Consider the following 57,671-nt stretch of genomic DNA (forward strand, 5'->3'; position numbering starts at 1 on the left):
GTAGCTAAGGCTGACTGCGCCGATGGTACTGCGAGGGGGACCTCGTGGGAGAGTAGGACACCGCCGGACTTCTTTTAGAGAAAGAGGTTGTTTGAGTATCATGACAGAGATGACCACTGATGGTCTGAACTGCATACTCAAACAGCCTCTTTCTGCATTTCAGGACAATTTTCATAGGGTTGAGGAACTTCATGACCGAAGCAAACGATAATCGCGACCGCGAGGGCGACCGTAACCGGAAGCCGCGCGACGGAGGCCACGCAGGCCGCCGAGACAGTGGGGCAAACCCACGTCGTGACGCTTCTCGTGGCTCGTCAGAGCGACGTTCGCAGCCTCGCCGTGACGGTGACTTCAAGCCTCGCCGTGACGGTGAAGGTAGACGTCCTCGTCGTGACGGTGAGGGTCGTCCACCGCGTCGTGACGGTGACTTTAAGCCCCGTCGTGATGGTGATTTCAAGCCTCGTCGTGATGGTGACTTCAAACCTCGTCGCGACGGTGACTTCAAACCCCGTAGAGATGGTGACTTTAAGCCGCGTCGTGACGGTGAGAGTCGCCCACCTCGTCGCGATGGTGACTTCAAACCCCGTAGAGATGGTGACTTTAAGCCGCGTCGTGACGGTGAGGGTCGCCCCCCTCGTCGTGATGGCGATTTTAAGCCCCGTCGTGATGGTGACTTCAAGCCCCGTCGTGACGGAGACAACCGCGGGCCCAAGCGTGAGCACAACAATGAGCGTGAGCGCTCGTTTGCCCCACGCGACCGAAAGTACCGTGGCGGAACCGGCCGTGAGCGTGGCTTCGCCGAGACCGATGGCAACGATTTCAGGCCGGTGCGCACCGCGCACCAGGACCCTGAGGTGCCTCGCGAGATTACACCTCAAGACCTTCACCCACAAGCACGCAACGAGCTGAAAACGCTCGACAAAGAGCTGGCGGAGTACGTGGCAAAGCACCTAGCCTCAGTCGCATACTTTATTGACGACGATCCAGAGCGGGCGCATCAGCACGCTATCTCGGCAATGCGCCGTGCCTCACGTATCCCCGTGACGCGCGAGACCTACGCAATCACGAGCTATGTCACCGGTGATTACGCGACTGCGATCCGCGAATTGCGCACCTACCGCCGCCTGACGGGCAGCGACATGCAACTGGCGCTCATGATCGACGCCGAGCGTGCTCTCGGGCGGCCCGAGAAAGCGATCGAGGTTGGCCACGAGGTTGACGTCCAGAAACTCCCGAACGATGTTCAGGTGCAGGTTGCGATCGCGATGAGTGGGGCGAGGCTCGATCTGGGACAGACGCAACAGGCGCTGTTCGAGCTCGAGATACCGCAGCTGAACCCCAACAAAGCGTTTTCGTGGAGCCCAGAGCTCTTCGCTGCCTACGCCGTCGTGCTTGAGGATCTCGGCCGGGCCGACGAAGCCCTCGAGTGGAAGAAGCGCGCTTTCGCAGCGGAGCACGCGCTTGAAGATCACCGTGGTAGTGGCGCGATCGAGATCATCGAGATCGAAGAGGAAGCCGACGAGAATGAGCCTGTTGCGGTAGAAGAGCACGACCCAGTATCGGAGTAGACCTTGTCACTGTTTGCGCGTAAGAAAACGTTTGTTGCCGCTCCCGTTGAAGGGCGTGAACTGATTCTCACCGACCTCGACGGCGTGGTGTACCGCGGCGCTGCCGTGGTGCCCAGGGCGGTCGAGAGTCTGAACCGCGCGGCAGAGACGACCAGGGTCGGGTACTTGACGAACAACGCGGCGCGAACCGTTGCCACCGTTGCTGAGCAGCTGCGAGGCTTTGGGCTACGCGCCACTCCCGATGATGTCGTAACCTCGCCTCAGGCCGCGGTGCTGCTTCTGCAGCAGACCGTGCCAGCTCCCGCGACGATTCTGATCGTCGGTGGCGACGGCATTGAAGAGGAGCTGACCCGGGCGGGGTACCGCATTACTCGTTCGGCAGATGATGCCCCCGATGCAGTGGTGCAGGGGTTTGCGCCGCACCTCGGCTGGGCTGATCTCGCAGAAGCCTCGTTTGCTTTGCAAGAGGGCCCGAACGGCGAGCAAATTCCGTGGATCGCGACCAATACCGACTGGACTTTGCCGCTCGAGCGCGGCTTGGCACCGGGCAACGGCACCCTCGTCTCTGCGGTTCACACGGCGGTGCAACGCCTGCCAGAGTTTGCGGGCAAGCCAGAGAGGCCGATTTTCGAGACCTCGTTCGAGCGCTTCGGCACGCGTAACGCCCTCATGATCGGCGACCGGCTCGACACTGACATTCAGGGCGCCGAGGCAGCCGGCATCGAGTCGGTGCACGTGCTCACGGGCGTTGACCGCCCAAAGCAGTTGCTCGCGACTCCTCAGGGTGCTCGCCCGACCTACATTCTTGCAACGCTTGACGGGCTCTTCGAGCCGTATCCCGAAACGACGGTCGAAAAGAACGGGACGGTTCGCGTGGGATCGGCTCGGGTGACCATGGACGGGCACATCGTGCGCGTGGTGTCTGAAGGTCACGACGCGCTGAACCTTTTGAGGGCCGGGTGTGGGGCGATTTGGCGTTCAGGCCTCGCAATTTATGGCCTCAAGGTACCCGAAGTGTTACTCGAGGATCACTGGAAATTAAGCCTCGACCGGTAGACTTTTCGCATGCCATCTCGAGACTCTGAACTGCTGAGTGAGGTCGAACTCATCGAAGCGCAGCCGCTCGAAGACCGTGCGCGAGCGTTTGAGCATCTCTACGAGCAACTGCTTACGGCGGTGCAGCTGAGCGACTCTGAGACCGAATGAGCGAGCAGCAGCAAACGTGGCAGGGGCAGCCGCAGCGCATTGATCGTGCGTTGCAGGAGCTCGGCCTTGCGCGTTCACGAACAGCGGCGCAGAAAGCGGTGGCAGCTGGGCAGGTAAGCGTGAACGGTGTGGCCGTCACGAAAACCGGCACGCAGGTTCGCCCTGGGCAGCGGGTGGCAATCACCGGCACTGATCATTACGTGAGCCGAGGGGCGCATAAGCTCATTGGTGCCCTCGACACCTTTGGCATTCCCGTTGAGGGGCGCGTTGCGCTCGACGTTGGCGCCTCAACCGGTGGCTTCACGCAGGTGCTTCTCGAACGAGGAGTCGACACGGTGCTCGCGATCGACGTGGGGCACGGGCAGCTCGATCCTTCGTTGCTCAGCCACGAGCGCGTGCGACTGTTCGAGGGGTGCAACGCGCGGTATCTCACGCCAGAAATGCTCGCCGAGGGAACCGGCGATGAGAGAGCGCCTGACCTGATCGTTGGCGACCTCTCGTTCATCTCTCTCACGCAGGTCTTGCCCGCGCTTACGAAGGTGCAAGCACGGTCGGCCGACATCATGATGCTCATCAAGCCCCAGTTTGAGGTGGGGCGGGAAGGCATCGGCGATGGCGTTGTGACCGACCCGAAACTTCAGCACGCAGCGGTGCAGCGTGTCCTGGAGAGCGCGCTCGGGTTGGGCCTTTCAGTCGTTGGCCTCACCGAGTCGCCCATTGTCGGATCACACGGCAACAGGGAGTTTCTCGTTCACCTCAGAGCGCAACCCGCTGCGCAAATGTCGGTGATCAATGAGATGATGGCTCAAGTAGTTCTAGGTGAAGGGAGCGCTCGTGAGTAACACTCCGAACGGGGCACGACACATGCTGCTCGTTTCACACATCGCCAAACAAGAAGCGATTGATGCGACGCTGCAGGTCGACGCGATGTTGCGTGAAGCGGGCGTCGTCACGGTTATGGCCCGTGAGAGCCTCACCGAGTTTGAGCCCTACGTGCAGGGCTTGAACGTTGCTGTGCTCGATGAAGACGTGCGCCCCGAAGACATCGAGATCGCGATTGTCCTGGGCGGCGACGGTACGATTTTGCGGGCCGCCGAGATCTTGCGCGGCATGTGCTGCCCGATTGTCGGGGTCAACCTTGGCCACGTGGGCTTTCTCGCTGAGATGGAAAGGCACGATCTCGACTTCACCGTCGAGAAGGTACTGAGCCGTAGCTACACGGTCGAAGAACGCGTGACGCTCGAGGTGACCGCGACGCTCGGCCGCCAGACCATCGCCAAAACCTGGGCGGTGAACGAGGCTACGGTTGAAAAGCAGAGCCGCATGATTGAGGTCGTGATTGGCGTCGATGGCCGCCCCCTTTCATCGTTTGGGTGCGACGGGGTCGTGCTCGCGACGCCGACCGGTTCAACCGCCTACGCCTTTTCGGCGGGCGGCCCGGTCGTGTGGCCGAGCGTGCAGGCCATGTTGCTTGTGCCCATCGCGGCTCACGCGCTGTTCAGCAGACCGCTCGTCGTCGGCACCGATTCGGTGCTCACGGTCGAGATTAGCGATGCGAGCGTGAGCGGCGCTGACCTGTGGTGCGACGGTCGTCGCACGTATTCGCTGCCGCAGGGCAGCATCGTCGAGGTGCGCAGGGCCCAGGAGCCCGTGAGGCTCGCGCGCATCGACCAGGGCGTGTTTACCGAGCGTCTCGTGCGCAAATTCGATCTTCCCGTCGAGGGCTGGCGGGGCCAGCGGAGGCATCGCGAGTGATTGAAGAACTAGAAATTCGTGACCTGGGCGTCATCGCCCACAGCGTGCTGCCACTGCAGACAGGCTTTACCGCGATCACCGGCGAGACTGGCGCGGGTAAGACGATGGTGGTGGCCGCGTTGACGCAGCTCATGGGCGCGCGCAGTGACGCCGCCATGGTGCGTCGCGGCGCAGAGCGCTCTCGCATTACGGGCATCGTGCGTACCGAGAACGCGGCAGTGCACGAGCTCGTCGACGAGGTCGGCGGTGAAGTGACCGATGGCGAGCTGATCTTGGGTCGCACGGTGAGCGCCGAGGGGCGCAGCCGCGCAACCGTTGGCGGATCAGCCGCGCCCGCGGCCGCGCTTGCCCGCATTGCCCCTCACCTCTTTGCCCTGCACGGCCAGTCTGACCAGTTGCGGCTGCAGTCGGCTGCAGCTCAGCGCGACATGCTTGATCGCTTTGGCGGTGCGGCGCTGCTTCGCGTGCGGGAGGAGCACTCGAAGGTGTTCCAGCGCCGTGCCGAATGCGAGCAGCGCCGTGAAGCCCTGCTCGGCGACCAGCGCGAGCGGCTGCGCGAGGCTGAGCGCTTGCGCGGTGAGCTCGAAGAGATTCGTGCTGCCGAGCCGCGCGAGGGCGAAGACGAAGAGCTGCTTGCCCGCATCGAGAGACTCGGCAATGTCGAAGCCTTGCGCACGGCTGCCGACACGGCCCGCTTCGCGCTCTCTGCGTCGGGCGATGACCCCTTTGCGCAGGATCTCGCGACACTGCTTGGCCAGGCGTTGCAGGCGCTCGAGGTCGAGAAGAGTGACCCCGAGATTGCCCGCATTCACGCCATGCTCGCGTCGGTGCAGGTGCAGATCGATGAGGCCGCGAGCGAGCTCGGAGCGCTGAGCAACAGTCTTGACGAAGAAGGGCCTGAGGAGCTCGCGAGGGCCTCGGCGAGGCTCGAAGTGCTGCACGGCCTTGCGCGCAAGTATGGCGCATCAATGAGCGAGATTATCGCCTACGCAGACGAGGCAGAGGAGCGCCTCGCCGAGCTTGGCAGCGATGACCTCACGATCGAGCAACTCGGTGAAGAGCTCGAGCGGTTGAGCGGCGAAGAAGACCAGCTTGCGGCCGAGCTCACCTCGCTGAGGCAAACCGCCGCGAGTGACCTCGGTGAACGGGTGTCTCGAGAGCTTCGACAGCTCGCCCTGCCCGACGCTGAGGTGAAGGTGAGTCTTGAAACGGCAACGCCCTCGCCGCTCGGCCGGGACGAAGCACTGCTCATGCTCGCGCCACACCAGGGCAGCGACTTTAGGCCCATTCACAAGGGGGCATCGGGTGGCGAGCTCTCGCGCATCATGCTTGCGCTTGAAGTGACGATCGCCGAGGTTGACCCCGTGCCCACTTTTGTGTTCGACGAGGTTGATGCAGGGGTTGGTGGCCAAGCCGCGATCGAGATCGGGCGCCGACTTCGCAGGCTCGCAGAAACCTCGCAGGTGATCGTTGTGACGCACCTCGCGCAGGTCGCAGCGTTCGCGCACCACCACCTCGGCGTTACGAAAGACTCGGCCGGTGGCTTCACCGAGAGCAGCTGCAGGCCGCTTGAGGGAGAAGCGCGGTTGCACGAGATGGCACGGCTGCTTTCTGGCATGAGCGACTCATCGAGTGCGCTCGATCACGCAGCCGAACTGCTTGCGCTCGGTAACGAGTAATTGGGGTGATACGCTCTCGGCATGGAGGAAAAAAGCCCAACCCGAGAACACCTTGACCTCGAGCAGCTCGACGCTGACACGAGGGAGATGTACCGTGACGCTCTGAAGGCTGAGCCCTCGCTACAAGACCGCGTCGAAGAGCAGCAGAGCAAACGATACCTCGGTATTCGAAATCCCTTTAAAGTGGGTTTTGTGGTCACGCTCGGGGCCCTGACCGCGATCGTTTTCGGTCAGGCAATCGGCCAAATCTCGAGTGTGATCGTGTACGTCGTGGCGGCGCTGTTTATCGCGCTCGGCCTCGACCCGATTGTGCGCATGTTTGAGCGCCGAAACGTGAAACGTCCCGTCGGTATCGCGATCGTTTTCTTGAGCTTCCTGCTGATCGTCTCGGGTATTCTCGCGATCGTCGTGCCGATGATTTCAAACCAGATCGCGCTCGTGGTGAAGAATGGCCCGCAGTACATCTTGAACATCAACAAGCAAGACTGGTTTATCGACATTAACGCCAAGTTCGGTCACTACATCGACCTTGGTGGGCTCCTCTCAAGCGCTCAAGATTTCGCCATGAAGCCAGACACCTGGACCCAGTTTGCCGGCGGGCTCGTGCAGGCCGGCGTAGGCCTTGCGAACGGCATCACCGCGGCCCTCATCGTGCTCATTCTGAGCCTTTACTTCCTTGCCTCACTGCGCACGATGAAGAAGGGGCTCTACTCGATGACCCCGCGCTCGTCGCGAGCGAAGGTCATCGACATTACTGAGCAGGTGACCCAATCGATTGGTGGCTATGTGAACGGCATGGTGATCCTCGCTCTCATCAATGCCTCACTCGGGTTTATCGCGATGACCATTTTTCAGGTTCCTTTCGCGGGGCTCCTCGCCGTCGCGATCTTTTTCGTTGCCCTGATTCCGCTTATTGGCTCGGTGCTCGCGACCATCCTGGTGGTTATCGTGTCGCTGTTTAACTCGCCCATCACGGCACTCTCGATCGGTATTTACTACGTCATTTACATGCAGATCGAGTCGTACTTCTTGACCCCGCGCATCATGAACCGAGTCGTCTCGGTGCCCGGGTCGCTCGTGGTCATTGGCGCGATTGCCGGCGGCACCCTGCTTGGCCTTTTGGGGGCGCTCATCGCAATTCCCGTGACCGCGATGGTGCTCATGATCATCAAACAGGTATGGGTTCCGCGTCAGCAATTTCGCTAACCTCCAAACGTTCCTAGTATCCCCGCCCGAACACTGATAGAATCGAAGCCCGTGGAAGAAGCGCAAAAAGTAACCAAGCACATATTCGTCACGGGGGGCGTCGTCTCCTCTCTCGGTAAAGGGCTCACCGCGGCTAGTCTCGGTAATCTCCTCACCGCTCGTGGTCTGCACGTGGTTATGCAGAAGCTCGACCCTTACTTGAACGTTGACCCTGGAACGATGAACCCGTTCGAGCACGGCGAGGTGTTCGTTACGAACGATGGCGCCGAGACTGACCTCGACATCGGTCACTATGAGCGCTTCCTCGATATCAACCTGAGCCGTGCGGCCAACGTGACCACCGGCCAGATTTACCAGACCGTCATCGCGAAAGAGCGTGCTGGCGAGTACCTCGGCCAGACCGTCCAGGTGATTCCGCACATCACCAATGAGATCAAGCGCCGCATGCGGCTGCAGGCCGAAGAGACGCCACAGCCCGACGTGATCATTACCGAGATCGGCGGCACGGTTGGTGACATTGAGTCGCAGCCGTTCCTCGAGTCAGCACGCCAGGTTCGTCACGAGCTCGGCCGCAAGAACGTCTTCTTTGTGCACGTTTCACTCGTACCCTTCATGGGCGCTTCTGGCGAGCAGAAGACGAAGCCGACCCAGCACTCGGTCGCTGCTCTGCGCTCAATTGGTATTCAGCCCGACGCACTCGTGCTTCGTTCAGATCGACCGGTCACCGACGATAACCTGCGCAAGATCGCGCTCATGTGCGACGTTGAAGAGAACGCCGTGGTCAACGCGATCGATGTGCCCAGCATTTTCGACCTGCCATCGTTGCTCAACGAGCAGGGCCTCGACGAAACGATCGTGAGCGCTCTGCAACTGAACGAACAGGCAGACGAGGTCAACTGGACTCGTTGGCAGCCAGTGCTTGACGCCGTGCACAACCCCGTGGGCGAGGTGACCGTGGCGATTGTTGGCAAGTACATCGACCTGCCAGACGCTTATCTCTCGCTCACCTCGGCGCTCTCGGCCGGTGGCTTCCCTCACTCAACTAAGGTGAACTTCACCTGGGTACCGGCAGACGACTGCGAGACTGCAGAGGGTGCGCGCGAGAATCTCGGTTCGGTTCACGCTGTGTGCGTGCCCGGCGGCTTCGGTATTCGGGGCATTGACGGCAAGCTCGGCGCTCTCAAGTTTGCCCGTGAAAATGGGATTCCAACCCTGGGTATCTGCCTCGGTCTGCAGACGATGGTCATCGAGTACGCGCGCAACGTCGCGGGTCTCGAGGGCGCTTCGTCGACCGAGTTTGATGAGGCAACGAGTGTTCCCGTCATTCACACGATGGATGATCAGATTGAGATCATCGCCGAGGGCGACCTTGGCGGCACGATGCGCCTCGGGCTCTACGAAGCAGAGCTCACAGAGGGCTCGAAGGTCGCTGAGCTCTACGGAGAGCAGCTCGTACAAGAGCGTCACCGTCACCGCTACGAAGTCAACAACGACTACGTTGCTCAGCTCACCGAAGCGGGCCTCGTCGTCTCGGGCGTGAACCCCGAGAAGAACCTCGTTGAGTTCGTCGAGCTGCCGAGTGACGTGCACCCGTACTATGTGGCAACTCAGGCTCACCCTGAGCTCAAGTCACGCCCCAGCCGCCCGCACCCGCTCTTCTCAGGGCTCATCGGTGCTGCGATTGACCGGCGTGAGGCAAGCCGCCTGATCTAAGCCGACGCAAGGGATGGCCGTAGAGTTCGCGCGGGGCAGCGAGCGCTTCTTGCGCTACGCCGCTCTTGAGCGCGGGCTCTCGGCAAATACCCTGAAGGCTTACGAGCAAGACCTCCTCAGCTACGGGGCCTGGCTCGTCGAGATCGGCGTGACCGACCTCGACGAGGTGACCCCCGAGATGCTCAGTCGCTATGTCTCGTGGCTGCAAACGCCGGGTGCTTCGAGCGGGGGAGCGGCGGAAGGATCCGCAGCAAAACCTCCGACACCCGCGACCGTCACGCGCCGACTCTCGACCGTGCGCTCGCTACACCGGTTCCTCTTCGACGAGGGGCTCGTCGCGCGCTACGCGGGTGGCAGCGTGCGCACACCGAAGGTGCGCGACAGCCTGCCGAGCGCGCTCACGATCGACGAGGTCGAGCGGCTGCTCGCGGCGACCGAGGGTGAGCAGCCCGCGCAACTGCGTGATCGGGCGCTTTGCGAGCTCATGTACGCGAGTGGCGCGAGGGTGAGTGAGATCGTGGCCCTCGACGTCGACGACCTCCTGGGTGCACCCGGTGCCTCAGACGCCTGGCACGACCCCGACCGCGGTCTCGCACAGGGCGGCTTCCTGCGGGTGACCGGTAAAGGCAACAAGCAGCGGCTCGTGCCGTACGGCTCGTACGCGGGCAAAGCACTCGCCGCCTACCTCGTGCGGGCAAGGCCCACGTTCGTTGCACGTGGAACGGGCACTCCGGCGCTCTTCGTGGGGGCCCGCGGCGCGCGCTTCTCACGGCAAAGCATTTGGCTGTCGATTCAGGCCGCGGCGAAGCGGGCCGAGCTCGACGCCGACATCTCACCACACACCCTGCGGCACTCGTTTGCGACGCACCTGCTGCAGGGCGGAGCCGACGTGCGAACGGTGCAAGAGCTGCTCGGGCACTCGTCGGTCACGACCACCCAGATTTACACGAGGGTCACCCCCGAGACCCTCAAAGAGCACTATGCGCTCGCTCACCCGCGAGCCAAGGGAAAGCCAGGGTTTGGCCCGGTAGGATAGAGTCATCACACCCACGAAAGGAATGGCACCCATGGCGCAGGCAAAGCTCGGACCAACAGGCCGTCCGGAGCAGCTGTTTGCACCCCCGCCAAAGCTTTCGTCGCACGGCCCGGCGCGCATCATCGCGATGTGCAACCAGAAGGGCGGGGTGGGCAAAACCACGACGACCATCAACGTCGGGGCGGCCCTCGCTCGCTACGGGAGGCGCGTGCTCGCGGTCGACTTCGATCCGCAGGGTGCGCTCTCGGCAGGCCTCGGGGTGCCCGCGCACGACGTGCCGACCATCTACGAACTCATGCTCGGCAAGATCGATGACCCGCACGAGGTCATCCAGGCGACCGAGACGCCAAACCTCGACGTGATTCCCGCGAACATCGACCTCTCGGCGGCCGAGGTGCACCTCGTCACAGAGGTCGCGCGCGAACAGATTCTCGCGAGCGTTCTGCGCAAGGTCTCTGACGAGTACGACGTCATTCTCATTGACTGCCAGCCCTCGCTCGGGCTGCTCACCGTAAACGCGCTCACCGCGAGTCACGGCGTGCTCATTCCGCTGGCCTCAGAGTTCTTCGCCCTGCGCGGCGTCGCGCTGCTCATCGAGACGATCGACAAGGTCAAGAGCCGCCTCAACCCGCAGCTCACCCTCGATGGCATCGTGACCACGATGTACGACTCGCGCACCCTGCACTCGCGCGAGGTACTCGAACGAGTGGTTGACACCTTCGGCGATTCGGTGTTTGACACCGTCATTCGTCGCACCGTGAAGGTGCCCGACGCATCGGTTGCCGCCCAGCCCGTGCTCGACTACGCACCCGAGAACCCGGCAGCAGAAGCCCACCTTACGCTCGCACGCGAGATGGTGCATCGCGGCCTCGTCGCGTAGGGAGAAGCCATGACCGAGGCTGCGCCAACGGCCCCGTTCACGGTGTCGCTCGACGTTTTCGACGGCCCCTTCGACCTGCTGCTCAGCCTCATCACGAAGCACGAGCTCGACATCACCGAGGTGTCGCTGTCGCTCGTGACCGACGAATTCATCGCCTACCTCGCCGAGAGTGAGCGCAGGGGCGACTACGACCTCGACCAGGCCTCGGAATTTCTCGTCGTCGCGGCGACACTGCTCGACCTGAAGATCGCGTCGCTCTTGCCGCAGGGCGAGGTAATCGACGAAGAGGGCGTCGCGCTGCTTGAAGCGAGAGACCTGCTCTTTGCGCGGCTGCTGCAGTACCGCGCCTTCAAACTCGCGAGCTCGTGGTTCGGGAAGCGGATCGAGGCCGAGGCATCGCGCCACGCGCGGCAGGTGCCCGTCGACCAGAAATACCGCTCACGCGCCCCAGAGATCGAGTGGACGGTCACCCTCGAAGACTTCGCGGCCATTGGGCTGCTCGCCCTCACCCCGAGGGAACTGCCCGTGCTCGGGCTTGACCACCTGCACGCGCCGCTCGTGTCGATTCGCGAGCAGGCAGCGATCGTCGTGTCGATGCTGCGCTCGCAGGGCAGCGTGACCTTTCGCGAAATGATCACCGGGGTGACCGAGCGGGGCGTCATCGTTGCACGCTTTCTCGCGATCCTTGAGCTATACCGTACCGCCGCTGTCGGCTTCGACCAGGCCGAGCCGCTCGGCGAATTGCACGTACGATGGACGAGCGAGCAGTGGTCAGACGACGCGCTCGCGATGCTAGGAACCGACTATGACTGATGAAGAGACCCGCCTCACGATGCAGCGCCTTGAAGCGCTGCTCATCGTGACCGAAGAACCCGTGAGCCTCATGGGGCTCGCCACGACGCTCGGCCTACCAGTCGCAAAGGTTCGCGCGGCGGTCGAGACCCTCACCGCCGACTATAACGGCGAGTTCGAGGGGCCAGAGCGTGGCTTTGAGCTGCGAGAGACAGCCGGCGGCTACCGCCTGTACGTGCGCGAAACCTTCGACGACCTCGTGACCGACTTCGTGCACCGGGAGTCGCCGGCGAAACTCTCGCAGGCGGCGCTCGAAACCCTCGCCGTGATCGCGTATCGGCAGCCGATCTCGCGGGGTGCGATTGCTTCGATCCGCGCGGTCAATGTCGACTCGGTCGTGCGCACGCTCGCAAACCGCGGGCTCATCACCGAGGCCGGCAGCGACCCCGAAACCGGAGCCGTGCTGTGGGGCACCACCGACATGCTGCTCGAGCACCTTGGGGTGCAGAGCCTCAGCGAGCTGCCGCCCATTGCGCCGCTGCTTGACGACGGAAACAACGACTTTGACGAGGCGGTACTGTGAACAAGAAACACGAACGTGACATCGTTGATGTCGAGATCACCTGGAATCCCGGCAGCGGGTGGGGCGAGAGCGACGGCGAAAAGCCCACGGGGGAGCGCTTGCAGAAGGCGCTCGCCGCCGCTGGCGTTGCCTCTCGGCGGGCCTGCGAGGTGCTCATTGGTCGCGGGCGCGTTGAGGTGAACGGTGAGACGGTCTTTGAACTCGGCACCCGTATCGACCCCGAGACCGATGAGGTGCGCGTCGACGGCGTCGTGGTGCAGCTCGATCAGACGAAGCGGTACTTCGTGCTCAATAAACCCCGCGGAGTCGTCTCGACCATGGCCGATGAGCACGGGCGGCGCGACCTGACCGAGTTCACCGACCAGATTACCGAGCGCATCTACAACGTGGGCCGGCTCGACACCGACACCTCGGGCCTACTCATTCTCACGAACGATGGGGAGCTTGCCAACGAGCTCGCCCACCCGAAGTACGAGGTGCAAAAAACGTACGTCGCAAAGGTCAAGGGCTCAGTGACGCCCGCGACGCTGCAACGCCTCAAAGACGGGATCGTGCTCGACGACGGGCCCATCAGCGTTGACTCGGCCAAGATCCTCACAGCGGGTCGCAGCGCCTCGCACTCGCTTGTCGAGGTCACCCTGCACTCGGGCAAAAACCGCATTGTGCGTCGCATGTTCGACCACGTGGGACATCCCGTGGTTGAGCTCGTGCGCCGCCAATTCGGCCCGCTGCACCTCGGGTCGCTCGGAATCGGAGAGATGCGTGAGCTCTCGGCCGCCGAGCGCGGGGCACTGCTCACCGCTGGCGGCGGAGAACCGCAGAGCGGCAAAGCTCGCGTGACCGCAGGACGGCCGGGAGACGGGCGCGGTGCAAAGGGCATGCGCGGAATCGCAGCGCCGCACCAGCGTACGGTACCCTCAAAACAGCAGAAACCGAACGCCCGCAAGGCGAATCGCAACCAACCGAACAAGAAGGGGAAGAAAGCGTGAGCGAACCCCAGGTCGCAAACCGCGTTCAAGGCCCCGTGCACATCATCGGCACCGGGTTGCTTGGCGCGAGCATAGGGCTTGCCCTCTCAGAACGCTCGATCGAGGTCACCCTCGAAGACGCCTCGCCGACGGCCGTGGCACTCGCCGCCGATTACGGGGCAGGTAGGCCGCGCGCCGAGGGCGACGCCGAGCCGGCACTCGTGATCGTTGCGACCCCGCCAGACGTGACCGCCGACGTGGTGCAGTACGCGCTCGAACGCTTTACCGGAGCGGTCGTCACCGACGTCGCGAGCGTGAAATACGCCCCCTATGCCGAGCTGCGTCGTCGTGGGGTCGACCTCACGCACTACATCGGCTCGCACCCCATGGCAGGGCGGGAACGCGGTGGGGCGGTCATGGCGCGCACCGACCTCTTTGTCGCGCGCCCCTGGGTTATTTGCCGCGACCATGAAACGCCTGCCGCCGCGCTCTCGCTCGTCGAGTCACTCGCGCTCGAGGTTGGGGCAACCCCCATCGAAATGACCCCTGAAGAGCACGACGCATCGGTTGGGCTCGTCTCGCACCTGCCGCAGGTCGTTGCTTCGATGCTCGCCGCACGCCTCGTCGAGGCGCCCGAGCACGCCGTCGGGCTTGCAGGACAGGGACTCAGAGACTCGACGCGCATCGCATCGAGCGATCCCGAGCTCTGGGTGCAGATTCTCGGTGCCAATAGCGCGTCGATCGTGGGGCTGCTCGAGGCGTTCCAGGACGACCTCGCGACCTTCGTGCAGGCGCTTCGTGACGCTGACGAGCCCGGTGCAAAACGCACGATCGCGAACCTCATGGCCTCCGGCAATCGAGGCGTGCAGCGCATACCCGGCAAACACGGCTCATCGGCGCGTTTCACGACCCTCACGGCGCTCATTGACGATAGCCCTGGCCAACTTGCGATGTTGCTCACTGATCTTGGTGATTTGGGCATTAACATGGAAGACCTACAGCTTGAGCACTCGCCCGGAGCCCAGATTGGCTTCGCCCAGATCGGCGTGATGCCAGAGGTCGCACCGCAGGCGGTCATCGACCTGACCGAACGAGGATGGAGAATTCTGTGACGCAGACACCAGCAACGCACGAGACTGCGCCACTTCTCGTCGCGATCGACGGGCCGGCGGGCAGCGGCAAATCAAGCGTATCGAGGGCCGTCGCCGAGGCACTCTCGTACGGTATTCTCGACACCGGCGCCGCCTACCGCGCACTCGCGTGGGCAGCGCTCGAAGAAGACGTGAACCTCGACGACCCGATCGCGGTCGAAGAGGTGCTCGACGACTGGGGTTTCTCAATTTCGCTCAAGGGAGCCCAGGTTGTCATCGTGTGTGGGGCCGACGCCACGCACGAAATTCGCGATCCCGGAGTGAGCAAACAGGTGAGCCGCGTGTCACAGCACGCGGGGGTGCGCGAGCGCCTCAACCGCATGTTTCTCAGCATCGTGGCCGAGTCAGGCCTTCCCGGGGTCGTTATTGAGGGGCGCGACATCACGACCGTGGTGGCCCCTGACGCACCCGTGCGCATTCTCATGACCGCTTCGCCTGAGGTACGTGCCAAACGCCGCACGGGCGAACTGAGCGGATCATCAGAAGCCGAGGTGCTCGCTGCGATTCTCGAAAGAGACGCAAAAGACCAACTCGTGGTTGATTTCATGAACCCCGCTCCCGGGGTCACGCTGATTGACACCACCGAGCTCGACTTCGCGCAGTCAGTACAGGCCGTCATCGACGTCGTACGCGCTGCCGAGGCTCGCGCATAACCGGGCAGCATGCCCTGAGAGAAACATCATGAGCCAAGAGTTTTCACACGACGACCTCGAACCAACCGAGGTCTTTGACCCGAACTCGCTCGAGCTGAGCGACGAAGAGGTCACGCGCGTCATGCGCTCGGGCCTCAAAGGCTTCGAGCTTGAAGACGATGACGAAGCGATTATCGAGGGATCGTTCGACGATATCGAACACTTCGCCCTCGAAGAGGCCGTGCCCGTCGTCGCGATCGTCGGGCGCCCGAACGTGGGCAAGTCGGCCCTCGTGAACCGTATTCTCGGTCGCCGTGAGGCGGTTGTCGAAGACGTTCCCGGCGTGACTCGCGACCGCGTGAGCTACCCCGCAGAGTGGGGCGGCAAGCGTTTCACCCTCGTTGACACCGGCGGCTGGGAGCCCGACGCGAAGGGGCTCGACGCCTCGGTCGCGATGCAGGCAGAGGTTGCCATCGAGCTGTGCGACGTCGTACTCTTCGTCGTCGACTCGCGCGTTGGCGCGACAGCGACCGATGAACACGTGGTGCAGCTGCTGCGCCGCACGAAGAAGCCCGTCATGCTCGTTGCCAACAAGGTCGACGACGCGGTGCAGGAGCCCCAGATCGCAGGCCTGTGGTCGCTCGGTCTCGGCGAGCCGCACCCCGTTTCAGCCCTTCACGGTCGCGGCGTTGCCGACCTGCTCGACCTCACCGTTAAGGCGATGCCCAAGGAGTCTGCCGTCGCGCAGAACCGCCTCGCTGGCCCGCGCCGCGTCGCGATCATTGGCCGCCCGAACGTGGGCAAGTCGAGCCTGCTCAACAAGGCTGCGGGTGAGGAGCGCGCCGTCGTGAGCGACGTCGCTGGCACCACCCGCGACCCCGTCGACGAGCAGGTTGAAATCGCCGGCCGCGTATGGACCTTCGTTGACACCGCCGGTATTCGCCGCCGTGTGCACATGCAGCAGGGCGCCGACTTCTACGCCTCGCTGCGCACCGCGACCGCCCTCGAGAAGGCCGAGGTCGCCATCGTCGTGCTCGACGTGACGCAGGAACTCAGCGACCAGGACCTCAAGATCATCGACCTCGCACTCGAATCGGGTCGCGCTCTCGTGATCGCCTTCAACAAGTGGGATCTGCTCGACGACGAACGCCGCAAGTACCTCGAGCGCGAGATCGAGCAGCGCCTCGACCACGTCGACTGGGCGCCTCGCGTGAACATGTCGGCCCGCACCGGCCGCCACCTCGAGAAGCTCGTGCCGGCGCTCGACAAGGCGCTCGAGTCGTGGGACAGCCGCATTCCGACGGCGAAGTTCAACGCGTTTCTCGCCGAGCTCACGCAGGCGAACCCGCACCCGCTGCGCGGCGGCAAGCAGCCCCGCATTCTCTACGGGTCGCAGGTGCAGAGCCAGCCGCCAACGTTCGTGCTCTTCACGACTGGCTTCCTCGACCCCGGCTACCGTCGCTACATTCAGCGCCGCCTGCGTGAGACCTACGGTTTCGAGGGCTCGCCGATCATCATGAACATGCGTATTCGCGAGAAGCGCCAGCGCTAGCGTGATCGTGACGCGGTGCTGACTCAGCTCTAACGTACGAATGGCGCCCCGGTGATTCGGGGGCGCCATTCGTGTTTCGGGAGGTTTTGGCGGGGTTCGGGAGGTTCTTGCCGGTTGCCGGTTGCAGGCACCGCGCGTGGCGCGTGTGCTCGTGCCTCGCCCTGTGCTCGTGCCTCGCCCTGTGCTCGTGCCTCGCCCCCTGGCCAGTTTTCGTCGCCGAGAGGTCAAAAAGTGTCGAAATCTGCTCGAAAATCGACACTTTTTGACCTCTCGGTGCCTTGGCCAGGGGCTCGCGAGGTCGGGAACCAGCCCGGGAGGCCGGGAACCCGCGAGGCCAGGGACCCGAGGTGCCCGGACCCCGAGGGCCTAGAAATACCAGGAGTAGCTAGCGAAGTAGCTGATGGTGCCCAGCAAGAAGAAGAGGCCGACGATCAGGGCCCAGAATCCGAGCATCACCGCGTTCAAGACGATGCCCCACATGTTGAGCGCGGAATGGTTGGTGCCGCGGCGGCGGCCGAGAATGCCGAAGATGAGGCCGGCGAGTGGCGCGAAGAAGGTGAAGCCCGCGAATACAGAGACGATACCGATTACAAAGCTCGTGATCGAGAAAGCGTCACCGGGGGCAGCTGGCGCGTTCGGAGCGGTGTACCCCTGCGCGTATTGGGTGCCGCCCGCAGCCCCGTACTGAGCACCAGCCCCGTACTGAGCGCCAGCCCCGTAGGCTCCAGTGTCATACGAGCCCTGCTGGGCGTACGGGTTTTGGGCGTACTGCCCCTGCTGGCCGGTTTGCGGAGCCCCGTGCTGCTGTGGCGCGGCATACTGTGTTGCCTGCGAAGCGACAGCGGCATACTGCGACGAGCCGGCGGAATACTGTGCCCCACCGACGCTCGACTGCTCAGCACCCGGTGCGAAGCTCGGTGCTGCATAGGGCTCGGACGAGGGCACCTGGCTCGCAGCCTGCACCTGCGGAATCTGCCCCGAGGCTGACGACGCAAACTCGGCTGCCCCGTAGTTCACGGTTGGCTGCGCGTCTTGCGCGGCGAACTCCGGGACCTGAACGGTGTCGCCAAGCACGGCAGTCTCGCCAAGCACGGCGGTGTCGTTTGGCAGCTGAGTCGTTGGCTGTGAGGCCTGCTCGGTGCCGGTGGCCTCTTCGGGCTGGGTGTTCTGTGACTCGTTCATGAGTGCTCCAATCGCTTAATGGTTCTATTCAACCGCGATCGGAACCCCTTGACATCGCTCTCAGGCACGATCTTTCGCGGCGGTGCATGGTACTCCGGTACGAAGCGGCGTTCGAACCGGAGGCACCTGGGGGCTACTGGTAGCGCGCGACGTTGAGCCCGGCAGCGGTGAGCCGCTCAAGCTCGGCATCGCCTGAGCCCGACTGCTCGGCGGTGATGAGCGAGAGCAACGCTGGCCATGACCCTGCAAACCCGGGATGTAGCTTGAGATCGGCGACCTTGTCGAGCGCGATCCACTCGAGTGCCACGCTCTCGGGGTCTGAGATCGTCGGTTCGAAGGCGGTGGTGACGGCGGCGATGACGGTCGTGTAGGTCCAGCCGCCGCGATCCACGATGTGTGTAAAACGAACGTCAACCGAGTCGTCGGGAACTCCGGCTTCTTCTTGAGCCTCGCGGATCGCGCCCGCAATCGCCGACTCGCCCTTGTTGATCGCGCCACCGGGAACAGCCCAGGTGCCGCCGTGATCGCTCCACGCGACGCGGTGTTGCATGAGGATGCCCCGTTCAGGGTCGACCGCGAGCAGGCCGGCGGCACCAAAGGTGCCCCAATACCGGTTGCCGTCGGCGGCGACCACCCAGGCATCGCCCGGGTCGCGCACGCCGCGCAAGAGCGCCTGGATCTCGAGGTCTTCTTCAGACGTCACTGGGTTTCACCCCACGCGGTGTTGAGAGCCTGCGCGAACATCTCTTTCGGCTGCGCACCAGAGAGCGCGTACTTGCCGGCAAACACGAAGAAGGGAACACCGGTGATGCCCATCTGCTGAGCGGCAACGATATCTGTATCGACCGCATCGGCGAACTCTGCACGCTCGAGCGAGGCACGTGCCTCGGCCTCGTCGAGACCGACTTCACCCGCGAGACGGGCGAGAGTGTCGACGTCGGCAACGTTGAGGCCCTCGGTGAAGTGGGCCTTGAAGAGACGTAGCATCGTCTCGTGACCCTTGCCCTTGCTCGTCGCGAAGTGGCTGAGCTCGTGTGCCTTGCGGGTGTTGACCGCGAGCGAGGTTTCAAAGTTGTACTCGAGACCGTGCTCCTTGCCGCGGGCCGCCAGGTGCTCGTGCTGGGCCGCGAGCTGCTCTGGGCCGTAGCGCCCCGCAAGCAGCTGCTGCATGTCGACCGGCTCGACCGAGAGCTCGGGCATGAGTTGGTAGCTGTGATAGGTCACCGTCACCTGGTCGCGGTGCTCGAACTCTTCGAGAGCTTCGGCGAGAACCGAATCACCCAGGTAGCAGAAGGGGCACATGACATCGCTCCAGATGTCGATGGTCAGGGTGGTCATACGGTGCACACTCCGTCGGTTGAGCAGACTCCGGCGCCCTGATCGCCGAGGGCTACAAAGCCGGCGAAGGGGGCCGCGGGTTTCTGCGGTGAAAGATCCAGCGCTTCTGACGCCGGCTGGTCGTTGATGAGCGTCGCTTGCCAGTCGCCCTGGGCGTCGCGCTCGAAAATCGTGAGGCTCGCGTTGAGAATGCCGGGAACATCGCCGTAATCGAGGTCGTGCACGGTCGCGATGAGCCTGCGAATATACGCGCCGTGCGTGACAGCGAGCACGGGTGAATCGCCGTGACGCTCTTCGAGGAGGTGCAGCGCATCGAGCGCGCGCTTGGCAACCTCTGCGGGTGACTCACCCCGCTCAAACTCGCGGGTGGGCCAGCGCTCTTCGAGCTCGGTGACGCTGCACCCCTCGGCCTCGCCGTAGTTCTGCTCGATGAGCAGGTCGAGCGCATCTCCGAGCGAAACGCCCATGGCCTGAGCGACGATCTCGGCGGTTTCGCGGGCGCGATCGAGCGGTGAGCTCGTGATGTGGCCCCACTCAGTCTGCGCGACGAGCGGCGCACCAGCGGCCTGCCTCGCCTGTTCGCGACCAGTCTCATTCAGCGGAATGTTGGTGTGACCCTGCACCCTCCCGGCCAAATTCCAGTCGGTTTGCCCGTGTCTCATAAAAGCAATGGTCATAGCGGGAGCCTAGCCGACGAGCCCCATGATTTCGTGGGAGTTTTCTGCCCGGTTCTCGTTCTGGTTCGGCGTTCAGGAAAAATGTGGGTAAGATATAAGGGTTGCCATCACGCAGGTCGTGATCAACATCGGGCTGTGGCGCAGTTTGGTAGCGCACTACACTGGGGGTGTAGGGGTCGCAGGTTCAAATCCTGTCAGCCCGACCGAGAGAAAACCGCGAGAGATCGCGGTTTTTCTGTTTTCTGGGGCTCTTTGCCGTGTGGCTTGGTCGTTGCCTACCCCGGCAGGTGGATCCTGCGCATCTGTGCTCACGTTCGTGCGCCGTGGCCCCATCGGCCCGTTGTATGGTCACTCTCGCCCGTCGAGTGGGCACTTTCGCCCGTCGTGTGGGCACTTTCGCCCGTCGAGAGGTCAAAAAGTGTCGAAAATTGCGAGGAATTCGACACTTTTTGACCTCTCGACGCCGCGGCGAAGCGAGAGAGCCTCGGTATACGGGTCGCGCCCACGGCGCGGGTAGATGACCGTGCGCGTAGACGTAGAAGAGGTGACGTACTACGTAGATCTCGGTACGTAGCCCCGCAAAAGAGCCCTGTACCTCTGGGGAGGGCTCGGCGAAGCTGTTGACTCTTACTTGAGAACAACAGCGGCTCGGCAGAGACACAAACCACTCGATCCGCTCTCACCCACACACTCCTGATGAGAAAGGTCGTACCCGATATGGCTACCCAGACTTCAACTAAGAAAAAGCTTGCGATTGCTGGCGGCGCTATGCTGCTCGTTGCCGGTGTGAGCGTCGGTGGCGCACTCGTTACCGCTCAGAGCACCATCTTTGACAACGTGTTCGACACCAAGGTCTCAGAGACCTCGGCCGATGGCGAGCTCATCGTGACCGGTGCTCCGATGACCAACACCTTCACCGGCGAGATGAACGGTGAGTCGGTTACCGGATACTACGTCGCAAAGAACACCTCGACGAACGCAACGCTGACCGTGAACCTCGGTTCGCAGGTTCAGCCTGGTGGCACCAAGAGCGCCGAGCTGGCACAGGCGCTCGACACCCGCATCACCGTTGAAGGCAAAACAATTGAGCCAACCGGCAAGCTCGCAAACATGAAGAGCGAGACGTTTGAACTCGCTCCAGGTGCAGAGAAGACCGTTCGTGTTGACGTTTTCGTTGAAGATGCAGACGCGTTCCTCGAAGCAAACCTCGACGGCTCGAAGGTAACTGCCGACTACCTCTTCAACAGCATCGCTCAGTAAGCGCAGCTAAGCCCTCGACGCCGAGCGGATCCACGCTTTTGCGGGACCGCTCGGCGTTCGCACATCTCACGCACCACGTCAAGTGCCGCATCACGGCGCCGCAAAAACTGTACGGAGGCAGAACATGCGCAGCACTATCGTGATCTTACGAACGCTCTCGAGCCTCGCGCTCGTACTGCTCGCTCTCCCGTTCCTTTGGGCTACGGCGAGTGGCGACTACTACATGACCGTGACCGGAAAATCGATGAAACCAACCTACGAGGTCGGTGACGTGCTGGTGGTTCAGCAGGCGGCTGGTAACGAGCTTGAAACCGTCGGACAGCCCGTCGTCGTTTCGTTCGCCGCGGGTGACAAATCAGATCAGTACGTGCACCGCGTGCACGAGATTACTGAAGACGGAGCAATTCTGAAGGGTGACGGGAACGACACCGTTGATCCGCTGCCCGTCACTCAAGAGCAGGTGCTTGGCACCCCGCGATTCGTACTCGCAGGCGAACTCGGGACGCTCTTTCGACTCTCTGAGTTGTGGGCAGTTCGACTGATCGTCGGGGCGGTGTTTCTGATCGCGCTCTTCGTGCCGTCAGGCGGCAAGAAAAAGCGTGCAGAGCAGCAAATTGAAGAGGCCACGACCGAGACTGAACCCGAGCTCATCGAAAGCGGGCGAGTGTCGTGAGGCGCCGCTTCGCGTCGACCTGGGTGATCGCACTTGGCTGCGCCCTCGCGATTGCCGCGGTGGTAGTCGCCCCAGCGCAGGCTGTTGACGTGAAGAACGCTGCACTCACTGTGACCCCATCGCATGGGCTGTTCGATGTGACGCTCTACCCGGGCGATAGCGTTCGGGCCGTCGCGACACTGAACAATAACACCTCGGTTGAGCTCGAGGTTGGCGTCACGCCGATTCTCGCTGACTGGGCGAACAACGATCGAGGCTTGAGCGCCCTACAGCTTTCGTCACATCGTGGATCTGACTGCGATGCGAGCGCCATGGCTGGAGCCCCGACCGTGAATATGGGGGCTGCAACCCGCCTCGACCAGGGCACAATTCTGCCAGGGCAGGCCCAAGAGTTTTGCCTCGAGGTTGCCTACCCGAGTGAAGCCGAGCTTGAGCAGCCGGCCATCTCGGTTGTCGACCTCTCGTTCTCAGCGATCGAACGCGGCAACGGGGGTGCTGAGCTGCCCCCGACCGGCTCTGACGAGGGCGGCGTGCTGAGCCTGGCACTCGCTGGCGGAGCGCTGGTTTTGCTCGGGGCGGCAGCCCTATCTCGAAGGGCGGCTACGCCTGAAGCGGCAGCGGTGAGTGCCGGCGTCGCATAACGCGCACGCACAAACACGCAGTATGTGTGCTGTGTTGACTACGCACACAGTGATACGTACGCGCGTAGAACGCCCAGTGCGGTTACGTAGGTTGCGGGACACCGCCTGAGCAGCCACCCAAAGACCGATTGACTATAAGAGACCGAAAGGGGAAGGCATCATGGGGCACAACAGCAAGCGAATCGATACGGCAACGCAGCCACGTTCGAAGCTGCGCATGCGCGTGAGCCTGGCCCTCGCGACGGTTGCCGTCGTGATTGTCGGGGCCTTCGGCGTCTCGAGCTCGTTCGTCGGCGCGATCACGACCGAAAAGTCGACCGTGTACGGGAACGCTTTTGAGCAGGCCGTTCGCATCAACGCAGGGCCCTACAATCTTCGTGCCACACCCGATGAGGGCGACTTCTTTGGCCCGGGTACTTCGAGCGGCACCGTTTCGTTCGACATGCAGCCCGAGGGTGCCCAGGCGCTCGACCTCGAGAAAGTGCAGCACATTTCGATTTCGGTCGAACTGCCCGAGGGTGTTGAGCCAGGCGAGCTGCCCTCGGAGGTTGCCGAGCATGGCACCGTGCACACGTGGTCTGCCGAGCACAAAGACGCGCGGTGGATCGTGCACAGCCGAGTCTCAATCGAGCAAGATGGCCAGGTCGCGTTGCCGGCCGCATCGTTTGCGATCGAGACAAACCTGACCGTGCCCGTCGCAGAAGAAGCGTTGAAAATTCATGCCACGACTGAGGTTTCGAAGAACCTCGTGAGTACGCACCCAGAGGAGAGCGCGGTTCTTAGCGCGGCGTGGGGCGTCAACACTGGCGTCTACGGGCTGAGCCTCATCAATCCCGCCCGTTCAGACGCCCGGGTCGTGTTTCAGAGCCACCCCACAGCAGAAGGCGAAGACCTGTTCGTGCGTGAGGGCGACGTGTTCACCACGACGGTTCTGCTCCCAGCCGGTGTTACGTTTTCTGAAGACTCAGTGTTCTCGTCGAGCGATAAGACGAGCGGCGGAGTGATGACAGAGCTGACGAGCGAGCAGCGCGGCGATGAGCTAGCGGTCATTGAGACGCGCACGGTCACGCAGGACGCTGTGCTCTACGCGACGAATGAGGCTGCACTTGCCGTTTCTGCGACCCAACAGCTCTGGCGCGAAGGCTTCGAGATTCGTGCCGAAACGACCATGCCGGAACGTTTCGTGAGTGCGCAGCCAGAGTTGCAGCACGAACTTTCGGGCCGCATTCCCGCTCCCACGCTCAATCGTGTGAGCGCCGGCGGCGGGCAGAGTCTCGCGCTTTCGCAGCACGACGCGCAGGCCTATGGCTGGGGCGTCAACGATGGCGGTTCGTCGGGTGTCGGCACAACCTCGGTGACCGTGACCCCTAAGCCGATTAAGACTCACACTGAGAGCCCATTTATGCAGCTTTCTGCAGGCTTCGATCACTCACTCGGCGTTGACCAGAATGGGAAGGTCTATGGCTGGGGAATTGACTACGAAAGCCAGGTAGCGCCGAGCGAGGGCGAGCGCCCGATTTCGTCGCCGAAGCCGGTGAAAATGCATGAGCAGGCGACGTTCACGCAAGTTTCTGCTGGGCAGGGTCACTCGCTTGCGCTCGACACCGACGGTCGCATTTTTGGGTGGGGTAACGGAGTCTCAGGGCAGCTCGCTGAGGTGCCCGACGAGTACGGTTTGGTCTTTGAAGGGACACCGCTTCCTGCGCCTGAAGGGGTGCAGTTTGTTCAGGCCGTTGCAGGATCTGAGGTGACCATCGCTCTCGCAAATGACGGCAGTGTGTGGGGAACGGGCAGTAACCGGAGCGGCCAGCTCGGTTTGGGGCAGGACGTGACAGACGTGAAGACGTTTACCGAGATTCGCATGCCAGATAATGCGCGCATCGTGCAGCTTGCTGCGAGCAACGTTGACCCGACCAACACGCATGTTCTTGCGCTCACAGAGCATGGAGAAATTATTGCATGGGGTTCGAATAGCCGCGGCCAGGCAGGAACGGCTTCGACTACGGGCGCAGTACCTGCGACCATGTGGAACCCCACCTTTATTCGCACACCCGAAGGGTTATCTTTCACGAGGGTTGAAGCGAGCGCGAAGTTTTCACTGGCCATTGGCGACGATGGGCGAGTGTACTCCTGGGGCGGTCAGACACTTGGATACAAGTCGCAGAGCAACGTCACAATTCCACGCGAGATTGGTGAGCTGCCCGATGTCGCAAACGGGTACATTGATATTGCCGGTGGTGACGGGTATGCGTTTGCGTTAGGCGCCGACAATGCCTTGTACGCTTGGGGCACTGGCGTTGACGGCCAACTTGGCACCGGTAGCAGCAAGAATTCTGACACTCCGATTCCGGTCAAGCAGGATCTCACCCGTGACGTCGACGACCTCGAAGACGGCACTTCTGCTGACACCGAGCCTGACGAAGCGGCTGATGAAGCGGCTGGCGAGCAGCGAGAAGGCGGATCGCAGCAACCTGGAACCGAGGCAGCGAACGAGGGTCAGCTTGATAACGAAGAGAGCGAAGACGCCACCGAAGAACCCGTCGAAGAAGCGGGAGAAATGCTGCCTGCTTTGCCTGATTCGGGTGTGCAACCCCGCGTAGACGCTGAAACGAGAGTGGGGCAGCAAGACGGGGTCGCCCGCAAAGACTCACCGGTGCCGGCAGGTTCTGTGTTCACTGTGCAGTGACAGGAAAGCGTCGCCCGGTTACGATACAAATATTCACTCACCGAACATAGGAAATGCTATGACGCATGCGGTACCCAAGGCTCGACTGAAAACCTTCGCTGCTGTGACGGTGGTGATGGGACTTTTGGCTGGCGGTAGTGCTGCAGCGAATGCGGCCGTTACCCCTGACCATGGGCCCGACGCTGGCAGCACCGTTGTGACGGTACCAGCCCCCGACATGAGCCTCGATGTTGCTGGAGCGAACGGTTCGGCCTCGTTCGCGGCAGACGCTTCGGGGGCGACTTACGCTTGGGGCTCAGGCTTTCGTGGCCAGCACGGTGATGGCCAAGGTGCCGCATTGAGCAAGACCCCCGTGCTCGTGAGCGTGCCCGGCAGCGCCAGGCTGGTAGAAATCACAGGAGGCGACACACACGTTCTCGGTCTCGATACCGACGGCCGCGTGTTCGGCTGGGGTGGCAACACGAGAAGCCAACTTGGGCTCGGTGACACGCAAGACCGTTTAGAGCCAACCCCGATTGCGTTGCTTGACGGAGTGACCGCGAATCAGGTTGAGGCTGGCTTCTACCATTCACTTGCCCTCGGTTCAAACGGCAGAGTGTACGGGTGGGGCGACAACGGTAACGGTCAGCTTGGCAACCCGGCTGCTGGAAAAAATGCCAGCCTCCCCGTCGAGGCGCAGCTGCCCGCTGACGTGCGCGTGACCGCTCTCGCCGCGGGGTCATACTTCTCGCTTGCGCTCTCCGAATCGGGCGACCTGTACGCATGGGGCTACAACGATAAAGGCCAACTCGGCGATGGCTCGACGGTGACCCGTTCGACACCGGTCAAGGTTGAGAACCCAGACGGGGCTCACTTCGTCTCAGTTGCTGCGGGAAATGGCCAGTCGTATGCTGTCACGACGAGCGGCGAGGTCTATGCCTGGGGTACGAACGACTCGGGCCAGCTCGGCACGGGCGACACCACCGGCAGTGTCCTACCGAAACGTGTGAACTTTGCGACGGGGGTGAGCATCGTGAGCATCGCTGCCGGGCACTCACATACGCTCGCGTTGGACAGTGATGGAACCGCATACGCCTGGGGTTTGAACACGCGGGGGCAGCTTGGCCTCGGCGATACCGCCGTGCGGTTGTCACCCGAAGCGGTTACGCTGCCTGGAAAGGTTCTGGTGGGTCAGGTCGCCGCGGGTGAAGGGCACTCGATCGCGATTGGCGCTGACGGTAACGCCTACGGGTGGGGTGCGAACGGCCCCTTCGGGCAAGTCGGCGACGACACGACGACCAATCGTGACACACCTGTTCGGGTCAAGTTTCCTATTGCGGTGACCGAGGTGACCTTCGACGGTCTCGCCGGCACGAATCTCGGCGGTAATGATGACTGGACCTATTCGGTGACGACCCCCGCGCACGAGGCGGGCGCAGTCGACGTCGGTGTCCACTGGACTCTGTACGGGGTGCAACAGGAGACCCAGCTGTACCCTGGCGGTTTTACGTATGAGGCTCCCGCGACACCGCCAACCATCACCGACCCGAGCGACCAGCGGGTGCGCGAGGGTGACCTTGCAACGTTCGACGTGGTCGTGACGGGAACTCCCACGCCAACGGTCACCTGGCAGGTTTCGCGCGATGGTGGCAAGACCTGGGAAGAATCGTTCGAAGTGGCGGGTGCCACGGTCAGTGAGTCAGGGCTGGCGATTGAGGTCTCGGGCAATCTCAGCTTCGACGGCTACGAGTTTCGCGCAATCGCAACCAATAGCGAAGCCTCGGTTGAGAGTGCCGCTGCAACGCTGCGGGTCGATGCCACTGATGACGGAAGCAGTGATGACGGAAGTACTGATGACGGAAGTACTGATGACGGAAACGTTGATGACGGAAGTACTGATGACGGAAGCAGTGATGACGGAAACGTTGATGACGGAAGTACTGATGATGGAAGTACTGATGACGGAAGCAGTGATGACGGAAACGTTGATGACGGAAGCACTGATGGCGGAAGCACTGATGGCGGGAACGTTGACGACGGGACCGTTGATGACGGAAGTACTGATGGCGGGAACGTTGACGACGGGAACGTTGATGACGGAGATACCGACGGTGCCGATTCCGATGGCAGTGATTCCGGTGGCAGCGCTACCGATGGCGGAAACCATGGGGGCAAAGGCGACGGCACCTCGGGAAGTGGATCGGGAGTCGGCGGGCACGATCCGCTCGTGACAACCGGTGGATCTTCGCTTACCGCGTTCTGGGTGATCGGCGGTGTGCTGCTGCTCGCTGGGGCCGCGATGGTTGTCGTGTCACGTCTCAAGAAGAAGTAGCCGGTCGCGGGTGCGTGGCATCTTGGTGCAGCACACGATCTTTTCACTAAGGTCAGGCTAAGCTACATCGCATGAACGCCATGCACCTGCTCTCTGGCGGGCTCGGAACCCCGGGCCAGCAGACGCAATACTCGAGCTACTATCGGGCCATCGCAGAAACGGCGCACGCCGAGCAGCAGTCGGGTGCGTTTACGAGGCACCGGCTTCGCGACCATGTGGGTGAAGGCACAATCGAGACCGCAGAGCTCAGCTCTGGGCTGCGCATCACCCGCTACGACGTGGCCTACGCGAGCGATCACACGGTTGCCTACGACTTCGACGGCGACCGCTTTGAGCTCGAGATGTGCCTCGAGGGCGGTATGCGCATTACCGAAGAGCGAGCTGGGCACGGTGACCTTGGCGCCTACGCCACCTCAATCACTCCGTTCTGCCCGACGAAGGGCATGCTCGTGCAAGAGGCGGGGCAGCGGTATCGCGCCGTCTCTGTCACCTCGAACCGGGCGGGCCTCGAAGCGCATCTTGGGGGCCTTGGGGTTGACGGTTTTGTGGCGCTGCTCGCCGAGCTTGAGTCGGGGGTCGGGACTGATCTGTATCTTGGGCGCGGAACCGAGCTGCGTGGACTCGCTAGGGTGATGGGCGAAATCTTTGACATCAACCCTGACAGTCAGGCTCGAACACTCCTCATGGAAGCGAAGGTCATGACGGCGCTCGCTATCGTCGCCGACGCGGCTTCGCAGCGAATCCCGGAGCACGGCCTCGACGCCTACGAGGTAGCGGCGCTGCGGCGGGTGCCAGCGATACTGTGGCGTGAGCGGTTTGACCTGCCGCAGATGAGCGACGTTGCAAGACATCTCTCGATGAGCGCGAAGCGGCTCTCAGCAGGGTTCAAGAAGCTGTATGGGGTGACCCCGATCGAGTACCACCGTAACTTTTGTATTGAGCGAGCGGCTGACCTGCTCGTGCGCAGTGACTGGACCGTCGAACGCATTGGCTTCGAAGTAGGGTATTCGTCGGCCAGCAACTTCGTGTATGCCTTTCGGCAGCGCACTGGCCGCACCCCGGCCGAGTACCGACGCTCACTCGGGTAAAGCACGGCCGTTCGGGCATGGGCGCTCGCGTGAGTATGACTCGTAGGCCCCTCACTCAACATGGGTAGGGTGCTCGCTCCACATCAGATGGGGCGGCGCCGGGCGACGATAGAACCTGGCCATTTTCTGTGGCCATACCGTGTTCTTCCGCGTTTCAAGAAAGGCCCAGCGCTTACCCATGGCTGCCCGTTTTCCTTCTCGTTTGACCCTCGCGAGCGCGACGCTCGTCGCCCTCGCCTCGCTCGCCCTGAGCGGCTGCTCGGGCCCCGCCCCTGAGCCCACCACCGAAACCGGGGTCGAAGAGGTCGCCTCGGGCTGGCCGCGAGACCTCGCGATGTTCGATAACGCGGGCGAGCCCGTGACCCAGACGCTGAAGGCCGAGCCGCAGCGCGTCGTGGTCGTGGGGCAGAACCTCGCCGAACTCATGGTCGCCTTCGACGTTGAAGACAAGATCGTGGGCGTTGGCTACCTCGATGGCGCCGACTCTTACTACGAAGAGCAGCTCGAAACGCTGCCGAAGCTCTCAGACCAGGTGCCTTCGGTCGAGTCGGTCATGGCGCTCAACCCCGACGTGATTCTCTCGATGTCGTTTGCAATGACCGAAGAAAACCTCGGAACGATCGAGACCTGGAACGAGCGTGGGGTGCAGGTCATTACCGCCGATAACTACACGATCGGCCGTGACCTCGACACGTACTACGACGACATTCGCAACATCGGTCTCGCCTTCAACGTGACTGAGCAAACCGACGCGTACATCGCCGACGAGCAGAAGACGCTCGACGCGATCACGAAGGTCTCTGAGGGGGCTGAAACGACTCCGCAGGTGCTGCTTGTTGCGAGCGGCGGGGCGAACAAGCTCACCTACAACTACTACTCACCATCTCTCGGACTTGTCGATGAGATGGTCGAGGCGGCTGGCGGCGAGTATGTAGAGGTGTCAAAAGAGACCTACGCAGAGATGTCGGCTGAGACGATCATCAAGGCCAACCCCGACGTGATCGTCATGACGCAGTTTCAAAAGGGCAGCTCAGAAGAAGAGCGCGAGGCTCTCGTGACCGATGAACGCCTCGCCGGTGTGACCGCGATCGCCGAAGATCGCGTATACCTGCTCGACTACGCGACCTCGGTGCGCGGCACCCCACACCTCGGCGAGCTCACGCTCAGCCTGGCCGAGCAGCTGCACCCCGAGCTGAACTACCGATGAGCGGGGGCTCACTGACCCGTCAGAAACCGGCCGCCTCATCGGGCGCCGGTTCTGGCGCGGGCGCACGCCGCTCCAAAGTTCGCGGCGTGCGCGGCCCAGTCGCCGGCGTCGTGGTGGTCGTGGCCCTCGCGGTGTCGATCGTGGCGGCGGTGTCGATCGGGCAAATGAGCATTCCCTTCTCAGAGGTGCTCCAGGTCATCGGTCGCAGGGTCTTCGGGCTCTCGACCGCCGGCAGCGCCGATGCACTGCAGTTCGACAACGTGGTGTGGGATATTCGTCTGCCGCGTGTGCTGCTCAGCGTGCTCGTGGGCGCGGGCCTCGCGATGTGCGGCGTCGTGATGCAGGCCGCCCTGCAAAACCCGCTCGCTGACCCCTACCTGCTCGGCGTCTCGGCCGGCGGATCGCTCGGCGCGACCGTCGCGATTCTCACCGGCTTTGGCGCGAGCGGCCTCTTCATGGGCGCCACGCTACCCGTGTGGGCATTCGCGGGAAGCGTGATCGCGACGGCTATCGTCTTGATTGTCGGCTCACTGGGCTCCCGCGGATCGGCCGTGAAACTCGTGCTCGCCGGCGCCGCGGTCAACGCGTTGTGCTCTGCTATCGCAAGCTCGTTCGTGTACTTTGCTGCGTCGGCGGAGGGGATCCGCTCGGTAACCTTTTGGATGCTCGGAAGCCTCGCCTCGGCGACCTGGGCGAGCATTCCGCTGCCCGCGATTGTCGTCGCGTTTGCGGCGCTCGTCATGCTCACGCAGGTGCGCAACCTCGACGTTATGCTCACGGGCGACGAATCGGCGGTGACGCTCGGTGTCGACTCGGTTTCGCGGCGCCGCTGGTACCTGTTGCTGTGCGCTCTTGTGACCGGCGTGCTCGTGTCGCAGGTTGGCGTGATCGGTTTCGTTGGCTTGCTCGTGCCGCACGTGGTGCGTGGCATCGTCGGCTCATCGCACAGGGTGCTGTTACCGGTCGCCGTGTGCGCGGGCGGGCTCTTCCTGCTCTGGGCCGACGTGCTCGCTCGTGTGGTCGTGTCGAACTCAGAACTGCCCATCGGCATTGTCACGGCGGTGCTCGGTGCACCGGTGTTCTTGCACATGCTCACGAAAAAGGAGTATCGCTTTGGTTGAGAACGAAACTCAGGGCAACGGCTGCACCCTTGACGCAAGGGGAGTCTCGGTCGCGATTGATGGAACCCAGATTGTGCAAGACATGAGCGTGCGCGCCGAGGCGGGCGAGTTCGTTGGCGTCGTCGGGCCAAACGGTAGCGGCAAGAGCACACTCCTGAAGGCGCTCTACAAGACGGTGAAACCGCAGGCCGGCGAGATCATGCTTGGCAGCCTCGACGTGAAAAACGCCAAGCCCGCGGTCGTCGCAAGGCAGCTCTCGGTCATCTCGCAATTTCAGGAGTCAGGCTTTAGCCTTTCGGTGCGCGAGATGGTCGCCCTCGGGAGGGCCCCGCACCTGAAGCTCCTCGCACCCGAGAGTGCGCGAGACAAGCAGCTCGTGACCGAGGCGCTCGCCGTCGTGGGGCTCTCAGACGATGCCGAGCGCAGCATTCAGACGCTCTCGGGCGGTGAGCGGCAGCGCGTCGCTCTTGCCCGCTCGCTCGCGCAGGAGCCGAAGTTTCTCATTCTTGACGAGCCCACGAACCACCTCGATGTGCGGCATCAGCTTGAGGTGCTCGACACCGTGCGGGCGCTTGAGGTCGGGGTCTTGGCGGCGCTGCACGATCTGCATCTCGCCGCACGGTACTGCGACCGAATTTATGTGGTCGCTGCCGGGCGCATCGTGGCCGCGGGGGCGCCGGACGAGGTGCTCACGCCAGAGCTCATCGCCGAGGTGTACGGGGTCGCGTGCGAAACGTACCGCGACCCGCGCGGCAACCTCGCCTTCACCTATATCTCGTCGGGCGCGCGCGTCGCGGTGTGAGCTGGCGGTGTGATGCGGCGGTGTGCGCTGGCGGTGTGATGCGGCGATGTGCGCTGGCGGTGTGATGCGGCGGTGTGATGCGGCGATGGTGCGAGCTGACGGTGTGACGCGGCGGGATCTAGCGGCGGGGTGCTTCCTGGCGTGACGCGCCGACTGATCTGGGGGTGGCGCCCTGCCGCAAGGAGGGTACGCTGAGAGGGTGAGAGAAAAAAGCGAGCAGGCGAAGGGGCCGGAGCGACGCGTCGGGCTGACCCCGACGAAAATCGTCGCCGAGGCGAGAGAACTCACGCGCGGGCGGGGTTTCCACTCGTGGACAGTGCGCGATCTTGCCGCCGCACTTGACGTCGCCCCATCGGTCATTTACCACCACATTGGCGGTAAACAAGAGATCATTCGTTGCGTGATCGAGGGTGCAGTCGCTGAGCTTACCCCGCCTCGCACTGACGTGTGCTGGCAGGAGTTCTTTCGCGGCTTCCTGCTCGAGATCTACCCAATTCTACGCGAGTACCCCGGCGCCGCGAAGTGGCTCATGATGCACGGGCCGTCGTTCCCCTCGGTGCGCAGTTTCTTTGACGTGGGCCACACCTCGCTCACTCGTGCAGGCTTCGAGCGGCCCGCGGTCGTGTACGCCCTGCTCGTGAACTCCGCCGTGCTGACCGTGATGCTCAGCGACGAGCGCCTCGAAGGCGGCGAAGATGGGCCACGCGATCACGGGGCCATGAAGCGTAGCTTCGAGTCGATCCGCGAGGGCAGTATTGGCGTTGCGACGATGATTGACGAGATGCTCGTGCCCTTCACCGCCGACCCCGATGGAGCCGGTAAAGCCCTCAACTTCGAGTATTACAGCCTCCTTATCAGCGTGATGATCGCGGGCCTCGAGCAGCAGCTCCAGGCGTAGAACATCCGGGGCGCCCTTGCCCCGCTGTCTCGTTCTGCCTTCTCGTTCTGCCTTCTCCCGACATCTTCTCGCGCCCCGTCGCCTCCGTCTCCTCTCCCGTCGCCCGATTTCGGGCGACGCCTCGTCGAGAGGTCAAAAAGTGTCGATTTTATAAGGAATTTCGACACTTTTTGACCTTTCGATGAAGATGAAAAGTGAAGGGGACGGCGAGATCGGCTACGAGGGCGACCGTGAACGAAAGTCGAACATGAGAGGCTCGGGCCGAACGGTACTACATCGCCAGTTGCGCTGATTAGGGTTGCCTTACTATCATGTGATGAAACTAGATCAACGTTCTAGAATGTCGTCACTCGAACACTGTTCGAGAAAGTTGAAAGGCTGTTATGCCCAGGAAAAAGTACTCCCGTCTTGCGTCGTTCGCCGCGTCAGTCACTGCCATCGCGGTGCTCGCCGGCTGCAGTCAGGCATCGACAGAAAAACCTGCCACCAGCGGTGAGACTCGCGAAATCACCTCAGAGATGGGCAAGGTAGAGGTTCCGGTTGAAGCGAAGCGCATTGTCGCGCTCGACGAGCCGGCGGCACTCAATCTTTTGAGCATCGGCATCACGCCGGTCGCAGTGTACGACTCGTGGAGCACGACCGTGCCAAAGCAGATTCTTGAAGACGAGGGCATCGAGATTCACTCGACGAGCACCTGGTACCCAGAGCTCGAAGAGGTTGCCGAGCTTGACCCTGACCTCATCGTGGGATCGGCAGCTGAGGGCTTCGCGCAGAGTGCGCCCGACTACTCGTCGGTTGCCCCGCTCGTAGCAGGACTCTACGCTGGAACAGGCCAGGAGATCATCGAGGCCTACGGCGAATACTTTGACCGCGCTGAACAGGCAGAGGCAGTCGCCAAGGTACTTGACGAGATGGGCGAGGCGAACGCGCAGGCGCAGGGCGCTGAGCCGAAGTCGCTCTCGGTGCTCATGTCGTGGGCGCAAGACAATATGCCGCTCTACATGGACAACACGAACTCGCTGCACGGAGCACTCGCGAGCTCGGGCTTCACTCGCCCAGAACTACAGGACGCGGTTCCCGAAGAGGGCAGCGCGTTCGGCGGTTGGACCCCATTCTCGCCAGAGCAGCTTCCCGAGCATGACGCCGACGTGCTCGCCGTAGCGGTTGCGGCGCAGTACAACCTTGACGGTATCACCGACCTGCCACTGTACGAGAAGCTGGGTGCGGTCACGAACGACCACTCGGTCGTTGTCGACGGTGACCTGTGGAGCGGTGGCGCAGCCTTCTACACCTACTGGGTGCTTGCCGACCTCGCGACCTTTGCCGACGACAGCTTTGCCCCCGGCACTGAGAAAGACGCCGCCGACCGCTGGGCCGCCTTCATCGAAGCGGCAAAGGCTTAACTGATGCACGATCACGCGCCCAGGTCGGCTCCCGAGCAGTCGGCTCCCGAGCAGTCGGTGCCCGAGAAAAGGTCACTCGAGAACCCGGCACCCGAGCAATCAGCGCCCGAGCATCCGGGCACCGAGCACCAACGGGTGACCTTTTTCGAGCTCGCGGCTCCCGTGCGCGGGCGCGTGATCGCCTCGGGGGTGCTCGCGGCCTTTGGCGCCGTATCGGGCATTATTCCCGTGCTGTTTGCCATGCGGCTCTCAGCGCTGCTGTTTGCCATGCGGCTCTCAGCGCTGCTGCTTGCGGGCGGCGGCTTTGCGAACGCGGCAACGGCCGCGGGCACGGCAACGGTAACGGCAACGGTAACGGCAACGGCCGCGGGCACGGCAACGGGCACGGCCACGGCCGCAGTGTCGACGAGCGAGGTCGTTTGGCTCGTGGCGCTACTCATCGTGAGCGTCGCTGCCGCGCAGGCGCTCACGATGATCGGTTATGGGCTGAGCCATACCGCCGATGCGCGGCTCAGCGAGCACTTGCGTCAGCGCCAAATCACGCAGTCGCTTCGGCTACCGCTTGACTGGTTCTCGCGCGAGGGGTCTGGGCGTGTAAAGAAGGTCGTGCAAGACGACGTGACAAAGGTGCATCAGCTCATTGCGCACGTCGTTCCTGACACGGTGAATGGTGTCGTGCGGCCGCTCGCGAGCCTGGCGCTGCTCTTCGTGCTCGATTGGCGCATCGGGCTCATCGCGCTCATTCCACTCGGGCTTGCCATGGCGAGCATGCCGCTCATGATGAAAGACCTCTCGCAGCGCTACGAGTGGTACAACGAGGCACTCGCAGAGCTCAACGCGGCGATGGTCGAGTTCGTGAGGGGCATCGCGCCCATCAAGATTTTTGAGGCCTCGAATAGGGGCCCGCAGCGCTTTCAAACGAGCGCCGTCGCGCACCACGATCGCTACCGGGAGTGGATGGAGCAGACGGTCTACGGCTCGGCGCTCATCATGGTCTTCACTTCACCGGCCTTCGCGATCGCGACGGCCGCCCTCGGAACCGGCGCTCTCGTGCTCTTCGCTGGCCTCAGCCCCGTGCTGTTGCTGCCATCGGTGCTGCTCGCGGCCAATATTGCCGGGCCGCTCTACATGCTCGCCCAAATGCGGCAATTCATGAGGGAGGCGAGCGGATCGGCGCAGAACATTGCCGACTTCTTCTCGCTGCCAGCGGCTCCCGTTGGTGACCCTGAGCTCGCCATGCAGGGGGTGAGAACCGAGATCGAGGGTGTGAGCTTTACGTACCCGGACGGGCCGACGGCGCTGCGTGAGGTTACCGAGACGCTCGCGCCCGGCACGGTCACCGCACTCGTCGGCCCCTCGGGGTCGGGCAAGTCGACGCTCGCGACGTTGGTGCCGCGGCTTATCGACCCCGATAGCGGATCGATTCGGCTGGGCGGGGCCGACAGTGCGAGGCTCACCGCCGAAGCGCTGTACCGAAACGTTGCGTTTGTGTTTCAACAGCCCTACCTCTTGCGTATGTCGGTGCGCGATAACATTCGCATTGCGCGGCCTGACAGCAGTGATGAGGCCGTCGAGGCAGCGGCACGCGTCGCCCAGATTCACGAGCGAATCACCCGGCTGCCGGAGGGCTACGACACCGTTGTGGGTGAGGGAGCGAGGCTCTCGGGCGGCGAGAAGCAGCGGCTCTCGATCGCGAGGGCGGTGCTTACCGATGCGCCCCTGCTCGTGCTCGACGAGGCGACGGCCTTTGCCGACCCCGACTCTGAGGCTGAGATTCAGCGCGCGCTCGCCTCGCTTACCAGGGGTCGAACTTTGCTCGTCGTGGCGCACCGACTGCACACGATCACGGGAGCCGATCAGATACTCGTGCTCGACGGTGGGCGCGTGGTCGAGCGCGGCACGCACGAGGGGCTCATCGCCCACGGCGGGCTGTACGAGCGCATGTGGAACGCCTACGAAGAGGGGCGCCGGTATGGCGTGCGCGCCGGTGCCGCCATCGAACACGATCAGGGGGCGCTCATCGCGCCCGTCATCGCGCCCGAGGGAGTTCAGAATGCTTAGGCTGCTTTTTCGATTTGCCGACCAGCACGCGAGAAGGCGGCTTGCGCTGTACCTCACGGTGACGGTGGCCGCGACGCTCAGCATCGCGGGCCTGCTCGTCTCGCTCGTGCCACTTGTCGGGTACCTTTTCTCAGGTGATACCGATGCGGCGCTGCGCACGCTCGGGGTCGTCGCATGCTTTGGGGTCGCGACCGCGGTGCTCGAGTTTTTCGGTACGGTGCTCGGGCAGCGGGCCGGAGCTACGCTCATTCTTCGCATGCACCAGGTCATCGGTGAGCGCGTCATGCGTCTGCCGCTCGGCTGGTTCGACACCGAGCGGGCGGGGGCGCTCAGTCACCTGACGGCGCGGGGCGTCACGTTCGCGGCCAACGCTCCAGAGTCGATTTTGCGGGCAGTGCTGCAGGCGGTCATCGCACCGTTGTGCGTTGGCCTCGCGATGTTCGCGGTCGATGTTCCGGTTGCGATCACGATGGTCGTGGGCATTCTCGTCGTGGTCATCGTGTGGGCACTCACTCGTTCACGTGGGCAGCAGCTCGAGCGTGCCGCAGATGTTATTCAGCAGGAAGGCGCCTCACGGGTTCTCGAGTTCGCCACGGCACAGCCGGCGGTTCGGGCAGCGGGGCCAGATTCGCTCGCCGAGCGCGGAGTGCGCCGGGCGCTTACTGATCAGCGCGTCATGACTGAGCGCACGCTGCGCGGTCGCACCCGCAGCATGGCGCTCTATAGCGCGCTCGCATACCTCGCCATGTTCGCCGTCGTGACGGTGAGCGTCATGCGGGTCATGTCAGGGGAGCTCGAGGCCTCGATGGGCATCGCACTCATCATGCTGCAAATCATTATGACCTGGTTCGCGAACCACGGGCTGCCGTTCGGTGAGGGGCTTGACCTTGCGTTGCGCACGCTCACCGAGATCGATGATCTGCTCGAACAACCGCTGCTCAGCGAACCGGCCGAGGCGAAGGCTGCACGCGATAGCTCGGTCGAACTCGACCGCGTGACCTTCGGGTACAGTCGCGATACCCCCGTGATTCGTGACGCCTCATTCAAGGTTGCTGCCGGAAGCATGACCGCGATCGTTGGGCCCTCGGGGTCTGGCAAAACGACGATCGCGCGACTGATCGCCAGGTTCTATGATGTCGACTCGGGTGCGATCCGCATTGGCGGTCATGACGTGCGCGAGCTGGGAACGCAAGCAGCGCTGGCAAACGTCTCGATGGTGTTTCAAGACGTCTATCTCTTTGAAGACACACTGCGTGAGAACATTCGCCTCGGCAATGCCCAGGCGAGCGACGCTGAGGTTGAGGCCGTGGCCGCCCGTGCCGGGGTGACCGAGATTGCCGAGCGGCTGCCACACGGCTTCGACACCAGGGTGGGCGAGGGCGGCGGCACGCTTTCTGGGGGTGAGCGGCAGCGCGTCTCGATTGCCAGAGCGCTGCTCAAAGACGCGCCCATTGTGCTTCTTGATGAGGCGACCGCTGCGCTCGATATCGAGAGCGAACGCCTCATTCAGCGGGGCCTCACCGAGCTCACCGGGCAGAAAACGCTCATCGTGATTGCGCACCGCCTGCAGACGATCAGGCAGGCCGACCAGATTGTCGTTTTGACCGAGCGCGGCGAGATCGAAGCGGTGGGCAGCCACGAGCGGCTGCTCGAAACCAGCCCGACCTACGCGGGCTTCTGGCGAGAGCGTGAATCGTCGCAGAGCTGGCGCATCGATGCTGCGTCGTAGCCCCGTTCGGGGCACGGGCATGAAACGACGTATCGGGTTACACCCGGGAGTGTTCGTCGCGAGTCTCGTGCTTGTTATGCTTGCCGCAGCGGTGAGCCTCATCGTCGGCGCCGGCGACATCTCGACCTCGGGTGTGTACGCAGTGCTCACCGGGGCGCCAGAACACACGGTGGCCGAGGCGACGATCGTGTACGAGATGCGCGTGCCCCGAACCCTCACTGCGCTGCTCGTCGGTGCGGCCCTCGGTATCGCGGGCAACGTGATGCAGGCGCTCACCGGCAACCCCCTCGCCGACCCCGGCATTCTGGGCGTCAACGCGGGCGCGGGCTTTGCCGTGGTCGTTGCTGTCGGGGTGTTCGGCTTCGTGAGCTTCGACACTTACGTGTGGTTTTCGCTGCTCGGGGCAATGGCCGTATCGCTCGTGGTCTACGCCCTCTCGCTCACGATCGGTCGTGGATCGCCCTTCACCGTGCTCTTGAGCGGCGTTGCGATCTCGGCCGTGCTCACGGGCATTGCGACGGCGCTCGCCGTTGTCGACCCGGCGCGTTTTAATGCGTTGCGCGGGTGGATGTCGGGCACGGTGGCGGGGCGTGACCTTGACACGATCGGGCAGGGGGCCATGGTTATTGGCGTCGGTGTTCTCGTCGTGTGCCTGTGCGTCAGGCCGCTCTCGCAGCTCGGACTCGGGGCAGAGACAGCGAGGGCACTCGGCGTGAACGTCGGCTATACGAGAATCACCGCTGCCATCGCGGTCATGCTGTTGGCAGGCGGAGCGACTGCGCTCGCGGGGCCCATCGTGTTTATTGGGCTCATGGTGCCGCACCTCTCGCGTCTGCTCGTGGGCCTGCGACTGGGTGCATCGCTCGTGTACAGCGCGCTCGCGGGAGGCCTGCTGCTACTCATCGCCGACATGGCAGGGCGCGTGCTGATTCCGCCGGGGGAGGCGCCGGCCGGCCTCGTCACCGCCGTCATCGGTGCGCCGGTGCTTGCTGCTCTCGCACGCCGCATTGGCACGAGCTCCGAGAACGGGTCAGAGAGGGAAGGCAACGCATGAGCAGCTCAGCACGCCCGCGTCCCGTTGAGTTTGGGCCGTGGCGCAGGCCCGTGCGTTTTGCTCGGGTCTCGGGCTTTGTGAACACTCGCTCGGTACTGATCGGGGTAGTGGCCACCATCGTTGCCGCAGCAGCGTTCGTTGCCGCGGTCTCGCTCGGCAAATACTCGGTTCCGTTTGCTGAGACCCTGCAGATTTTGCGCGGGGTCGACACCGGTTTCTCGGCAACCGTGGTGCTTGAGTGGCGGCTCCCAAGAGCCGTTGCTGCGCTCGGCTTTGGTGCGGCGCTTGGGATCTCGGGCGCGATTTTTCAGTCGGTCACGCGAAACCCGCTGGGCAGCCCCGATGTGATCGGGCTGAGCGCCGGCGCCTTTACCGGAGTGCTCTGCGCGATGGCCTGGTTCGAGACCCCGCTCGCCGTGACGGTGAGCGCGCTCTTGGGCGGCCTCGCCGCGGGGCTCATCGTGTACGTCGTGGCCTACCGCAAGGGGCTCTCAGGGGCGAGGTTCGTGGTTGTCGGCATCGCCGTTTCGGCGGCGCTCACCGCGATCAACCAGATGCTTCTCCTGCGCATGAGCACCGCGACCGCGACGACCGCGAGTATCTGGGCGCAGGGAACCCTCGTCGAGGTGCGGTGGGAGTCGGTGACGCCGGTGCTGTGCATCATTCTGCTGCTGTGCTGCGTGGTGGTTCCTCTCGCCCCCGCACTCGGGCAGCTCGAACTCGGAGACAACGCGGCGGCCTCGACCGGCGTGCGCGTTGAGCGCGCGAGACTCGCGCTGCTGTGCCTCGGCATCTTGCTCACGGCGGTCGTGACGAGTATCACCGGCCCCATCGCCTTTGTCGCGCTCGTGGCGCCGCAACTCGCGAGGTTGCTCTCGGGAGCAGCCGGTGCCACGCTGCTCGGCTCGGCCGCAACCGGCGCGCTGCTCTTGAGCGTCTCAGACGTTGTCTCGGCACATCTCTTTCCCGCTTCAGTTCCGGTCGGGGTGGTGACCGCCGTCATCGGTGGCGTCTACCTGCTCTGGCTCATTATCGCAAAGGCAAGACAACGATGATCGAAATGCGTGACGCGACCCTGGGCTACGGCTCGGCGATCGTGTGCGAAGAGCTGCAACTCGCGGTTCCCGAGGGGTCGTTGACCATGATCATCGGCCCGAACGGCTGCGGTAAGTCGACCGTGCTGAAGGCGCTCTCGCGGGCCATTGCCCCGAGGGTCGGGCAAGTGGTGCTCGACGGTGCCGACATTCGTGGTTTGGGCACCAAGCAGCTCGCGAAGCGGCTCGGCATTCTCTCGCAACACTCGCGTGCACCCGAGGGCATTCGTGTTGCCGAGCTTGTGGCGAGGGGGCGTTACCCGCACCAACGCGCATTGCAACGGTGGAGTGAGGTCGACGAGCGGGCCGTGGCCGAGGCGATGGACATAACGGGCGTCGCTGAGTTCTCTGGTCACGCTGTCGATCAGCTCTCTGGCGGGCAGCGGCAGCGGGTGTGGATCGCGATGGTTCTTGCCCAGCAAACGCCGCTCCTCTTGCTCGATGAGCCGACCACCTACCTTGATCTCGCGCACCAGCTCGAGATTCTCGAGCTCTGCGCCGCGCTCACCGCAGAGCAGGGGCGAACGGTTGTCGCGGTCATGCACGACCTCTCGCAGGCGGTGCGTTACGCGACCCATCTCATTGCGATGCGGGGTGGCGAGATTGTCTCGGCAGGCTCACCCGAAGCGGTCGTGACCCCGGGTCTCGTGCGCGAGGTATTCGGGGTTGAGGCCTCGGTCATGAACGACCCGGCAACGGGCCTGCCCGTCGTTGTGCCGGTTCGTACGGTTGGCCCCGGGCAGAGGGCGGTCGATTCGGCCGCAACCATAAGGCTCTCAGGGGGTGGCCGGTGAGCAGCGGGTTTTCGCGAAGGAGCTTTTTGCGTGCCGCCGGCGGCAGCGCCCTCGGAATGCTGGGTGCCGGCATGCTCGCCTCCTGTGCCTCGTCGCACCCGTCGTACATTCTCGCGAGCGATCAAGAGGTGCGTGCGGCAGAGGCTGCGCGTGCCTTCAGCGGCACGACGGTGCATCGGCGGCTGACCGCCGAGCAAGAGCTCATTACGCTCGAGCCGGGAAAGCATATGAACACCTGGGGTTTTCGCGGCGAAGAGGCGCTCGCGGCGCTCGGGCCCACGATCACCGCGAGTAAGAACGACCGACTCTTGGTTGAGGTCGATAATCGACTCACGCAAGAGACTTCGGTGCACTGGCACGGGTTGCGCATTCGCAATGATATGGACGGTGCGCCACCTGACACTCAAGCAGCCATCGAACCCAGCGAATCATTCACCTACGACTTTCTGCTTCCTGACCACGGCACGTACTGGTACCACTCCCACACGGGCGTGCAGGCCGACCGCAGCATGTTCGGGGCGCTCGTGGTTGAGAACCCGCAGGATGAGAGCGGCGCCGACGTTGACCACGTGCTTGTGCTCGACGACTGGTTGCTTGAGCGAACGACGCCGGAAGAGGTGCTCGCGGCGCTCGGAGCAGTGACCGAGGGAGGTCATGACCACGGCGCCCCGGTCGACGATGGCTCGTTTGCGACCCCTGCAGCCCGTGAACTTGTCGAGCAGGGCATGGGGCACTCCGCAATGCTCGGTGGCCCGTCGCAACACCTGGCGTATCCGACCCACCTCATCAACGGGCGGCCCGTGAGTGACCCCGACCGGCTCGAGGCCTCGCCAGGGGCAGCCGTTCGGCTGAGGGTGATTAACGCTTCGGCCGAGACTCCGTATCGCATCGCGCTCGCGGGACACAGGGTTAAGGTCATCGCGACCGACGGCTTCGACGCTGAACCATTTGAGACCGACGCGGTGCTCATCGCGCCGGCGCAGCGCGTCGATCTCCTGGTTCGCCTTCGAAGCGGGGCGTGGCCCTTTGTCGCCCGGGTTGAGGGGCGTGAAGGCGCGGGGCTCGCGGTACTCGCGACAAGTGATGCCGTGGGCGAGACTCCTCGCGGGCACGAAGCGACGCGACTTGCCGAGCTCGACCGTACCGTTGCGACCGACAGTGATCTGCGGCCGGCGCCAGAGAGCGTGCTCGATGAGCGCGACCCCGATCTCGTGTGGCGGCTCGACCTCATCGAGTTACCCGACACGTACGTGTGGGGCATCGCGGGCGACGACGCCACGAGTATGCGCCCTCGGGAGGGCGATCGGGTGCGCATCGAACTGACCAACGAGACCTCGATGTGGCACCCCATGCACCTGCACGGGCACACCTTCGCCTCGCGCACCCACAACGGGTTGAGGCGCGATACCGAGATTGTGCTGCCGGGAGAAACAGCCGTGCTCGACTTCGAGGCGACCAACCCGGGCCGCTGGATGATCCACTGCCACAATGCCTACCACTTCGTCGCGGGAATGACCGCGCCGATTCGTTACGTTCGCTAACACGCCCGTGTCTGGCGCACCCGAGCATCACGCTCACTGGAAAGGAATACACATGAACGACCGTCTCATTCGCAAAGCACGCCCCGCGGGCCTCGCTGCAGTGCTCATCGCGCCGCTTCTCGCATTCAGCCTCATGGGCTGCGCCCCACAGGGAGAAGAGCACGTGGTGACGATCGACGGGCTCAAGTACAGCCCCGCTGAACTCGAGATTCACCCCGGTGACAAGGTGGTGTGGAACATGACGTCGACCGGCATGGCTCACGATGTCGTATCAAACGACGGGCTCTTTCAGAGCGAACTCTTGAACGAAGGTGAGTTCTCGCATACCTTTACGAAAGAGGGGGAGTACGGCTACCACTGCACGCCGCACCCGACCATGACCGGCATGATTACGGTTGTCGCACCAGAATAGGCGATGAAGCGCACGATGACGAACCCGAATACACCGCACACCTCGCAGGCTCCGACACCCGAGAAACCGCAGATCGTTCTGCTGTTGCTCACCGTTTTTCTCGCCTACCTCGGGCAAATGACGCTCAACCCCATCATTGCGCCGCTCGCGAGAAAGGTGGGGCTTGCCGAGTGGCAGGTCGGGGTGACGATCAGCGTTGCTGCGATGATGGTCGTGCTCACGAGCCAATTTTGGGGCAGGGCTTCGCAGGTGAGGGGGCACAAACGAGTGCTCATCGTTGCTCTGGGGCTCGCGACCCTCAGCATGGCGGGCTTCGCGCTGGTCGTGGCGCTTGGCATGCGCGGCATCGTCGTCGGAGTGACGCTCTTCTGTCTCTTCCTGCTGCTGCGCGGCGTCGGGTTTGGTGCGGCGATCGCGGCGGTTGCCCCGACGGCCCAATCGTACGTGGCCTCGGTCACGCACGATGAGGCAACTCGCACGAAGGGTATGGCCGGCATCGGCGCGGTCCAGGGTGTTGCGATGATCGGTGGTGCCGTCGTTGGTGGGGCGCTCGCCGGCGTGCACCTGCTCCTGCCCATCTCGGTGGTGCCGGTGCTGCTTGCTGGCGCGCTCGTGCTCGTGGCCGTGAAGCTCCGCTCGAGCGCCTCGACTGCGAGCATGGCGGCGGCCGTACGGGTGCGGGCGACTGACACGCGCATATGGCCCTTCTTGCTCGCGGGCTTTGGCATGTTTACGTCGCTCGGGTTTATGCAGGTGCTGATCGGCTTTGTCGTGCAAGACCGGCTGCAACTGAGCCCCGAAACGACGGGCGTCGTCACGGGGGCCTCGTTGCTCGCGGCGGGGCTCGGCATGGTCTTCTCGCAGGCGGTCGTGGTGCCGAGGAGCGGGTGGCGTCCGGTGACCCTCTTGCGTGTTGGCAGTCTCGTTGCCTTGGTGGGGTTCGTGCTGCTCGTGCCCGATCTCGGCATGGCGGTGCTGCTCATCGCGATCTTGCTCATCGGCTTCGGTCTCGGCATTGCGATGCCGGGTTACACGGCAGGCCCGACCCTCTGCGTTCAGCCCGAAGAGCAGGGCGCAGTTGCGGGGCTCATCGGCGCGACGAACGGTCTCACCTTCGTGCTGGCTCCAACCGCAAGTACCGTGCTCTATGCCGTGTGGCAGCCGCTGCCGCTCATCGTCGGGGCGCTGCTCATGGCGCTTGTCGCTCTGTTCGTCTGGTTGCACCCGAGGTTTGGGCGTGCGGTGGGGAGCATGCCTGGCGCGTGAGATGCTGCGCGAAGCCGAAAGCGTCGCGCAGTGGGCGGCGGATCATGCCCGGTAGCTGCCCGCGACGCGTACCCGGCGCGGGCGCTTTGCATCTCGCGACGCGTAACATTTGGGTGGGGCGCGGCCTCATCGCGTAGTCAAAAGTTTAGGTGCGCGTAGTTCGTCTCGAAGTTGCACGCATCTTTGTGTGAAAGCTCTCGTCGGGGTTGAGTGGTGGCGTTTACTAGTAACTATCACCGCAACGGTCATAACGGAGACGGGAAACCGGAACCCGACCGCGGTCCTTACAACTCCTGATGGTTTGACACCATTAGGCACAACTAGTCAGCGCCGAGCCGCACTCACCCCTAACCTTCCGGAAGACCCTAGCCGCAAGGAACCCCAAAGAGTCCCGCTTGGCGCTGACTTATTTTTTTATACTGCTTCACGGGCACTGGTGAGGTTACTTCGATGGGCCCTGCACCACGCGAAAAGGAGAGCGTCATTTGTCTGCCAAATCTCGGCCGCAAGAGATGCCACAGCGAAGCGCTTGGGGCACGCCTTCCGGTCGCGGGCCCGACGAATATGGTGGCTGGGAAGAAGCAACATCAGGTACGCTAAAGCCAACACATGGAGACACCCAGAATGATGGTTTGTTGGGGGCCCGCGGGCTGCGAACCACGGGAAGGGGAGGTTTGATGTACCCGAGAAATGCACTGGTGCAAAGCGTCGTACGCCATGTTATCGATGGCACCTCGGTCGCGATTGTTGGCCAGCACTGGTCGGGGCGCACCGAGCTTTTGAGACAGTGCGCTGAGGCGTTAAACGGGATAGGCCTCTCCCTCCTGCGGCTGAGGGGCATTGAAAATGCGCCGGCCCTTGAAGCCTTCCGCGTCGCGTTCCCGAACCTGCGCCAAGTGCGCAACCCCGAGAGTGATCTCGCGATCGAGATTCAACGGGTTGTCTCACAACTCCTGAACGAGGGGCCAGCGGTCGTGGTCATCGATGACATCGACTTTCTTGACCATGCCTCGTGGGCGCTGCTCGAGCAAGTACACAAAGCGACAGGCGTGCCAATCATCGCAACCGTCGAGGCCCGCAGCGACCTGACGCCAGAAGACCACCTGCTGATTCGCGTCGCCCAGCCGGTCGTCAAGGTGAACGTTGAGCCGTTGCCACTGGACGCGATTCACGACCTGCTCGAAGAACGTCTCGGCGATCACGTCGCGCCATCACTCAGCGGCCGTATTCACATGAAATCTGGCGGGCTGCCTGGCTTCGCGGTCACGTTTGCTGACGCTGGTAAGCGCCGCGGCACGATCCGCAAACAGGGCAACGTGTGGCATGACAGCCCCGACCTCTGGTCAGACGAGCTTGAAGGTGCCTTCGAATCGCTGTTGTACCGGTACCCGCAGCACACCCGAGAAGCTCTTGAGATGCTCGTGCTCACGGGGCCAATTGACGTCGCGCAGGCTGCCGAGCTCATTGGGCAAGAAGAACTCGAGAAGCTTGAGGGCCGCGGGCTCGTGAGGCTCCTGAGCGCGGGTGGGCAGCCGCTCGTGACGGTGAACCCTCCCGGCATTAGCGACTACTTTCGGAATCAGCCGAAGTCGGTGCGCGGCGTTCGCCTCAAGCAGCGTATCGAAGCGGTACTCGGCGACGACTCGGTGCTCGAGTGGGAGGGGCACGCGTATGAGAACGGGGCCATCGCCGATCTCATTCCGCAGCCCGAAGTGCCACTGCTCGCGCGCGCTTTTCGTGATCGTTTTGAGGTTGACCTCGCCCAAACGTGGCGGGCTTGGAAACGCAATAAGACCCTCATGCCCGCCATTCGGGCGCTTGACCTGAGGCTCACCGGTGAATCGCCCGTCGGGCAGATCGAACGCATCATTGATGGCACCGACACGACCGGTGCTGAGGGCATGTACGCGCTCTACTACCGCTACCTGCACGCGCGTTGGCTCGTCACACAGGAGGTCTCGCTCGATCAGATCGAAGCGGTAATGCATGGCGAGGGTGATCTCGGTCACCCGGCGGCGATCGAAGCGCTCATGATTGGGTTTCGCGCCGAGCGCATCGCCATTACGCAGGAGTCGCTCACGCGCATTGCTGAGCTCGCCGAGATGCCGGGCCTTGACGGCCAGGTTGCCGGCCTTGTGCACGTCGCGATGCACGCGCTCGGCGGGCAGCCTTCGCTCGCACTCGAACAAATTGAAAAGCTTGAAAAGGAAGCGGATCACAGCTGGGTGGCGCGGTTTGCCGCACCGCTGCGCGGCCTCGCGCTCGTCACCGGCGGTAGCCCGAACGCTGCCTTTGAGTGGGCCTCATCGCAACTGACACTCGCCCGTGAAGCCTACGACCGTGCGGCGATGGTTGCACAGGCCTATGTCGCGGTCATGTCGTTGCTCACGATGAGCCGCTACGCTGACGCGACCGCTGCGGGCAGCATTGTGGCTGGTGGCCAGTTTCAGGCCGCGAATCTGTTGTTCGGCCCAGATAAAGCGCTCATGAACGCCCTCGCGACAGCCGCGCTTCGCAGCGGCCGCGCGGGATCAGTCGAGACGCTCATCGAACGGGGAGCCTCGTACCACGGGCGAAGCGACGCCGTGCCCATGGGGGCCGAGGGCTATCCCGCGGCGCTCATGACCGAGATCGACGAGGAACCAGCCGTCACGAGTTCGCTCTACCGCGAGCTTGCTGAGGGGCTCACTGAGCGCGGTTACGAGTTCTCGGCGGCCGGTTCACTCATGCTCGCTATTCTGCTCGAGTTTGATCTGACGATTGCCCTCGTGCAGCGCGAAAAGCTGCTCAAAATGGGGGCGACGGTGTTTCTCGCCTATCTCGACGCGCAAATCGCGAGCCACGGGCAAGACGCCGCCTCGCTCGTTGAAGCGGCTCGGTGGCTCAGACGCGAGCAGGCGAACGAGTCAGCGCTCACCCACTTCACCTCAGCGGTGCGCATGTATCGTGCAGAGGGCAAAGAAGACGAGGCGCAGCGGGTGCGCGAAGAGATCGCCGATCTCATGGCGAGCGACCAGTCGGTTTCGGTTGCAAGTGCCACTCGTGTCGAGTCGAGTATCGGCTTCACGCAGCGTGAGCGCGAGATCATTGACCTTGTGGCGAAGGGGCTCAGTAACCCGCAGATCGCAGAGACACTGAGCCTCTCGGTGCGCACCGTTGAGACACACTTGCGAAATATTCGCAGGAAGTCTGGGGCGCTTGAGCGCGATGAGATTGGCGACTACTCGAAGCTTCGGTAGTGGTGCGGGCCTTAGTCGAGCGTCGCGAGGTGATCGCCGCGCTCGGCCTCCGGCACCGGGGCGGTGCCGGTTTGCACGCGCACGAGGTACCAGCTGGGTGAGAGGCCCCAGTGCTTGCTGAAACGCCGGCTCGCGTAGCTCGGATCGCTCCAGCCCACGGCGCGGCCAGCGGCACTGACCGTGAGATTCGTGGTGCGCAAGAGGTAGGCCATGCGCTCTGCGCGGAGCTGCTGGAGGTAGCTCATGGGCCCCATGCCCAGGTCGGCCCGAAAACCGCGGGTGAGCTGTGAGGGTGAGATCGCGATTTCTTTCGCGAGCGAGGCGAGCGACCACGAGTGCTCGAGACGATCGTGCAGAATCGACACCGCGTGGCTGATGCGCGGGCTAAGCCGGAGCAAATTTGTGGGCAACGTCGCGTGCTCGTAGCGGAGCGGGTCGGCGGCTGTAGCCGTCTCTTCGCGGCAGATGGTGACGAGGCGATCGAGAATCGCGTAGACACCCGAGAGCTGGGCGAGCACGGTCGTACCGGGGTTGTGCACGAAGGCACTCAAGGTCTGCGAGAGTTCAGCGGTATCGGCGGGCGATAGTTCGCGCATGGTGACCGAACCGAGCGTGCTAATTTCGCTCAGTACGGCGCGCATGGCTTCAACGACGGCGGGTACGGGCGCTGCGAGATCAAGCATGCGGGTGCTGAGGTAGAGGTTGGTCATCTCGAGGTTCTTGGCGCTGGCAATTGAATGCCAGCTGCTGGGGCCGAGCATGACGAGCGAGCCGGGGCTGAGAAGCGCCGTGCCTTCCTCGCCAAAGTGCTCGGCACTTCCCGCCGTCACGAGTGAGATTTCAGCGAAGTCGTGCGTGTGCGCGCACATGTCTCGGCTCAGTGTGACGTGCTCTGCGGCGGCCATCATGGTTGGTCCTGGCATGACTTCGGCATCAGACATGGTGAACAATTGCGTACTTACTCTTTCTGGTCGACATCGATGCTGAGTTCATCCATGTCCTGAGGGGTGAGATCGTGCCCGTCGTTGATCATTTGCGAGGCGAGGGCGATGGTTTGCGCGTCGTACACGTCGGCGGTTGAGTGGCGCCTCCAGTAGCCGACGGTGTGCGAGCTCTGCTTGGTGTACTGCGCATCGCCGCGCAGGAGTCGGCGCAGGGGTTTCAGGGTTGAGGCTTCGCCCGCGGCCCAGACGTAGTCAGGGCGTTGCGCCGAGATTTCGTCGGCGACGACGCTCGTGAGTAACTCAGTGTCGGCTCCCGTCGCGATCCACCGCGCAATGCCGTCGGCAGCGGGCTCAAGCTCGAAGCGGTCTTCGGCACGGTCGACCCGAATGAGCACGCGAGCCGTGGCATCGCTTGGTAGTGATTCGACGATGGTCATGACCGCAGGAACCGCCGAGGGGTCGCCGATGAGCAGCACATCGTGGGCCGTGAGCGGGTCTTTGCCGGCGGCGTTACTGAGCACGAGCGCCTGGCCCGGCTCGGCCTGCGCTGCCCAACGGCCCGCGGGCCCCTCTGGATGAATGACAAAGTCGATGTCGACCTCGGCCTCGTGCTCCCGGTTCGCCCGCACGGTGTAGGTGCGCATCGTGGCTCCCTCGAGAAGCCCCTCGAGGCTCTCATCGGCCGCGTGCGTGCGTGTCTCGTCTGGCAGAAACACCTTGATCTTCGGTGCGACGCCCGAACACGCGAAGTCGACGAGGCCCTCGCCGCCAAAGGTCACCCGAAGAAAATCGGGGCCAAGCAGCTTCGTTCGAACGACCGTTGCGCGGTAGTGAACGAAGCGGGGCAGGGTGGCTTTCTCAGTCATGTCAACATCTCCACATCAATAGTAAGGGAAGGCTAACCTAACCGTAAGCCTGAGCGTTGACGAAGGCCATGACCCTGGGCGTCTCACCCTTGCACAATCGAGTCATGCGTGAGGGCGGTCTCAGCTTTCATCGCGGGGCTCGGCGGTTTCGGGAGGCAGCTGGGTGAGCAAGAGCGGCATTCCGAGCCCGCGCCAGGCGCCCCAGAACACCATGCTCTCGCCCGGTGAGAGAGGTTGTGGCCGGGCCTGTTCTGGAGCGGCGGGCTCGCGCGCTAGCGGTTCCAGCGTTACCGGCTCCCGCGTTACCGGCTCCCGCGGGGCGGGCGCTATTGGAGGCGATTCTCGCCGGGTGCGAGTAGCCCTGGCCTCGCGCTTCGTCTCGGTGAGGGCGCGGCGGTAAAAGCTCACATTGGTGAGAAAGGCGGTAATGAATGACATGGTGATGCCTCGCTTTCAAAGGGGCATGAACGTGTGGTTAGAGGGGTGCGGCGCGACTTATACCGCGGCCCAGCGCATAGCCGTGACCTCGGGTGAGCGGAGTGCACCGTAGAGGGCGTGCTCGATGTGGCGCTCCATGCCGGGCTCGGCCTGCACCCTCGCGGTGAGCGAAAAAACCTCGGGAGTCGCGGTGCTCGTCGAGACCTCGTGAATTTGCAGGTCTTCGTTGCTGAGCGCCGTGAGCACGAGCGAGCGCACCTGCGGCTCGTGCCGCTGCTCGCAGCGAACCTCGACGTCATAGAAGGGGCCACTCGCCTGCGCCTCTCTGGTCGCGAGGTTTCGATCGAGTGCGCGGCTCAGGGGCCTGAGCAGCGTGTTCGCGAGCATGATCATGGCGGTGCCAGCGGCAGCGATCCACAACATCCCGCCGCCCGCGAGGGCACCGACAGCCGCTGATGCCCACAGCGTCGCCGCGGTGTTGAGGCCCCGCACCGAGGCGCCCTGCTTCATGATCACGCCGGCGCCGAGAAAGCCAATGCCGGAGGCGACCTGGGCCGCGACCCGCGTCGGGTCAGCCCCGGTTCCCGTGAAGCTGTAAGCGCCCATCACAACGAAGAGCGCAGAGCCGAGGCTCACGAGCGCGTTGGTGCGCAGACCCGCCGAGCGCGACCGCCACTGGCGTTCGATGCCGATGAGCGAGCCGAGCAGCACGCTCGCTGCGATGCGCGAGAGAATATCGATGGTTTCAAACATGAGAAACATCCGTTCGAGTCGTGCTCGCGCGCACGAGAAACGGGTTTCAGGACCCGGAGAAAGTTAGTGGCGCGAGCAAGAAAAGGTGAGCCAGAAAGATCGACTAGAGCCATCAGTCATGGAAAATCACCTCCTGCGCGCGCACGGAAGGACGTGCAAAGTGCACGAGTCTTGGGCTTCCACGTTTGAGCTTTGGCACTTCACGACGTATCAGCCTCGCTGAAGCCACGTTGGATCAACCCTTGCTCCGGGAAAATCTGTCTTAACCTTGGGCGTCTCTCGACGTCGTCAGATCAGTGGCCTGTGTTCGTAAAGGAGCCTCGCCTAACAAAGCGCTCCGCGAGACAGCATAGCGGTGTGCCGGGCAACTCTCAAGCGTTTGGCGGCCAGGCCACTGCTACGCTATTCATCTGATGAACTCGTACCGGCAGCCTGACTGGGCCTCGTGCGCACAGCACCCGACGGCCATTCGCGAACCGTACCTCATGGGTACCGGGGTCGTGATGGGCGACGATCTTGGCCCGGGCCGCCTCGTCTCGCCGCCGCACAGCCACCCCGAAGCGATGCTTGCGTGGTGCTATCGCGGCACCGTGTGGGTGTACCTCGAGAGCACGATGTGGCGCCTCTCACCGGGGCAGGGGGTGTGGGTGCCGCCACGCACGCCGCACACCGCGCGCCACGAGCGCGACGCCGTTGGCTGCTACACCTATGTGCCGGGTGAGGCTCTCGCCGATCGCGTCGACGAGGTGCGGCGGGTGGTGGTGCCGCGTGCCGTGCAAGAGATGCTGTTGCACCTGTCGATTCACGACATGCCAACTGATCTCAGGGTGCGGGCGCAGCAGGTGCTCATTGACATGCTTGAAGATCCCGAACTGAGCCGCGAAGACGGGGCTCTCGAGGTGCCTCTGCCTGCCGACGAGCGGGTGAGGGCCCTCGTTGAAGCGGTGCTTGAGCGGCCGGGCGATCCGCGCACGGCGCAGGAGCTCTTTGCGCAGCATGGCCTGCACGAGCGCACGGTGCTGCGGGTATTTACGAGCGAGGTGGGCATGAGCTTCGGGCAGTGGCGCACGGGGGTGCGCATGACGAGCGCTGCGAGACTCATCGTGGGCGGCACCCCGGTTGGCATTGCTGGGCAGATGAGCGGCTACGAGACGACGAGCGCCTTTTCGGCGGCTTTCAAGGGGTATTTCGGGTCGACGCCGAGGCAATTCGCGCTGCGGGCGCGCGCCGATTCTGCTCAGCAGGGGTACTGGCGTTCGTTCGGTTGAGCGGCATGACCGTTTTGCAATAGAAGTTGTCTGCTCGGGAACACACGGGAGCGTGCTTACGGCCTAGCATCGATACGTTAGGTAAGGCTTGCCTAATGAAGATCGCATGAATGCGATGGTTTCGTCTGTTCTGAAGGAGAACTATGCTGCACGCCCCCGCGCGTCGACCGCTGCGTCGAGTCACCGCGCTTGCTGCCCTCATGACCACGACCGCCCTGCTGTTGACCGGCTGCGGCGCGAGCACAGAAGCGAAACCGGCCGCAGAAGAGCCGACCACCGGCGTCGTTATCGAGCACGCACACGGGTCAACGAATATCGTCGAAAAGCCCAAGCGCATCGTGGCGCTCGGCTGGATGAGCCCCGACGTTGTTGCGGCCCTCGGCGAGAACCCGGTCGGTATTGAAGAGGTGTGGGGCGCTGGCGAGAGCGGCTACCAGCCCTGGTTCGAAGAGTTCGTCACCGAAGAATACGGTGAGACGCCTGAGGTGATTCCCTACGCTGATGAGGGCCCGAACTACGAGGCCATTAAAGAGCTGAAGCCAGACCTTATTCTGAGCCTGTACTCGGGCATTACCGACGTTGAGTACGAGCGCCTGAGCGAGATCGCCCCGACCGTTCCCTACATCGAGGGGCCCTGGAACCCGGGCACCTGGCAAGACATGACCCGCACCATCGGTAAGGCAATGTGGCAGGACGAGAAGGCTGAAGAGCTCATCGGCGAGACCGAAGAACTCATCGAGACGCTCGCCGACGAGCACCCCGAGTTCGACGACAAGACCTTCGTGTGGGGGGTCGCCCTCAACGAGGGTGCAACCGACCTTGGCGTCTACCTCGATTACGACCCCCGTGTGCGCATCACTGAAGAACTCGGCTTCAAGTCGACCCCGGCGATGAAGTCGTTTTTCGAAACCGCCGAGGGTGACAACTGGTACACGGGCGTAAGCCTCGAAAACCTCGACGAGGTCGAAGCCGATCTCTTTGCGGCCTGGGCAGGAAGCAAAGACGAGGGTGAGTACACCGTGAACAACAAGATCGTTGCTCGGTGGCAGCCGATCGCCGCGAAGTCGTACGTCATTTACGGTGATGAAGCTGAGGCCTCGGCCTTGAGCGCGCCCACGGTGCTCTCGCTGCAGGCGATGCTGCCCAAGTACGTCGATGATCTTGCGGACGCCCTCGAGGGCAAGCCGACGATTTCTGGCAAGTGAAATCGCGCATCATCGGATTGATCGTCGCGGCGGCCGTTCTGGTCGCCGCGACGATCGCGTCGTTGGCGGTGGGCAGTAAAGCGATTGACCCGGCCACCGTCATCGAAGCCCTGTTCCACTACGACGAGACAAACCCCGCCCACCTCACGGTGCACGAGCTTCGACTGCCGCGCACCGTTCTTGGCGTTCTCGTGGGTGCCGCGCTCGCGATGTGCGGCGGTCTCATTCAGGCGTTTACGCGCAACCCGCTCGCTGACCCTGGCATTCTGGGCGTCAACGCGGGCGCCTCGCTCTCGGTCACCTTTGCCGTTGGCGTGCTCGGCCTCACCGCGCCTGGGGCGTACGTGCCCTTCGCGCTCTTTGGTGCCTTCGCCCTCACGGTGCTCGTGTACGTGCTCGGTTCGGTGGGTCCGGCCGGCGCGACCCCGGCCAAACTGACCCTCGCTGGCGTGGCCTTGGGTGCCGCCTGCACTGGCTTCACCACGGCAATCGTGTTGCAAAACCACAGCACCCTGCAGGTCATGCGGTTCTGGTCGGTCGGTTCGATCGGCGGCCGCAGCATGGATCAGCTGCAGTGGGCGCTGCCCCTCATCGTCGCGGGCCTCGTCATCGGCATGGCCTGTGCGAGGTCGCTCAACGCGCTTGCGCTCGGCGATGACCTCGCACAGTCGCTCGGCACGCGCATTCGCGTCACTCGCGTCATGGTCATCATCGCCGTGACGCTGCTCGCGGGTACGAGCGTTGCGGCGGCAGGCCCCATCGCCTTCATCGGCATCATGGTGCCGCACGCGGTGCGTTGGTTCACCGGCCCCGACCAGCGCTGGGTGCTGAGCATCTCGATGCTCGTGGGCCCGAGCTTCTTGCTCATCGCCGACATTCTTGGTCGCATCGTACTGCCGAACGGCGAGCTACGCGTCGGCATCGTCACCGGCCTCTTGGGCGCTCCTGTGCTCATCGCCCTCGTACGCAGAAAGCGGGTGAGCACCCTATGAGGTTGCACCAATCAGCGGTGAACGTTGGGAGAAAACAGACGTGGATCGACGGTGGCCGGGTATCAGGCCGAGTCACCACGCGCTCGATCATCGTGAGTCTCGTACTCGTCGTCATCACCCTCGCAGCGGGGCTCTTCTCGATGACGATTGGCTCGTACTCGCTCGACTTCGCGACCGTTCTCGACGCGCTCTTCAACCCTGCTGCCGACCCCGATGCCCGGCAGGTCGTGTTCGAGTGGCGCCTGCCGCGCGTGCTCTTCGCGGTGTTGTGCGGAGCTGCGCTCGCACTCTCTGGCGGCATCTTCCAGTCGCTCACGCGAAACCCGCTCGGCTCGCCAGACATCATTGGCTTTGGCGTTGGTGCGCAGTTCGGCGTCACGCTGACGCTGCTCGTGTTCGGGCTCAACACCTATCTCTTCAAGGCCGCTGGCGCGCTCGTGGGCGGCATGCTGACCGCCTTGCTCGTGTACGTGCTTGCCGCGAAGCGCACCTCGTCGTCGTTCAGGCTCATTATCGTGGGCATCGGTGTCTCGGCTGGCCTCGGCTCGTTGAGCTCGTGGATTCTCATTTCGGTGAGCGTCGAGCAGGCGATGATGGTCGCGACCTGGGGAGCGGGATCGCTCGCCTCTCTCGGCTTTGACCAGTTGCTGCCCGCGGCGGTCGTGTTCGTGATCGTGGTTGCCGCCTCGATGCCACTCGCTCGCACGCTTCCGGTGCTCGAGATGGGCGACGACGCGGCAATGGAGCTCGGCATGAGACCCGGGCGAACGCGGCTCACGGCCATGATCTTGGGCGTCGCCCTCATGGCGCTCGTGACCGCGGCGGCAGGGCCCATCTCGTTCATCGCGCTCGCGGCCCCGCAGATTTCGCAGCGGCTCACCCGCTCGAATACCCCCATGGGGCTCGCGCCAGTTATGCTGACCGGTGCGGCGCTCGTGGTGGTCTCTGACGCGGTGGCGCAGCTGCTTGCCGTGCCCGTTGGCGTCGTGACGGTTTCTGTTGGCGGGCTGTACCTTGCGTGGCTGCTCGCGACCCAGTATCGGAGCAGGGCATGATGCGCACAGCAACCTCTGACCACGCAACCGGCTCACGGCAGGCCGAACGAAAGGAAACCCCAATGACCGCCTCACTGCTCGCTCGTGATGTGACGCTCGGCTACGGTGACAAGAACATCATTGAGGGGCTTTCTCTCGAGGTTCCCGACCACTCGTTCACGATCATTATCGGGCCCAACGCCTGCGGCAAATCGACGCTGCTGCGCGGCTTCTCACGGCTGTTGAAGCCGGCTGAGGGAGCCGTGCTGCTCGACGGCAAGACCCTGCACTCGCAGAGCCCGAAGGTGGTCGCGCGGCGGCTCGGGCTCCTGCCGCAGTCATCGATAGCCCCCGATGGCATTACCGTGGGTGACCTCGTTGGTCGCGGCCGTTTTCCGCACCAGAGCGCGCTTCGCACGTGGAGCAAGCAAGACGAGAAAGCGGTGATCGAGGCGCTTGAAGCGACCAACACAACCGATCTCTCGCATCGCCTCGTCGACGAGCTCTCGGGCGGCCAGCGGCAGCGAGTGTGGGTCGCGATGGCTCTCGCGCAGCAGACCGAACACCTCCTGCTCGACGAGCCGACGACCTTTCTCGACATCGCGCACCAGATCGACCTGCTCGAACTCTTCGCAGAGCTGCACCGAGGGGGAACGACCGTCGTCGCCGTGCTCCACGATCTGAACCACGCGGCGCGCTACGCAACCCACCTCGTCGCGATGCGCGATGGTGCGATCGTTGCCCAGGGTGATCCGCGAGAGGTCATTACCGAAGAACTCGTTGAAGCGGTCTATGACCTGCCCTGCAAGGTCATCACCGACCCGGTTTCGGGTGCGCCCCTCGTGCTGCCGCTCGGAAAGAGTCATTCGTGACCGTCACTCCCGGCTCTCTTTTTCGCGCGGCGCTCACGGGTGAGGGGCGGGGGTTCGCGCTCACCGGTGCCACGGTGCTGCTCATGGTGCACGCGCTCGCAGAGGCCGCGATTCCCGTGCTCATCGGTGTCGTCGTCGACCGTGCGATCATGCCGGGTGACACCGCTGCGCTCTTCACGTGGCTGGGCGCTCTGCTCGGCGTCTTCATCGTGCTCACCGCCTCGTACCAGAGCGCCTCGCGCCTCATGGTGACGGTGTACGGCAGGGGCGAGCAGACGCTCAGGCATCGAGCCCTGCAGCAGGTTCTGCGCCCGCGGCTCACTGCCACGCGGCTCACGGCAGGCGAGGCACTCACCTACGTGACGTCTGATACCTACCGCGTGGCCGGCGTCGCGTGGTCGGTCGCGCAGCAGAGCGCAGCGGTCGCCGCCATTGTGGCCTCGGCGCTCGCGATGCTCGTCATTTCGCCAGCGGCAACGATCGTGGTGTTCGCCTCGACACTCCTCATGATGCTCGTGATGCGCTTTGTGTCGCGGCCGCTCGAGCGTCGCGGCATGGCCGAGCAGCACGAAGCGACCGGTGCTGGCGCCGTCGCCGCAGACTTCATGACCGGCTTCAGAGTGCTCGTGGGCATGAACGCGAGGGACGAGGCCGTGAAGCGCTACGTCACCGCGAGCGACCGCTCGCGCGTTGCCGGCACCGCTGCCGGACGCGCCATCGCTGGTGCCGGTGCCGTGAGCGAGAGCCTCGCGGCACTCACCACAGCGGGGCTCGCGGGAATGTCTGCCTGGTTCGCTTCGGCCGGCCAGATCAGTATCGGCGAGCTCGTCACAGTGCTCGGGCTCGCGCAGTTTGTGAGCGGTTACCTCGCCTACGCAGGGTCGTTCCCGGCAAACTGGGCCCACAAACTTGCCTCGGCGAAGCGCCTCGCGGGTCTCATGAACACCCCCGACCTCATCGAGCAACCCGCATCGCCAAGAGAGCAGCAACTGCACTCGGCGGCCGTCATGACCTTTCGCAACGGTGACGAGCGCATTGAACTTTTCAGTGGCGAGCACCTCGGCATTCGGCCCCGCACGACCGCCGAGGCCCGCGAGGCCTCACGCGTTCTCGGGCTGCGCGCCCCCGTCGGGCCGGGCGACCTCACGATTGCCGTGGGCGATGGTGCGGTCGAGGGGCGTCACGTCGACGCGCGAGACCTCGAACCCGGCGAATACCGCAGCCGCGTGGTCTCGATGCCACACCGACACATGATCATGAGCGGATCACTGCGCGAGGCCGTCACCGGTTCATTCGCAGCCGCGCACGAGCCAGAGCCCCGCGAGCCAGACGCCGCGATCATCGACGCGGCTCATCTCGCCGAAGTCGTGCCAGAACTCGGCGGCTGGGAGGCTCCCGTCGGTGAGGCGGGCCGCAAACTCTCGGGCGGCCAGCGGCAGCGCATTGGCCTCGCGCGGGGGCTGCACGAACGCGCCCGTGTGCTCGTAGTTGACGAACCAACCTCGGCGGTCGACGCCGTGACCGAGACCGAAATCGCGGCGAAGCTTCGCGAACGGCAAGACACGCTCGTCGTCATCTCATCGTCTGAGACGATGCTCGCCGCCTGCGACCGGGTCATAGAGTGGCGCGGGGCGGGCAGCGACAGTAGCGAGACCGGGCAGGAGGCCGCAAACCATGGCTGAGCATCAGCTTCCGATCGCCACTGGCGCCGAGGTGCGAGGCGTGCTTCGCGCGCTGCTACGCGACCACCGCGCGAGAACCACGGGCGTCTGCATCCTCTTTCTCAGCGCGGCCGTGCTCGGCCTCACCCTGCCGCTCAGCCTCGGCAAGATCGTCGACGCGGTCGTCGAGCAGGCCGGCCCGCTCATCGTTGGCGGGTGGGTGGCGGCCGCGGCGGCTGGCACCATCGCCGCCGCAATGCTCGGGCTCTGGGGCAACCGGGTGCTCGTCTCTCTCGTGCAAGATATTCTCGCGAAGCTTCGCGAAGAGGTCTTTGCCTCGGCCATGCGCTTGCCGGTCGCGACGATTGACGACGGCGAGAGCGCCGACCTCGTGTCGCGTGTAACCGGCGACGTCGAGGCGGTCGCCGAGGCCGGCGGCG

The 57,671-nt window shown here is 63.7% G+C and carries 52 protein-coding genes, 1 tRNA gene, 1 rRNA gene and 1 riboswitch (1 of these 55 running past the window's edge); of the genes, 45 read left to right on the forward strand and 9 right to left on the reverse strand.

Annotated features, from left to right (window positions below):
- A 5S ribosomal RNA gene (rrf, locus tag KTJ78_RS14050) occupies positions 1-69 on the forward strand; the annotation flags it as partial.
- Between the two features lie 245 nt (positions 70-314).
- On the opposite strand, the gene KTJ78_RS09125 is transcribed toward rrf, so the two are convergent.
- Positions 315-842 carry a hypothetical protein gene (locus tag KTJ78_RS09125; RefSeq protein ID WP_217134895.1) on the reverse strand — a complete coding sequence of 176 codons (528 nt, stop codon included), beginning with the start codon at positions 840-842 and terminating at the stop codon, positions 315-317.
- On the opposite strand from KTJ78_RS09125, the gene KTJ78_RS09130 reads away from it, so the two are divergent.
- From KTJ78_RS09130 to der, 16 genes are all read left to right on the forward strand, one after another.
- Positions 828-1,568 (forward strand): hypothetical protein, encoded by a 741-nt coding sequence (locus KTJ78_RS09130; protein WP_217134896.1) that lies wholly within the window; start codon positions 828-830, stop codon positions 1,566-1,568. The genes KTJ78_RS09125 and KTJ78_RS09130 overlap by 15 nt on opposite strands.
- 3 nt (positions 1,569-1,571) lie before the next feature.
- Positions 1,572-2,624, forward strand: a complete 1,053-nt coding sequence (locus tag KTJ78_RS09135) for an HAD-IIA family hydrolase (protein WP_217134898.1) — start codon at positions 1,572-1,574, stop codon at positions 2,622-2,624.
- A gap of 9 nt (positions 2,625-2,633) precedes the next feature.
- Positions 2,634-2,774, forward strand: a complete 141-nt coding sequence (locus tag KTJ78_RS09140; RefSeq protein WP_217134900.1) for a hypothetical protein — start codon at positions 2,634-2,636, stop codon at positions 2,772-2,774.
- Positions 2,771-3,616, forward strand: a complete 846-nt coding sequence (locus KTJ78_RS09145) for a TlyA family RNA methyltransferase (RefSeq protein ID WP_217134902.1) — start codon at positions 2,771-2,773, stop codon at positions 3,614-3,616. The genes KTJ78_RS09140 and KTJ78_RS09145 overlap by 4 nt, the downstream gene beginning before the upstream one ends.
- Positions 3,609-4,529 carry an NAD kinase gene (locus KTJ78_RS09150; protein ID WP_333735209.1) on the forward strand — a complete coding sequence of 307 codons (921 nt, stop codon included), beginning with the start codon at positions 3,609-3,611 and terminating at the stop codon, positions 4,527-4,529. Before KTJ78_RS09145 ends, KTJ78_RS09150 begins: the two co-directional genes overlap by 8 nt.
- Positions 4,526-6,208, forward strand: a complete 1,683-nt coding sequence (recN, locus tag KTJ78_RS09155) for a DNA repair protein RecN (protein WP_217134904.1) — start codon at positions 4,526-4,528, stop codon at positions 6,206-6,208. The genes KTJ78_RS09150 and recN overlap by 4 nt, the downstream gene beginning before the upstream one ends.
- A gap of 21 nt (positions 6,209-6,229) precedes the next feature.
- Positions 6,230-7,414 (forward strand): AI-2E family transporter, encoded by a 1,185-nt coding sequence (locus tag KTJ78_RS09160; RefSeq protein ID WP_217134906.1) that lies wholly within the window; start codon positions 6,230-6,232, stop codon positions 7,412-7,414.
- A 51-nt stretch (positions 7,415-7,465) separates the two neighbouring features.
- Entirely contained in the window at positions 7,466-9,127 is a 1,662-nt protein-coding gene (gene pyrG, locus KTJ78_RS09165; protein ID WP_217134908.1) for a CTP synthase, read from the forward strand.
- A 13-nt stretch (positions 9,128-9,140) separates the two neighbouring features.
- A complete protein-coding gene (locus tag KTJ78_RS09170; RefSeq protein WP_217134910.1) occupies positions 9,141-10,163 on the forward strand; it encodes a site-specific tyrosine recombinase XerD in 1,023 nt (340 codons plus the stop codon).
- 31 nt (positions 10,164-10,194) lie between these two features.
- Positions 10,195-11,043 (forward strand): ParA family protein, encoded by an 849-nt coding sequence (locus KTJ78_RS09175; RefSeq protein WP_217134912.1) that lies wholly within the window; start codon positions 10,195-10,197, stop codon positions 11,041-11,043.
- A 9-nt stretch (positions 11,044-11,052) separates the two neighbouring features.
- The gene (locus tag KTJ78_RS09180; RefSeq protein WP_217134914.1) at positions 11,053-11,856 is read left to right on the forward strand and encodes a segregation and condensation protein A; all 804 of its coding nucleotides are present in this window, start codon (positions 11,053-11,055) and stop codon (positions 11,854-11,856) included.
- A complete protein-coding gene (gene scpB, locus KTJ78_RS09185; RefSeq protein WP_217134917.1) occupies positions 11,849-12,418 on the forward strand; it encodes an SMC-Scp complex subunit ScpB in 570 nt (189 codons plus the stop codon). The genes KTJ78_RS09180 and scpB overlap by 8 nt, the downstream gene beginning before the upstream one ends.
- Complete coding sequence (locus KTJ78_RS09190) at positions 12,415-13,407, forward strand: pseudouridine synthase (protein ID WP_369808052.1); 993 nt, start codon at positions 12,415-12,417, stop codon at positions 13,405-13,407. The genes scpB and KTJ78_RS09190 overlap by 4 nt, the downstream gene beginning before the upstream one ends.
- Positions 13,404-14,498 (forward strand): prephenate dehydrogenase, encoded by a 1,095-nt coding sequence (locus KTJ78_RS09195; RefSeq protein WP_217134919.1) that lies wholly within the window; start codon positions 13,404-13,406, stop codon positions 14,496-14,498. The genes KTJ78_RS09190 and KTJ78_RS09195 overlap by 4 nt, the downstream gene beginning before the upstream one ends.
- Positions 14,483-15,190 carry a (d)CMP kinase gene (gene cmk / locus KTJ78_RS09200; RefSeq protein WP_217134921.1) on the forward strand — a complete coding sequence of 236 codons (708 nt, stop codon included), beginning with the start codon at positions 14,483-14,485 and terminating at the stop codon, positions 15,188-15,190. The genes KTJ78_RS09195 and cmk overlap by 16 nt, the downstream gene beginning before the upstream one ends.
- Before the next feature lie 121 nt (positions 15,191-15,311).
- On the forward strand, positions 15,312-16,721 hold the full coding sequence (gene der / locus KTJ78_RS09205; RefSeq protein ID WP_254259556.1) for a ribosome biogenesis GTPase Der: 1,410 nt from the start codon (positions 15,312-15,314) through the stop codon (positions 16,719-16,721).
- 366 nt (positions 16,722-17,087) lie between these two features.
- On the opposite strand, the gene KTJ78_RS13585 is transcribed toward der, so the two are convergent.
- The 4 genes from KTJ78_RS13585 to KTJ78_RS09225 form a co-directional block, all read right to left on the reverse strand.
- Complete coding sequence (locus KTJ78_RS13585; RefSeq protein WP_254259549.1) at positions 17,088-17,903, reverse strand: DUF4190 domain-containing protein; 816 nt, start codon at positions 17,901-17,903, stop codon at positions 17,088-17,090.
- A gap of 133 nt (positions 17,904-18,036) precedes the next feature.
- Entirely contained in the window at positions 18,037-18,606 is a 570-nt protein-coding gene (locus tag KTJ78_RS09215; protein ID WP_369808053.1) for an NUDIX hydrolase, read from the reverse strand.
- Positions 18,603-19,241, reverse strand: a complete 639-nt coding sequence (locus tag KTJ78_RS09220; RefSeq protein WP_217134925.1) for a DsbA family oxidoreductase — start codon at positions 19,239-19,241, stop codon at positions 18,603-18,605. The genes KTJ78_RS09215 and KTJ78_RS09220 overlap by 4 nt, the downstream gene beginning before the upstream one ends.
- Positions 19,238-19,918: a histidine phosphatase family protein gene (locus KTJ78_RS09225; protein WP_217134927.1), complete on the reverse strand. Its 681-nt coding sequence runs from the start codon at positions 19,916-19,918 to the stop codon at positions 19,238-19,240. The genes KTJ78_RS09220 and KTJ78_RS09225 overlap by 4 nt, the downstream gene beginning before the upstream one ends.
- Before the next feature lie 129 nt (positions 19,919-20,047).
- Here KTJ78_RS09225 and KTJ78_RS09230 point away from each other — a divergent pair.
- The 21 genes from KTJ78_RS09230 (at position 20,048) to KTJ78_RS13950 (ending at position 47,198) form a co-directional block, all read left to right on the forward strand.
- A tRNA-Pro gene (locus tag KTJ78_RS09230) sits at positions 20,048-20,121 on the forward strand.
- A 493-nt stretch (positions 20,122-20,614) separates the two neighbouring features.
- Entirely contained in the window at positions 20,615-21,178 is a 564-nt protein-coding gene (locus KTJ78_RS09235) for a hypothetical protein (RefSeq protein ID WP_217134931.1), read from the forward strand.
- 124 nt (positions 21,179-21,302) lie between these two features.
- Entirely contained in the window at positions 21,303-21,851 is a 549-nt protein-coding gene (locus KTJ78_RS09240) for a S24 family peptidase (RefSeq protein WP_217134933.1), read from the forward strand.
- The gene (locus tag KTJ78_RS09245; RefSeq protein WP_217134935.1) at positions 21,848-22,492 is read left to right on the forward strand and encodes a hypothetical protein; all 645 of its coding nucleotides are present in this window, start codon (positions 21,848-21,850) and stop codon (positions 22,490-22,492) included. The genes KTJ78_RS09240 and KTJ78_RS09245 overlap by 4 nt, the downstream gene beginning before the upstream one ends.
- 160 nt (positions 22,493-22,652) lie before the next feature.
- Complete coding sequence (locus tag KTJ78_RS09250) at positions 22,653-25,178, forward strand: RCC1 domain-containing protein (protein WP_217134937.1); 2,526 nt, start codon at positions 22,653-22,655, stop codon at positions 25,176-25,178.
- 58 nt (positions 25,179-25,236) lie between these two features.
- Positions 25,237-27,489, forward strand: a complete 2,253-nt coding sequence (locus KTJ78_RS09255) for an RCC1 domain-containing protein (RefSeq protein WP_217134938.1) — start codon at positions 25,237-25,239, stop codon at positions 27,487-27,489.
- A 71-nt stretch (positions 27,490-27,560) separates the two neighbouring features.
- Positions 27,561-28,577 carry a helix-turn-helix domain-containing protein gene (locus KTJ78_RS09260; protein ID WP_217134940.1) on the forward strand — a complete coding sequence of 339 codons (1,017 nt, stop codon included), beginning with the start codon at positions 27,561-27,563 and terminating at the stop codon, positions 28,575-28,577.
- A 178-nt stretch (positions 28,578-28,755) separates the two neighbouring features.
- On the forward strand, positions 28,756-29,784 hold the full coding sequence (locus tag KTJ78_RS09265) for an ABC transporter substrate-binding protein (protein ID WP_217134941.1): 1,029 nt from the start codon (positions 28,756-28,758) through the stop codon (positions 29,782-29,784).
- A gap of 86 nt (positions 29,785-29,870) precedes the next feature.
- Entirely contained in the window at positions 29,871-30,905 is a 1,035-nt protein-coding gene (locus KTJ78_RS09270; protein ID WP_217134943.1) for a FecCD family ABC transporter permease, read from the forward strand.
- On the forward strand, positions 30,898-31,707 hold the full coding sequence (locus KTJ78_RS09275; RefSeq protein ID WP_254259550.1) for an ABC transporter ATP-binding protein: 810 nt from the start codon (positions 30,898-30,900) through the stop codon (positions 31,705-31,707). The genes KTJ78_RS09270 and KTJ78_RS09275 overlap by 8 nt, the downstream gene beginning before the upstream one ends.
- A gap of 199 nt (positions 31,708-31,906) precedes the next feature.
- Entirely contained in the window at positions 31,907-32,605 is a 699-nt protein-coding gene (locus tag KTJ78_RS09280; protein ID WP_217134945.1) for a TetR/AcrR family transcriptional regulator, read from the forward strand.
- Between the two features lie 383 nt (positions 32,606-32,988).
- Complete coding sequence (locus KTJ78_RS09285; protein WP_217134947.1) at positions 32,989-34,008, forward strand: ABC transporter substrate-binding protein; 1,020 nt, start codon at positions 32,989-32,991, stop codon at positions 34,006-34,008.
- A 3-nt stretch (positions 34,009-34,011) separates the two neighbouring features.
- Positions 34,012-36,069, forward strand: a complete 2,058-nt coding sequence (locus tag KTJ78_RS09290) for an ABC transporter ATP-binding protein (protein ID WP_217134949.1) — start codon at positions 34,012-34,014, stop codon at positions 36,067-36,069.
- A complete protein-coding gene (locus tag KTJ78_RS09295; RefSeq protein ID WP_217134951.1) occupies positions 36,062-37,798 on the forward strand; it encodes an ABC transporter ATP-binding protein in 1,737 nt (578 codons plus the stop codon). The genes KTJ78_RS09290 and KTJ78_RS09295 overlap by 8 nt, the downstream gene beginning before the upstream one ends.
- A 19-nt stretch (positions 37,799-37,817) precedes the next feature.
- Positions 37,818-38,852: a FecCD family ABC transporter permease gene (locus KTJ78_RS09300; protein ID WP_217134954.1), complete on the forward strand. Its 1,035-nt coding sequence runs from the start codon at positions 37,818-37,820 to the stop codon at positions 38,850-38,852.
- Complete coding sequence (locus KTJ78_RS09305) at positions 38,849-39,907, forward strand: FecCD family ABC transporter permease (RefSeq protein ID WP_217134957.1); 1,059 nt, start codon at positions 38,849-38,851, stop codon at positions 39,905-39,907. The genes KTJ78_RS09300 and KTJ78_RS09305 overlap by 4 nt, the downstream gene beginning before the upstream one ends.
- Positions 39,904-40,740 (forward strand): ABC transporter ATP-binding protein, encoded by an 837-nt coding sequence (locus KTJ78_RS09310; protein ID WP_217134959.1) that lies wholly within the window; start codon positions 39,904-39,906, stop codon positions 40,738-40,740. Before KTJ78_RS09305 ends, KTJ78_RS09310 begins: the two co-directional genes overlap by 4 nt.
- The gene (locus tag KTJ78_RS09315; protein WP_217134961.1) at positions 40,737-42,281 is read left to right on the forward strand and encodes a multicopper oxidase family protein; all 1,545 of its coding nucleotides are present in this window, start codon (positions 40,737-40,739) and stop codon (positions 42,279-42,281) included. The genes KTJ78_RS09310 and KTJ78_RS09315 overlap by 4 nt, the downstream gene beginning before the upstream one ends.
- 52 nt (positions 42,282-42,333) lie before the next feature.
- A complete protein-coding gene (locus KTJ78_RS09320) occupies positions 42,334-42,693 on the forward strand; it encodes a cupredoxin domain-containing protein (protein WP_217134964.1) in 360 nt (119 codons plus the stop codon).
- Between the two features lie 15 nt (positions 42,694-42,708).
- Entirely contained in the window at positions 42,709-43,959 is a 1,251-nt protein-coding gene (locus KTJ78_RS09325; RefSeq protein ID WP_217134966.1) for an MFS transporter, read from the forward strand.
- A gap of 698 nt (positions 43,960-44,657) precedes the next feature.
- Positions 44,658-47,198 carry a LuxR C-terminal-related transcriptional regulator gene (locus KTJ78_RS13950; protein ID WP_369808054.1) on the forward strand — a complete coding sequence of 847 codons (2,541 nt, stop codon included), beginning with the start codon at positions 44,658-44,660 and terminating at the stop codon, positions 47,196-47,198.
- An 11-nt stretch (positions 47,199-47,209) separates the two neighbouring features.
- Here KTJ78_RS13950 and KTJ78_RS09335 read toward each other — a convergent pair whose 3' ends face one another.
- The 4 genes from KTJ78_RS09335 to KTJ78_RS09350 all read right to left on the reverse strand — a co-directional run bounded on the left by KTJ78_RS09335 (position 47,210) and on the right by KTJ78_RS09350 (position 50,199).
- Entirely contained in the window at positions 47,210-48,139 is a 930-nt protein-coding gene (locus KTJ78_RS09335; protein ID WP_217134968.1) for an AraC family transcriptional regulator, read from the reverse strand.
- A gap of 17 nt (positions 48,140-48,156) precedes the next feature.
- A complete protein-coding gene (locus tag KTJ78_RS09340; protein WP_217134971.1) occupies positions 48,157-49,008 on the reverse strand; it encodes a siderophore-interacting protein in 852 nt (283 codons plus the stop codon).
- 120 nt (positions 49,009-49,128) lie between these two features.
- Positions 49,129-49,446 carry a hypothetical protein gene (locus tag KTJ78_RS09345; protein WP_217134973.1) on the reverse strand — a complete coding sequence of 106 codons (318 nt, stop codon included), beginning with the start codon at positions 49,444-49,446 and terminating at the stop codon, positions 49,129-49,131.
- A gap of 57 nt (positions 49,447-49,503) precedes the next feature.
- Positions 49,504-50,199 (reverse strand): MgtC/SapB family protein, encoded by a 696-nt coding sequence (locus tag KTJ78_RS09350; RefSeq protein WP_217134976.1) that lies wholly within the window; start codon positions 50,197-50,199, stop codon positions 49,504-49,506.
- A 170-nt stretch (positions 50,200-50,369) separates the two neighbouring features.
- A riboswitch (M-box (ykoK) riboswitch) is annotated at positions 50,370-50,538 on the reverse strand.
- 74 nt (positions 50,539-50,612) lie between these two features.
- Here KTJ78_RS09350 and KTJ78_RS09355 point away from each other — a divergent pair.
- The 7 genes from KTJ78_RS09355 to KTJ78_RS09385 all read left to right on the forward strand — a co-directional run.
- Positions 50,613-51,467 carry a helix-turn-helix domain-containing protein gene (locus KTJ78_RS09355; protein ID WP_217134978.1) on the forward strand — a complete coding sequence of 285 codons (855 nt, stop codon included), beginning with the start codon at positions 50,613-50,615 and terminating at the stop codon, positions 51,465-51,467.
- 143 nt (positions 51,468-51,610) lie between these two features.
- Positions 51,611-52,672, forward strand: coding sequence for an iron-siderophore ABC transporter substrate-binding protein (locus KTJ78_RS09360; RefSeq protein WP_217134981.1), 1,062 nt, complete (start codon positions 51,611-51,613; stop codon positions 52,670-52,672).
- Positions 52,669-53,664, forward strand: a complete 996-nt coding sequence (locus KTJ78_RS09365) for a FecCD family ABC transporter permease (RefSeq protein ID WP_217134983.1) — start codon at positions 52,669-52,671, stop codon at positions 53,662-53,664. Before KTJ78_RS09360 ends, KTJ78_RS09365 begins: the two co-directional genes overlap by 4 nt.
- 17 nt (positions 53,665-53,681) lie before the next feature.
- Complete coding sequence (locus KTJ78_RS09370; protein WP_369808055.1) at positions 53,682-54,719, forward strand: FecCD family ABC transporter permease; 1,038 nt, start codon at positions 53,682-53,684, stop codon at positions 54,717-54,719.
- Between the two features lie 62 nt (positions 54,720-54,781).
- Positions 54,782-55,570: an ABC transporter ATP-binding protein gene (locus tag KTJ78_RS09375; protein ID WP_217135097.1), complete on the forward strand. Its 789-nt coding sequence runs from the start codon at positions 54,782-54,784 to the stop codon at positions 55,568-55,570.
- Positions 55,567-57,252, forward strand: coding sequence for an ABC transporter transmembrane domain-containing protein (locus KTJ78_RS09380; protein WP_217134987.1), 1,686 nt, complete (start codon positions 55,567-55,569; stop codon positions 57,250-57,252). Before KTJ78_RS09375 ends, KTJ78_RS09380 begins: the two co-directional genes overlap by 4 nt.
- On the forward strand, positions 57,245-57,671 hold the start of the coding sequence (locus KTJ78_RS09385) for an ABC transporter ATP-binding protein (protein WP_217134989.1). It continues 1,403 nt past the right edge of the window; 427 of the gene's 1,830 nt are visible here — the first part of the coding sequence; the start codon lies at positions 57,245-57,247; the stop codon falls past the right edge of the window. Before KTJ78_RS09380 ends, KTJ78_RS09385 begins: the two co-directional genes overlap by 8 nt.

The sequence above is a fragment of the Leucobacter chinensis genome (assembly GCF_019049105.1).
GTDB classification, from domain to species: Bacteria; Actinomycetota; Actinomycetes; order Actinomycetales; family Microbacteriaceae; genus Leucobacter_A; species Leucobacter_A chinensis.

Bases quoted from the DNA above. Each gene is read 5' to 3' on its own strand.
- KTJ78_RS09140 (WP_217134900.1), top strand. From the start codon at position 2,634: ATGCCATCTCGAGACTCTGAACTGCTGAGTGAGGTCGAACTCATCGAA.
- KTJ78_RS09145 (WP_217134902.1), top strand. From the start codon at position 2,771: ATGAGCGAGCAGCAGCAAACGTGGCAGGGGCAGCCGCAGCGCATTGAT.
- KTJ78_RS09160 (WP_217134906.1), top strand. From the start codon at position 6,230: ATGGAGGAAAAAAGCCCAACCCGAGAACACCTTGACCTCGAGCAGCTC.
- KTJ78_RS09170 (WP_217134910.1), top strand. From the start codon at position 9,141: ATGGCCGTAGAGTTCGCGCGGGGCAGCGAGCGCTTCTTGCGCTACGCC.
- KTJ78_RS09175 (WP_217134912.1), top strand. From the start codon at position 10,195: ATGGCGCAGGCAAAGCTCGGACCAACAGGCCGTCCGGAGCAGCTGTTT.
- KTJ78_RS09180 (WP_217134914.1), top strand. From the start codon at position 11,053: ATGACCGAGGCTGCGCCAACGGCCCCGTTCACGGTGTCGCTCGACGTT.
- scpB (WP_217134917.1), top strand. From the start codon at position 11,849: ATGACTGATGAAGAGACCCGCCTCACGATGCAGCGCCTTGAAGCGCTG.
- cmk (WP_217134921.1), top strand. From the start codon at position 14,483: ATGGAGAATTCTGTGACGCAGACACCAGCAACGCACGAGACTGCGCCA.
- der (WP_254259556.1), top strand. From the start codon at position 15,312: ATGCGCTCGGGCCTCAAAGGCTTCGAGCTTGAAGACGATGACGAAGCG.
- KTJ78_RS13585 (WP_254259549.1), bottom strand. From the start codon at position 17,903: ATGAACGAGTCACAGAACACCCAGCCCGAAGAGGCCACCGGCACCGAG.
- KTJ78_RS09220 (WP_217134925.1), bottom strand. From the start codon at position 19,241: ATGACCACCCTGACCATCGACATCTGGAGCGATGTCATGTGCCCCTTC.
- KTJ78_RS09225 (WP_217134927.1), bottom strand. From the start codon at position 19,918: ATGACCATTGCTTTTATGAGACACGGGCAAACCGACTGGAATTTGGCC.
- KTJ78_RS09235 (WP_217134931.1), top strand. From the start codon at position 20,615: ATGAGAAAGGTCGTACCCGATATGGCTACCCAGACTTCAACTAAGAAA.
- KTJ78_RS09240 (WP_217134933.1), top strand. From the start codon at position 21,303: ATGCGCAGCACTATCGTGATCTTACGAACGCTCTCGAGCCTCGCGCTC.
- KTJ78_RS09250 (WP_217134937.1), top strand. From the start codon at position 22,653: ATGGGGCACAACAGCAAGCGAATCGATACGGCAACGCAGCCACGTTCG.
- KTJ78_RS09255 (WP_217134938.1), top strand. From the start codon at position 25,237: ATGACGCATGCGGTACCCAAGGCTCGACTGAAAACCTTCGCTGCTGTG.
- KTJ78_RS09260 (WP_217134940.1), top strand. From the start codon at position 27,561: ATGAACGCCATGCACCTGCTCTCTGGCGGGCTCGGAACCCCGGGCCAG.
- KTJ78_RS09265 (WP_217134941.1), top strand. From the start codon at position 28,756: ATGGCTGCCCGTTTTCCTTCTCGTTTGACCCTCGCGAGCGCGACGCTC.
- KTJ78_RS09285 (WP_217134947.1), top strand. From the start codon at position 32,989: ATGCCCAGGAAAAAGTACTCCCGTCTTGCGTCGTTCGCCGCGTCAGTC.
- KTJ78_RS09290 (WP_217134949.1), top strand. From the start codon at position 34,012: ATGCACGATCACGCGCCCAGGTCGGCTCCCGAGCAGTCGGCTCCCGAG.
- KTJ78_RS09295 (WP_217134951.1), top strand. From the start codon at position 36,062: ATGCTTAGGCTGCTTTTTCGATTTGCCGACCAGCACGCGAGAAGGCGG.
- KTJ78_RS09300 (WP_217134954.1), top strand. From the start codon at position 37,818: ATGAAACGACGTATCGGGTTACACCCGGGAGTGTTCGTCGCGAGTCTC.
- KTJ78_RS09305 (WP_217134957.1), top strand. From the start codon at position 38,849: ATGAGCAGCTCAGCACGCCCGCGTCCCGTTGAGTTTGGGCCGTGGCGC.
- KTJ78_RS09310 (WP_217134959.1), top strand. From the start codon at position 39,904: ATGATCGAAATGCGTGACGCGACCCTGGGCTACGGCTCGGCGATCGTG.
- KTJ78_RS09320 (WP_217134964.1), top strand. From the start codon at position 42,334: ATGAACGACCGTCTCATTCGCAAAGCACGCCCCGCGGGCCTCGCTGCA.
- KTJ78_RS09325 (WP_217134966.1), top strand. From the start codon at position 42,709: ATGACGAACCCGAATACACCGCACACCTCGCAGGCTCCGACACCCGAG.
- KTJ78_RS09335 (WP_217134968.1), bottom strand. From the start codon at position 48,139: ATGTCTGATGCCGAAGTCATGCCAGGACCAACCATGATGGCCGCCGCA.
- KTJ78_RS09340 (WP_217134971.1), bottom strand. From the start codon at position 49,008: ATGACTGAGAAAGCCACCCTGCCCCGCTTCGTTCACTACCGCGCAACG.
- KTJ78_RS09345 (WP_217134973.1), bottom strand. From the start codon at position 49,446: ATGTCATTCATTACCGCCTTTCTCACCAATGTGAGCTTTTACCGCCGC.
- KTJ78_RS09350 (WP_217134976.1), bottom strand. From the start codon at position 50,199: ATGTTTGAAACCATCGATATTCTCTCGCGCATCGCAGCGAGCGTGCTG.
- KTJ78_RS09355 (WP_217134978.1), top strand. From the start codon at position 50,613: ATGAACTCGTACCGGCAGCCTGACTGGGCCTCGTGCGCACAGCACCCG.
- KTJ78_RS09360 (WP_217134981.1), top strand. From the start codon at position 51,611: ATGCTGCACGCCCCCGCGCGTCGACCGCTGCGTCGAGTCACCGCGCTT.
- KTJ78_RS09375 (WP_217135097.1), top strand. From the start codon at position 54,782: ATGACCGCCTCACTGCTCGCTCGTGATGTGACGCTCGGCTACGGTGAC.